Source organism: Oceanobacter sp. ABM4_470 (assembly GCF_056158645.1).
In genome coordinates, this window is the sequence record NZ_JBSWTR010000002.1 from 460,910 (window position 1) to 518,580 (window position 57,671).

Consider the following 57,671-nt stretch of genomic DNA (forward strand, 5'->3'; position numbering starts at 1 on the left):
GTAAGAAGAGCTGGTTAGTGGCTTGGGCTAGCGGCTGTCAGAAGTACAGCTATCAAAAGAACAGCTGTTACTCGAATGAGAAAGGCCCCGGTTTGTCAGTCAGCAGCAAACCGGGGCCTTGTTTTTTCTGGCTGTATCAGCCTTCGGTTTTGGCGAAGTGACGCAGGTAACGCTGGTTGATGTCGTCACGATTCAACAGAATCAGCGCATCGGCGACGTTGAAGTCCTTGTCCAGGAACGGCTCACCACACACTTTTACACCAATGCGCAGGTAGGCTTTCAGCAGTGGCGGCACCAGACGGGCACCGTCCATGTCGGTGTCGATAGTCGGCATGTGCACACGTGGTTCGGCACGCAGGTGCTCTGGCGTGTAATGCTTTTCGCGCAGGTGGTTGATGATGGCAACGGCACGGCTGTAGCCATCGTTCAGCGGAATGCTGGCGCAGCCCATCAGGAAGTCGATGTTGTGGGCCGACATAAACTGGGCAATACCAGACCACAGCAAGCCAATCACAGCACCACTGCGGAAATCCGGGTCAACGCAGGTACGGCCAATTTCCATGTAGGTCTTGCCGGATTCGATGATGTTGCTGAGATCGAATTCGCTGGCGGAATAGAAGCCACCGGCCTGTTTGGCCAGATCGTTGGTCAGGATGCGGCTGTAACCCACCACCTGGTCGTTGTTCACATCCTTGACGATCAGGTGCAAACACACATCGTCGAAACGGTCACGATCGATACCGGCTTCACCGCTGTCGATTTTGGCTCCCATGCCTTCAGCAAATACACGGTAGCGCAGTTCCAGCGCCTGACGAATTTCGATGGGGTCCTGCGTGATTCGGGCCACGAGGGGTGCGTCATTCTGGACGGCACGCTGAGGAGCAGTGGCTTGTTGCATGTGAGTACCTGACTGTTGAAATTATCCGGCCGAATGTACTGGTGAGCTATGACATTTGGGTGACATAGCGGGCATTTGGCTGAGGAGGCGCTATGGTATTGATATGGACAGTATTCGTGAACCTTTGTTACAAAAATATTTCCCGGTGATGGTGGATCAGGGCGTGAAATCGCGCCCGATTTCCCGACGCCACGATACTGCTGTTGCTAAATTGATCAGTGGTCCGGGCAATCCAGGTAACGCTATCCAGCGGTACTGGATAGGACTGTGTTTGTTGTGCTCACTGTGCTTCACAACGGCCGCAAATGGCTGGACCGCACCGCCTGATCAGCCGCCATTGTCACCGCAAACCGTGGATGCGCTGTTGACCCGGGTCACCGCCGAGCAAGCGATGCTGTGGCAAGAGCTGCATTTTCCGCTAACGATGGCGCGGGACGATGGCAGCCAGCAGGCGCAGCTGTTGCAGGTGCTGCTGGATGAAGGGGTCGTAACCCGGCGGGCTGCGGTGGAGCAGCGCAAGCGGGAAGGAGGCGGCTCGAGGATTGAAGCGATCTGGCATTATCGGTTGTCGCAAACCGCAGATTGGCGACTGCTGCCACATGGGCGAGAGCTGGTGTACGGCCGTCCGGCGATCAAGCAGGTGATCTCGGTGTCTCCGGCGTACTGGGTCGACGATGCCTGGTATGCCGAAGTGATTGTGGAATGGTACGTGGCCGATTTGGCCGAGTGGGCCAAACACCCGAGGTTCCGTCAGCTGCGCCTGTTCCGTCGCAGCTATGAGTCGTTCGACAAACCCTTCACACGAGCGGTGAATCTGCAATTTACCGAACAGGGCTGGGTCATCTGGCGGGGTATGCCGGGTTAGCCGAGCCAATCCTGCAAGCGCATCAGCTTGATGCGCAACCAAAGTCCCACTGGCGTGGTCAGCCCGCGGTCGGCAAAGCGAATTTGACCGTTGGCGTCGACCAGATAGTAACTTGGGTAACCATCGATTCTGAGCGATTCGCGCAGCGCGTTGTGATCCATCACCACCGGATGTTGGAAATCAATCGAGTCAACCATTTCCGCCACTTCGGACTTGTTATGCCAATCCATGGCAATGGCGATCAGCCGGGTCTGGTCGTCCAGCGCCATGTCCAGCCCCGGCATACTGACCTTGCAGATAGAGCACCAGGGGCAAAGGCATACACCAGAGTGACAGGTTGTTGATTCGACCGTTGCGACGCCTGAATCGTCTGATGCAACGTCAGTCCATGAGGTGCCGGATTGTCATCGGGATTGAGAAATTGCACCGGGGCGTCGGGCAGCGGGGTACCGCTATCGAGCATGTGGCGGCTGAGCCACAGGCTCAGCGCCACCATCAATAGCACCAGAATCAGTGCTTCGATGCCCCAGCGCATGGGACGCGGCAAGCGTGACCAGGTGCTGTAGTGGGCTTGCGGTGCAGGTTCAGATTGCTTTGGAGAATCGTTGTTGCTCATGCTGGTGGAGGTACTCGTCGAATGCCATACAGGCATTACGCACCAGTAGCCGGCCTTTGTCACGTATCCGCACGCCTTGGGCGCTGATGTCGACCAGTTGGTCTTCTACCATGGGCTGCAGTCGGCTCAGACCGTCGGCCAGAAACTGGCGGCTGTCGATGTCAAAGCGCTGGTCGATGACATCAAAGTCCACTTGCAGGTGGCACAGCAGCTCGGTGATGACATAACGAATCACCTTGTCATCGGCACTGGCTTGCAAGTGTTTCATGGTCGGCAGATAGCCTGCCGCGACGGCACTCTCGTATTCGTTCATGACCACCTGATTTTGCAGGTAGTAGTCGCCAATCTGGCTGATGGATGAAACGCCAAAACCAATCAGATCGCATTGGGCATGCGTGGTATAGCCCTGAAAGTTTCGGTGCAGCTGGCCTGCGGCCTGGGCAACGGCCAGCTCGTCGTCAGGCAGGGCAAAGTGGTCCATGCCTACGTAGTGGTAGCCTGCGTCGGTCAACTTCTGGATGGAATGGCCCAGAATCGCCAGTTTTTCCTGCGCCGATGGCAGGTCATCGCCGTTGATGCGGCGCTGCGGTTTGAAACGTTCCGGCAGGTGAGCGTAGTTGAATACCGACAAGCGATCGGGCCGCATAGCGATAATGGCATCCAGAGTTTCGTCAAAGCTGGCCAGTGTTTGATGAGGCAGTCCGTAGATCAGATCGATGTTAATGGAACGGAAGCCCAGAGCACGGGCCTCGGCCATAACGCTTTCGATCATTTCCCGTGGCTGAATGCGGTTCACCGCAGCTTGTACCTTGTGCACCAGATCCTGTACGCCGTAGCTGATTCGGTTGAAGCCGAGCTTGCGCAGCAACACCAGCGTGCCAGTGCGAAGTTCTCGCGGGTCGATTTCGATGGAAAAATCGGCGTTTTTGGCGCGGCTGAAGGTGAACAGGTTTTTCAGGTAGCTGACCAGTTCTTCCAGTTCTTCGTCGCTGAGGAAGGTGGGTGTGCCGCCACCCAGATGCAGTTGCTCTACTTCCGCGACTGGCTGCGTTCCATGCTGGCTCAGCAGGTCGTACTTGGCGCGGATTTCCTGTTTCAGCAGTTGCAGGTAGGGCGCGGCCTTGCTGGTGTTTTTGGTCACAATCTTGTTGCAGCCGCAGTAGTAGCAAACATGGCGGCAGAACGGGATGTGCAGGTACAGCGACAGCGGCCGTGATGGATCACGGACAGCAAAGGCCTGGCGCTCAATGGCATCACGCTGTTCGGTCTGGGCGCTGACAGGCTGGAACTCAACCGCGGTCGGGTATGAGGTGTAGCGCGGGCCCGGACGGTTATAACGTTGGATCAACAAAGGGTCCCAGCATACCTGTTCTGTCATGGTGCTAACTCACTGCCTCGATAGTTGGTCTGACCATTTTACGTGGCTGCGATAGGACCAGAATTGCCCTGTATCAAGGGTTGTCGTAGAGCTTTGGGATAACGAACGTATAAAAGCGTCGATCAATAGACAAAAAATGGTGATTGGCCTTGATTTCAGCGGCCTCGGGAGTAATCTCGAAAAATTGTAGAACAATGATGTTCTGGCGGATTCAGGGGTACAAGGAGCTGTTTACCTCGTCCGCGCCGAGAGCAACGACAGGAGCCGTCATGCCCAAAAAACCTTTCACTCCGGAAGAAATTGCCTTCCAGCGTGAGCGCATAATGGATAGCGCCGCGACCGTCATGTCCCAACTGGGATTTCATTATCTGTCCATGCGCAAACTGGCTGCAGAACTGGATATGACGGCCAGCAATATCTACAACTATTTCCCCAGCAAGGAATCCCTGTTACTGCACATTCGACGCCGTGGCTTTGAGTTGCTGTTCGAGCAAACCCGCCTGACGTCGATGGATTCCAGCGACTCCCTTGATGCCCTGTACCGTTTGACGGCGCAGCTGGTGGCGTTTGCCGGTGAACGTGCTGGTTATTATCAGTTGATGTTTCAGCCGCCGGTCATCAAACCGGGCCAGAGTGACGACCGCGACGATAACGCGGTGATGAATCTGGATCGTTTGGTCGAAGAATGGCAGCAGCATGTTCAGAGTTTGCTGAGTGATGCGGTGGATGCCATGCAGCAGAAGCCGGACGCCGAGCGTCGTCGTCTGACCTTGTATTTCCTGACCGCCATTCATGGCCTGATCGACAGTTATCATCACCGTTCCTTGCCGCTGCTGCTGGAAGGTGTCGATTTGATCCCGCAAGACATGGTGCAAACCCACACCGACTGGCTGATTCAGGCGATCGAAACCCGGGTGGCTGCGACCGCCTGATTTTCAGGGGACATCTGTTTAATCCTGCACAGCTCTGCGCGAGTGTTGCCGGTTCTCAGAGCAAGGCGGATAACGCAGTGAAATGACGTACCTGTCCGGCCGAGTCTTTTCAAGTTATCCAACACAGCTATGTGAAGCGGCAATCCGCGCCCTTCGGGGGCTGCTGGATGATTCCGACTTTGTGTCGCCAGTTTTTGACTGCCCCGTCAGGACTGCAAACTGGCTTCGTGATTCACAACCATCCAGAAAGCCAGAGCGGGCACTGGATTAAATAGATGTCCCCTTTGGCTCAATGATCGGGTGTACGGTTCTGGATGCGGTACACCACCGCCAGAATCTCTGCGATCACCTGATACAGCTCGGCGGGAATTTCATCCCCTATTTCCAATTGCCCCAACCATTCGGTGAGGCTGGCGTTTTCGTAAACAGGCACCGAGTGCGCTAACGCCAGTTCGATGATGGCCTGGGCGACGTCGTCTTCGCCTTTGGCAACCAGCGTCGGGGCATCATGCTGGTCGGCAACATAACTCAGGGCAATGGCCTGATCGGCCTGTTTCAGGGATTCCGGAATGCTCATGTGTGCAGGTCCACCAACCGTTGTTCTATGCGGTTCTGTTCGTTGTCGGGCAGTAGGCCGTGTTTGACGTCCAACAGCTCAACGCGCGCGCCCAATTGCCCCAGAGTGCTTCTGAGCCCAGCTATTTGCTGACTCAGTTGCTGACGTATCTGCGCTTGTGGCGACCAGAAGGTCACCGAGATATCGGGCCAGCCCATCACCACTTGCACATCCAAAGGCCCGGTTTGCTGCAGTTCAAAATGCAGGTTCAGGTGCCAGCGGCTGGGGCGATGTGCTTCGCCGCGTTGGTCTTTGGTCTCTGTCTGGGCATGGCCGTTGTCACTGGCGTTGTTCTGGTCGCTGCTATTGCCGCTGAGCCTGGACGGGAGTGGCTCCTGCTCATGGCTTTTTTCTGACGTGCGATCTGATGCACGGTCTCCTGCCAGCTCCCGCAACGGCTCCGTTTGTTCTTTCCTTAAATCCAGTGTGGCCTGCTGCAACTGGTCGTCCTGATTGAACAGCAACAGGCTGCGTAACAGCGACTCGCCTTGACTCTGCGCCTGACGCATCTGTATTTGCTGGGTTTCTATGCTGGCCAACGCACCTCTGAGCTGTTGTATCAGGGCAGCCTCTGCCGAGCCGGATAAAACGCTAGCGCTACCAGAAACAGCCGTACCGGTTTGGGTCTGGCTCTGAGTTGTAACACTGGCCCAGCTGGTGGGTAATTTGGTGGACAAGGCGGCAGGCAAGTAGGTGGGCAATGAGGCAGGCAAGGGGGAAGGACGGCCAGCGCCTTGTTGTCCCAGCCCGCCGTGCTCTGCCAGCAAACGGGTGAGCAGAGTTTTCAGGTTGGGAGGCGTCAAACTGTCCAGGGCGGCCTGAACACTGGCACTCTGACGTTGGCTGTATTGCTCGCCAATGCCGTTAAGTTGCTTTTGCAGCTGGGTGGCGTCAGCCGCTGATTTGGACGGGGGTTTTTGTAGCGGATTTTGTCGAAGGGGTGGCACTGACTCTGTTGCCTGTGGGGTCGGCTGTGCTGTCCCGGTTTGACTGCTTGCTTTGGACGCCGATGACTCAGAGGCTGTGGATACCGTATAGGCCTTGGCAAACAGTCGCCCCGCAGCTCGAAACAGTTGGCCAGCCAGATCCTGAGCAGGGCTTTCGGCACGTGAGCCAGGTTGAGCGTTCAGCTGTTGCATCAGATCGGCTTCGTGAAAAATACCGGATTGCAGGATGGCGTGCTTCACCTGGTTGGCGGTGGGGAGCGTGCTGTTGGGTGAATTGCTAGTAAAAGCACCGTCTGCTGTTTGTTTGGCAGTCTCAGGCTTACTTTGGGTTGCACCCGAGCCGCCTAGCTGAGGCAATTGCTGAACAAAGGAGCGCAATGCTTGCTGGTTATCAGTGCTCTGCTTGCCCGTGCTCTCAAGGCTGCCCAGCACTTGTTGTAACAGCTGGGCGGTGGCTTGCGATACCGTTCTATTGGTGGCAACCGTCCCTGCTTGAGCCGCATAGCTTTGAATCTGGCTGTGAATACCGCCAGCTTTCGCATTGCTCGCAAGTGCTTTACTGGTGTTGTTTGGCGATATGTTAGACGGCGCGGGCTCTGCAGTTTGTATCGTTTGTATGGGCAGTCGTGAGCGCAGCAGTTGTTGTACCGCTTGTTGTAAAAGGGAAGCTTCGGACCGTGATGGTGCGGCTGGGCTGGTGCCAGACGGCGGCGGTTTTACCGACAGCACCTCAACGGTCGGCACCGGTTTGGCAGTGCTGTCGACGGCTAACGTCAGCTGGCTGCCTTTGGCAATGGGGCGCTGGCTGCTGACTTCAAAGGTGTCGTTGCCGGACTTCAATTGCAGCAGCTGTTGGCGGCCTTGCTGATCGACCCGGGTAGCGACCACGCTAGCCTTGATGATCTGCACATCGCGTTTGGCCGTTGCCGCGCTCATGCTTGTTTGAGCAAGTTCGCTGCTGCCCGCTGTCACGCTGGTGGATGGCGAGCTGGCGGACAGGCGTTGCGACGCGGTTAGCGCGGCGGACAGCAAGGGCTGCATTCGATCCGTCATAGCGCCGATCCTGTCGGGTGGTTACGTATGAGGCTGGAGCGACTGACGTGAAATAACATGTTATCGCTCCTGTGGTGATGGCTTGATGGCAATGAGCAGGCAGCTATGTATCGGTAACAACGACCCGATATCCAGGTCTGGCTAACAACGGCTTGGCTGGCACCGATTGTGTGTCGGGAGCTACTGGTTCATGATCAGGCCCGCAGTCAGCCAGCTCTCTCATGCAAACAACGCTTCTCTGGTTATCGGCAGCGGCCGTAAAAGCTTGAAAATACAATGTAAATAACCCGCTGGTATCAGAAAAATTGAACCAGAGACCTATCTGGGTCAAGCCACTGCATGGTTTGTTTTTGTATATAATGTGAGGCCTTTTGAGTGACTGGTCAGAACGTCGTTGGCCACTGGCGTATGAAATAACAGGCATCCGGAGTTTGAATGCTCGATCGTTACGACAATAACAGTGTCTCTCTGGCCGCCACAGATTTGTTCTGTGAGCGCGATGACCGGGTGTTGTTCGACTCTCTCTCCTTCGCCATCGGCAATGGTGACCTGTTGCAACTGGCTGGCCCCAACGGGGCGGGCAAAACCACCTTGCTGCGTCTGCTGGCGGGCCTCAATCGTGACTACGACGGCGAACTGTTGTGGCACGACGAACCGCTTGATGATGTGTTCTCCGAATACGCCGCCCGGCGTCTGTATCTTGGCCATTCGGCCGCCATCAAACGTGCATTAACCCCAATTGAAAACCTGCGTTGGCTGGTGAGCCCCTGGGCCGAGCAAGCCAATATCAGTGACGATGAGCTGTGGCAGGCGCTGGAGCAGGTAGAACTGGCTGGCTACGAGGAAACCCCTTGCAATCAATTGTCTGCCGGTCAGCAGCGCCGGGTGGGGTTGGCGCGGCTGGATGTGGTTCCGGCACCGCTGTGGATTCTGGACGAACCGTTTACGGCGTTGGATGTATATGGCGTTGAATGGCTCGAGCAACGAATCCAGCGTCACGTTGAACGTAACGGTGCTGTCGTGATTACCAGTCACCATGCCTTGCAGAACATTCCATCGTTGCAACGACTCGACCTTGGCGTACTGGCTGCCAGTCCGTCGCGGTCAGATGCCGTTACTGATGCGGCTGAAGAGGGCGCGTCATGAGTCTGGTGGCTGCTACCATCAAGCGCGATCTGTTGCTGGCTGCCCGCAATCCGGGCGAGTGGCTTAACCCGCTGATGTTTTTCCTGATGGTGGTGGCGCTGTTTCCGTTGGCCGTTGATCCTGATCCCAAATTTCTGGCTCGTATCGCCGGTGGAGTGATCTGGGTGGCCGCCTTGCTGGCGACCCTGCTGTCGCTGGACGCGCTGTACAAATCCGATGTTGAAGACGGCACGCTCGAGCAGTGGCTGGCGTCGGGTGAGTCCCTGTATTTGTTGGCGTTGGCCAAGGCGCTGGTGCATTGGCTGTGCAGCGGTTTGCCGCTGACGCTGATGGCTCCGGTGCTCGGCGTAATGATGGCGCTACCGCAGGATGCCTATTGGGCAATGATTCTGAGCTTGCTGGTCGGCACGCCGGTGCTGAGTCTGCTGGGTTCGGTAGGCGCGGCACTGACGGCGGGTGTTCGCAGCGGTGGGCTGCTACTAAGCTTGCTGATTCTGCCGATGTACGTGCCGGTACTGATTTTTGCTGCCAGTGCGGTTTATCACGCCGGTATTGGTATGGATTACAATGGCCAAATCGGCTTTTTGGGCGCCATGTTGGCACTCGCCGCTTGTCTGACCCCTTTTGCGGCGGCGGCAGCATTGAAACTGAATTTATCGCGCTAGCGAGATGTAGTCAGAGGTTTGTTTATGTGGCAAAAGCTGGTTCGCCTGTATCACCGTCTGGGTTCGCCCAAATGGTTTTATGAAATCACCTCCGGCTGGATCTTCTGGCTGACGCTGGTGTCTGTGATCGGCTGTGTTGCTGGTCTGGTGATGGGATTGCTGTTTGCTCCGGCGGATTATCAACAGGGTGACAGTTTCCGCATCATCTACATTCATGTGCCAGCGGCCATTGTGGCGCAGTCGGCCTTTATGATGATGGCGGTTTCCGGGGCGGTGTATCTGGTCTGGAAAATGAAAATGGCGGCCTGGGTTGCCCGCGCGGTAGCGCCACTGGGTGCCAGCTTCTGTCTGATTGCGCTGTTTACCGGTGCTATTTGGGGCAAGCCAACCTGGGGGACCTGGTGGGTTTGGGATGCACGCCTGACGTCCATGCTACTGCTGCTGTTCCTGTATTTCGGGGTAATGGCGTTGCAGCGGGCAATTGAGTCGGAAGAAGCCAGTCACAAGGCCGGTGCCATTTTGTCGCTGGTGGGTGTGGTGAATATTCCGATCATCAAGTACTCGGTGGAGTGGTGGAACACCCTGCACCAGCCCGCAACCCTGAAACTGACTGAAAAGCCGAGCATGGCACCGGAAATGCTCTGGCCGCTGCTGATTATGATTGTCACCACCTATGTGTTCTTTGCCTTGATGGTGATTTTGCGTACCCGTAACGAAATCCTCTGGCACGAACGCAAGCGCGGTTGGGTGCAAGAGCTGCCGGAAATGCTGGGAGGAAAACGCTGATGGAATTCAACAGTTTCAGTGAATTTCTGGCGATGGGACGCCACGGTTTTTACGTCTGGTTGTCCTATGGTCTGGCGGCGCTGGTGATCGCCGTCAATGTGATACTGCCCATGCTGCAACGTCGGCGCCTGATCCGCGAACAGGCCCAGCGCGTACGTCGTCAGCAACGGCCCAATAAAACGGCAGCAGGCAATGCATCTGCTTCCGAATCAGCTGCCCCTGAGGCGGCGACCGTGAAAAGCCGTCCGTAAGGAGCTGTTAGTGATGAGAGGTAACGCATGAATCCCAAACGTAAGAAGCGCTTGCAGCTGATCATCTTTTTGGTGATTGGATTTGGTGCTGCGGTTGGATTGCTGATGTATTCACTCAGCCAAAACATCAACCTGTTTCATACACCGAGCCAGATTGCCGCTGGTGAAGTGCCACAAGGGCGCACCATTCGTGCCGGTGGCCTGGTGGTCGAGGGCAGCGTCAAGCGCGACAACAGCGGCCTTGGCGTAACCTTTGAAGTCACCGATGGCGCCGCCAACGCAACCATCTTCTACGAAGGCATTCTGCCGGACCTGTTCCGCGAAGGGCAGGGCATTGTGGCCATGGGCCAGCTCGACGCCAACGGCGTGTTGCAGGCTTCTGAAGTGCTGGCCAAGCACGATGAAAACTACATGCCGCCGGAAGTGAAAGAAGCGCTGGAGCAAGCCCATAAAGATGGCAAGCAATCCATGCAAGAGGCCGCCAATGGCGGTTACGGCACGGAGTCCGAGACTAATAAGGCCGGAGCGTACTGATGTTGGGTGAAGCTTACGGCGGCTTGTCGTCGCTGCCAGAATTTGGTCAGCTGGCGCTGATCATGGCCATGATGGTGGCCTTCCTGCAAGCGCTGGTGCCCTTGTGGGGCGTTGCTGCCAACAATGGCGTAGCGATGACCTACGCGCGGCCGTTAGCGGCGGCGCAGGCGCTGTTCCTGTTGGTCAGTGTGGTGGTACTGGCGCTGTGCTTTGTTAACGATGATTTCTCGGTCGCCTATGTGGCTGCCAACTCCAATACCGCCTTGCCGACACCCTACAAGATCAGTGCGGTCTGGGGCGCACACGAAGGCTCGTTGCTGTTGTGGGTGGCCATGCTGGGCTGGTGGGGACTGGCAGTCGCCTTGTTCAGCCGCTCGCTGCCGCTGCCGATGCTGTCGCGGGTGTTAGGCATCATGGGTCTGGTGTCGTTCGGTTTCATTTTGTTCACTCTTGAAACCTCCAATCCGTTTGAACGTATTTTGCCGTCGGTGCCAGGAGAAGGGGCCGACCTGAATCCGCTGTTGCAGGACTTCGGCCTGATTGTGCACCCGCCAACCTTGTACATGGGCTATGTCGGTTTGTCGGTGGTGTTTGCGTTTGCCATTGCGGCCTTGCTGGGCGGTCGTCTGGACGCGGCCTGGGCGCGCTGGTCCCGTCCGTGGACCACAGCGGCCTGGGTGTTCCTGACCATTGGTATCGCCTTGGGTAGCTGGTGGGCGTATTACGAATTGGGCTGGGGTGGCTGGTGGTTCTGGGACCCGGTTGAAAACGCCTCGCTGATGCCCTGGCTGGTTGCAACCGCCTTGCTGCATTCATTGGCGGTGACCGAAAAACGCGGCCTGTTCAAAAGCTGGACCGTGCTGCTGGCGATTTTTGCTTTTTCTCTGAGTTTGCTGGGTACCTTCCTGGTGCGCTCCGGGGTACTGACCTCGGTGCACGCGTTTGCCTCAGACCCTGAGCGGGGTGTGTTTGTACTGGCGCTGCTTGGGCTGGTCGTCGGCGGGTCGCTGCTGATCTATGCATTGAAAGCCCCAACGGTGGCGTCGGTTGGCCGCTATGAATGGCTGTCGCGGGAAAGCTTCTTGCTGATGAACAACCTGCTGCTGCTGGTCGCTGCTTTTGCAATCCTGCTGGGCACCCTGTATCCGCTGGCGATTGATTTCCTCGGCATGGGCAAGATTTCGGTCGGTGCCAGCTGGTTCAATATGATGTTTGTGCCCATATCCGTGGTGCTGACGCTGATTATCGGTGTTGGGGCCATGTCGCGCTGGAAGCAGGACAAGGCCAACCGCCTGACTCGGGAAACCTGGTGGGCTGCTATAGCGGCTTTGCTGTTGGGCATCGTTGCACCTCTGGTTGCCAGTGGTGAACTGAATTGGTCGGTGGTGATGGGCATTGGCATTTCGGTCTGGCTGGTGGCGGTGAGCCTGGCGGATGTGTGGAAAAAATGCCGCGGTCAGCTGTCGCGTATTCCTTCCCTGAGCCTCAGTTTCAACGGCATGATTCTGGCGCACATGGGTGTCGCTGTGACCGTGGTGGGCGTCACCATGGTGGCTAACTACAGCATTGAGGAATCCGTGCGTATGGCGCCGGGGGATTCCTATGTGGTGGATGGCTATCGCTTTGAATTCGAGCGTGCAGGTCACATTGAAGGACCAAACTATGTGTCGGATGCGGCTCAGTTTGTGGTGTACGACGGCGACGATGAAATTGCCGTATTGCGCCCTGAAAAACGCCGTTACCTGGCTCGCAATACCATCATGACCGAAGCCGCAATTGACGTGAACCTGCTGCGCGATGTCTACGTTTCCATGGGTGAGCCGCTGGATGACGGCGCCTGGGGTATGCGCATTCAGGTGAAGCCGTTCATGCGCTGGGTCTGGCTGGGTGCCATCTTTATGGCCGTTGGTGGTGTGCTGGCGATGTTCGACAAACGTTACCGTCAGCGTAAGCAAACGGCGGACGCTCAGGAGGCTTTGGCATGAAGCGGTTTGTATTGTTCGTTCCCCTGGTTGGGGTATTGGCACTGGTGGTGCTGTTCTTCCTCACCCTTGATCGGGAAAACAAGGATGCCCTGCCGTCGCCCTTGATCGGCCAGGCATTCCCGGCGTTCGATATGGTGGCGCTGGAAAGCGGTGCCGCTGTGACAGCCGAAGACCTCAAGGGGCAGAAGCTGTTGGTTAACGTGTGGGCCACCTGGTGTCCGACCTGTAAGGCCGAGCACGCGTTTCTGAACAAGCTGGCCGACCAGCAAGGCATTCGTATTATCGGCATCAACTACAAGGACGAGGACATCAAGGCGCGTCAGTGGCTGCAGTCGTTCGGCAATCCGTATGAACTCAATGTCTCTGATCCCGATGGCAAGCTGGGACTCGAGCTGGGCGTGTACGGTGCTCCGGAAACCTTTCTGGTGGATGCCAATGGTGTGATTCGTGGCAAACACATTGGTGATTTGAACACCGAGGTGTGGAAAAAACTGCAACCGCAATTTGAGGCCATGCCATGACATCGATGAAAAGCCTGCTTTCGGTGGCCCTGTTGGCGCTGATGTCTCTGTTTGCCTTACCGGCCAATGCGGTGGTGGAAGGCTACAAATACCAGTTCGACAGCGAAGAAGAAGTACAGCGTTTTAACGGCTTGGCCGAGGTACTGCGCTGTCCCAAATGTCAGAACCAGAACCTTGCCGACTCCAATGCACCAGTGGCCAGCGACATGCGTGAAAAGGTCTATGAGCTGATGCTGGAAGGCCAGAGCGATGACCAGATTGTCGATTATCTGGTCGCTCGTTACGGCGATTTTGTGCATTACAAGCCGCCGGTTCGGGCAGAAACCTGGTTGTTGTGGTTTGGCCCTCTGATCGCCTTCCTGATTGGCTTGCTGGTGTTGCGTCAATTGCGTCGCAAACAAACGGTTGAACAAGCCCAACCTCTCACCGAAGCAGAACGCGCGCAGCTGGAACGTATGAAATCCGGCGCCGATTCCTCTTCCAACTGACAAGGCTGTAGCGGGATTTTCCATGATCTGGATGCTATTGATTTTACTGGTACCGCTGGCGTTGCTGTTGCTGAAGCCGAGCTGGTACAAACCGACCGAACACACCCAGTCGGAAGAAAACCGACTGCTGTATCAGGAGCGCACCAGCGAACTGGCGGCTTCTGATCTCGACGAAGATGAAAAAGCGGCGCTGCAACTGGAGCTGGACCGCGAGTTTTTGGCCAGTGCCGCGCAGGCACAGAATGGCCAGTCTGCCAGTCGTGGTAACTGGATGATGCTGGGCCTGATGCTGCTGATTTGTGTGCTGGGCAGTGTATTGCTGTATGGCTTCTGGGGTGCCGACAATGAACTGCGGGCAACGGCGCTGCTTAACAAGGGAGGCCAGGTTGAACTGACGGCTCATGAGCGTGCCGAGTTGATGGAGCGTATGGATACCGCCGCTGCACGCAATGGCGATAACCTGGAGTGGTCTTACCTGAATGCCCGTTTGTTGATTGCCGATGGCCAATACCAGCAAGGCGCCGAGGCTTTCAAGGCGATTTTGGCCGAGCTGCCGGAAGAGGCCAGCGCCGATCGTGCCGCGACCTTGACCCTGCTGGCCGAAGCCCTGTTTTACGGCGCTAACCAGCAAGCGACGGACACCATGTACGCTTACTTGCAGCAGTCACTGGAATTGAACGCTGACAGCCGCCAAACCCTTGGGCTGGCGGGCATTATGGCGTTCGAGTTGGGTAAGCATCAGCAAGCCATCGAGCACTGGAAAGCGCTCTGGCAGGGGTTGCCTGCCGGGCAGGAATCCCAGGTGTTGGCTCAGGGCATCCGTCGTGCTGCGGCTGAGCTGGAACGACAGGGCCAGACGGTTGATCTGTCGTGGTTGGAGCGCACAGGCATTCAGGTGGTTGTGGATCTGTCACCACAGGCTCGTGCGGCGGTTCAGCCGAGCGACATTGTCTTTGTGCTGGCCAAAGCCGTGGCGGGGCCACCGGCACCGCTGGCGGTACAGCGTTTGACCGTGGCTGAATTACCGGTAACGCTGACGCTGGATGATTCGATGGCGATGATGCCGAGCATGACGCTCAGTAGTGTGGATGAAGTGACGCTGGGGGCTCGGGTTTCCGTGTCGGGTCAGCCAGTGGCGCAGCCGGGCGACTGGCAGATTGAAGTGTCGCCAGTGCCAAGCGATATCCGCGAGACCATCCGTTTGACGATTCAGAACCGGGTTCAGTAAAGCGTTCGGTTCAGACCGTTTCGTACTCCTTGCCGCTTACTCATTTCTCGTTGGTTGGTGACAAGCCGGCGTTGTTCAAACCCAAACTCCGTTTATCCCCATACCCCGCTGGCAACCAGCGGGGTATCTCATACTGCCCGGGTGGGTCTACCGGGCCGTCAAATCAATCGAAGTTCCAACCGATTGACAAATACGCCGCGTAGGCTTGCAGGGTGTTCTCTGGCAGCGTGGTGGTATCCAGCGCGTTGTAGCGCTTTACGATTTCATCCCGATGGCTGTAGTGGGCGGTCAGTAGCAGCATGGTGCTCAGGTGGGTACCAAACTGATAACCCGCGCCAATTTTGCCGGTCACATCCAGACCACCGCCAAAGGTGCGGTCGAGGGTTTCGTTAACCCCACTGTTCAACACCCGCTCGTAAATCGGCGTGCCAGCTTCCAGCGAGAACTGATAGCGCGGACCGCTGGTCTGGCGCATAAAGTAGCTGTCGTAGGCGATGCCGGCCATCACGCCAAAGTTACTGGCGTCTTCATAAACCACCGTGGCGTTGGCTTCCGGGTCGTTGGCAATGTCATTGAAGTAGTCGTCGCGGCTGTTGATGTCAGCGTTCCTGCCGGTGTCGTCAGCCACTTTGGCATCCACCACCGCCATCATATCCGGTTGGCTCTCGATGTAACTGCGCATGGTGCTGTTGAGGGCATCGTTCGCCGTGCCCATGGTCCAGCGGAAGCGCGAGAACGAGGTTTTCTGGTAGTGCATGCCACCGGTGGCGTACCAGCCGTTCTGGAAGTGGTAGGACAGGTTGATGTCGAGGCTGGAAAAGTCGAGCTGGGTGGTGCTCTGCTGCACATAGCCGTCACTGCCAGCCAGCTTCCACTCTTCGTCGTTTTCAAAACCTATCAGTGTGGAGGTGGAGATAATGGAAAAACCAATGCGGTCGTTGACAGCGGTGTAGCCGCCCGAGCGTTGGACGAAGTTAACCGTGGTGAACTCGGAATCCATATCGACGCCGTACCAGTCCTTCAGACTTTCCTGGTAGTTGATGTACTGCATGCCTGCGGCACCAAAGACGCTGAAAGAGCGGTTTTCGTACTCGGCTTGGGCGCTGGCGCTGAATACCAGGCCAGAAGTCAGAATCAGGGAAAGTGTGCTGCGGTTCATGGTCACGTCCTGCTGTGAGGGAAGATGACGGAACTATACAAAACTTACCCTGTCGGCAATAGGTTTGTTTAAATTTTAGTCGGGTGTCGGGTGTCGGGTGTCGGGTGTCGGGTGTCGGGTGTCGGGTGTCGGGTGTCGGGTGTCGGGTGTCGGGTGTCGGGTGTCGGGGTCAGGAGAAGAAAAAACACTAGCCCAAAAACAAACAAGCCGCTGTTACAGCGGCTTGTTTGTTAGTTGAAGGAGCTGCGCATGCCGGACAGCGAGTTCTGGTCTGCCTTGATGCGAATCTTGATGTATGGGCCTTTGGCGGTGAAGTTGGCGGCTGAGAAGTCGTCGTCAACAAAACCGGTGAAGTTGTAACCTACACCCAACCAGGTGTTGGTCTTTGGAATCCAGCCAACCGACAGGCCTGCACCGTGGCTGGACTGACCTGCTTCATAGGAATGCAGGCGGCGGCCGTGAGCACCAATATCCCAGCGTTTGCTGATGTGGTGACGCCATTCGGCAGCCATGAAATCCACGGTGGCAGCGTAGTTCTCATCATCAAACTGGCTCAGGGTGCGCTTGATGCCGTACTGGCCAGTAATCTGATCGCGGTCGGTCAGGGCAAAGTTGCCGTGAACGTTGTTGATCAGCTTGCGGGTACGATCCGGCGCGCTGGAGCCGTCGCCGGATGCCGTCTGAACCCAGCGGGTTTGCAGCAGTACCGCATAACGGGATTGCTGCGGGCGAATGGCCAGGTCAAACATGGCGTCCAGTTGCTGATCGTAGCCGGTCGAGGCAATCGAGCGGAAGTAGTCGATGCTGGCACCGGTAGACAGGGTGTCACTGATCGGGTGGTACAAGCCGCTGGAGCCAACCCACTTATCGGTTTCTTCGCCATCGCGGTATTCCACCCGGTTGTTCCACTGCCAGGCGACGGTGTTGTAGCTGAAGCCGGTGTACGCCGCGTAGTACTCTTCAGTGGTGTCGGACGACTCGGCCGGCGCGTTGGATTCCAGGTTACGGGCCTGGTCGAAACCGAGGCTGGCGGTCCAGGCGTCGGTAATCGAGAAGTCCTGTACCAGACCGGACAGTGCCATCAGCTGGTAGGCATCGTCCTGCTTCACTTGTTCGATGCTTTGCTCGGCGGTAGCGCCTTTCCACGGCAGGGTACGAATACCAATGGTGGTACGCATTGGCGCTTCGCGGCTGAAGCCGGTTTCAAACGCCGAGAACAAGCTGGTGCGCTGGGTAAACTTGTAGTCGGCACCCAATACCAGCTGGTTGTAGGCATCGCTACGGCTGGTCACGTTGGTCAGTGCCGTGGCCGATATTTGCAGGCGGTCGTTCATCAACTGGTGACTGATACCCGCGGATATCTGATCGGTGTAGAGGTTTTCTTCTGCCGCTTCTGATTGTGCGGTTACCAGACCGAGGGCCGTCTGGGTGTCAGGAGAAACCGTGTGGTTCCACTCAATCTGGCCCTGGTAAGTATCGTAACCGGTTTCGAGAGTGTGGTGATGGAAGGCCACACCATTGATGCGGTCTTTATCGCCAAGGAACAGGCTGGCCTCAATACCTTCTTTACGGGTACCGTTTTCGCTGTCTTCGGTTTGGTCAACACCGTAGTTTTCGCCACGACGGCTGATGTAAGCCCGTGCCTGAACCTTCTCGGAGCGTTGGTTAACCTCCAGCAGGTAGGCGGAATCTTCAAACTCACCGGCGGTGTTGCTCTGGCGGCTCTTGCCCACTTCAGCCTTGATCTGGGTTTTGCCCAGTTCAACGGTGGTATCCACCGCAGTAATACGACCTTGCTGATCCGGCTGGTTCTGGTTAATCACAGAGACGCCGGCTTTCACCTTGTTGTTCATCAGCTTGACGCCCGCACGACCACCGGCCACGTAGCCCAGCTCGTCACCGTCGACTTCGTATTCGGCAACGATGTAGCGCGGGTTGAAGTTTTCGTCGGTGGCGCGAATCGGCTGTTTGAAGTAGATGGTGCCGTCGTAGTAATCGATCACGTAGTCGTAATCTTTCAGCAGCGGCGTTGAGCTAACGACCACTTCGCTGCGGTAACGGTCACGAACTTCCAGTGTGATGCTTTCAGACGCCGACACAATGTCTTCACGGCTCAGGCGGTAAAGACCGGAGGTGCCGTCACCCTGAATCACATCACGCACGAAACCATTATCGGTCTGTGACACAAAGGCGCTGGCTTCAAAGTGCTCGCCCTGGAATTCGGATTTGATCGCTGTCATACGACGGTTGTATTCCGCCAGCTCGGTCTGGTCGAGGCCGGTATCGACGTCACCGAACATGGCGTAGAAGCGGTCGCGCTCAATCCGCACGTACAGCTTGCGGCCTGAACTGGCATCCAGATGCTGTTCGCTGGCATCGCCATACAGGGTGTAGTATTGGTCGGCGTTGATCATGTGTGCGAAGGCTTCGGAACCTGGCTTGGCGCTGTCGTAGGCAGCGGTCAACAACCAGTCCCCGGCAACAGCACCCTGAGCGTAGAAGGCTACGCGGCCGTCGTGGTAGATGTTGTCGTCAACATCCGCAGCACGGGCGTTGGTCTTGTTGCCTTTGGTCTGGTTGTAACCCAGCGTCATGTCACCGATACCCACCAGAATCCACTCACGCGGCTCCGGCTTCAGCCAAACGCGGATTTCATCGGTCTGGCCGTTGGCGTAGTTAAAGGTCAGCGTGGCCTCACCGGCTTTGTTGGTTGGCGCCAGTCGAATTTTGGCAATACCGTCCTGGCCAATGGTGTACATCGGCTGGGCGTCTTCCAACAGCGGCGCAGATTCGGTTTGCTGCTTCTCGGAGTACAGCGCGTACGGAGAGGCAACGGACACCGCACCTTGCAGGTTTGGACGCAGTGGGTAGCCGTCCTTGTCGAACAGCTGTACGGCGACCACCGGGGTGTTGATACCGTCGGCCAACAGGATGCTCTGATCGCTCACCAGTTCTGCACGGGATGGGGTTTCCGCCAGCTGTACGCGGGAGTTGATGGTGTCTACCAGAGTGTCGTTGGCATCGTACACTTCAACGCGGAAACGGTTGGCGCCGGCTTCAATACCCACACCTTTCCACTTGGTTACCATCAGGCCATTGTCGCGGCTACGGAAAATCTGTTCGATGTTCAGTGCCGATACGGGCTTGTCGTCCAGGAACAGTTTGACCTTCTGGCTCTTGTGGTACTTGATGGCAATGTCGGTGGCCGAAATTTCCGGGCTACGATCCAACGGTGGCCATACCCAGGCAGGCTGGTTGTCTTGCTGCTTGAACCAGTTTTCGTCGAAGTCCGGCATCTTCGGCGCTTCGTAGACTTCGTCCTTGATATCCAGACGACGACGGTTCTTGAAGCGCATGGAGTCTACCGACATCTGCACTTTTTCGGTTTCGATCTGGGCACCGAGGGATTCCAGCTTCACCTTCGGATCAGCACCCAGCAGGTTTACTTCAACACGGCGGTTTTTGCTGCGGCCTTCCACGGTGTCGTTGCTGGCAATCGGGTCGGTTTTACCGCGACCTGAGGCGGCAATCTGCTCGTCCTGAAGGTGCAGGCGTTCTTTCAAATAGCCGGCAACAGCACCTGCACGGGCTTCGGACAGGGCTTGGTTATCCGGGAAAATATGGCGGCTGCGTGGTGCAATACGAGTGGTGTCGGTATGGCCGACCACTTCCAGTTGCAGGTTTTGCAGATCGGCCAGAGTGGTTACCACGCCGTCCAGCGTCAGCTTGTCTTCTTCGGACAGCTCGGCGAAGAAGACTTCGAATTTCGGTTGTTCTGGCTGCTCAATCACACCTTCCGCAGGTGGAATTTTCAGCTTGGCCAGAGTGGTCACCGGATTAACCTTGAAGCCTTTCTGGTCGTCGACGTCGAACATGGTGACCGACTTGGTCAGCAGTTCGCCCTGTTCGGTATCACCGGAAACCACGCCATTGAAGGTAATCACCTGGGTCCATTCTTTCGGCTTGTCGCCAAGGCGGAACAGCAGGGTAGTACCGAAACGTTCCGGGTCCATGGCTGGCTGACCGTCAATCAGTACCGAACCGGTGCGGTAGACAACGCCCTTCGGCAGTGAGATCAGCTGCTGAACGTTTTGTACTTCCAGTTCACCTTCACCGGTCAGCTTCAGTTCGTAAGCCAGCTGCTGATCAACCGGGGAGTTCAAGGCAATAGATACCGGGTCCTTGCGGTCCAGTGGTGCCAGGGTCTGGGTCAGCTGCTGGGATACTTCACCGGAAGGCGGCATTTTGCGCTTCAGGGTGTAGTCAACGCGCCACAGGGAACCCGGCTGGATATCAACAAACTGGCTGAAGTCGCGGCCAGCATGGAAGCCCAGGTTGTCACAGGTTTGCAGTTCCAGGTCGCCCGGCAGGGTGACGGTATCCAGTTGCACCACATGGGCACCAGCGGTGACGTTTTCGATGTGCCACTCACCGTTTTCATCGGTAACAACGTAGGTGCCGTCTTCCATAAACAGACGTACATCCGGCACACCTTCCTGCTCGGTTTCGTTCTCGCAGTCGCCGATGTAAACACGGCCGTAGAGGCGGGATTTTTCACGGAAGAACTCGTCTTCGATCTTCACCCGGGCGTTGGCGACGTTGGCGGTCAGCAGGTCGTCAATCAGCTCGACCTTGTTGGTCAGCAGGCCTTCGGCACCGGTGCCAATTTGCACAACATAAGTCAGTGACAGAGTGGCACCGGCTTCCATATCCGGAATAGAGAACAGCAGGGTGCGACCGTCGGCACTGATTTCAGGCTCATCGATGAGTTCGCCAGCAAAACGGGCGCTGCCAGCCTGATAGCGCATGCCAACAGGCAGTTGGTCGCGCAGTTGGCCGTCGCTCAGTTCCACATCGGCCAGCGTCAGGGTCACGGTGAAGCGAATAAAATCACCTACCGCTGCGGTGGTGGAGCTGGCACGTTTGCTCAACAACACGCCGGTGTCCAATGGGTCGGCTGGTACATCGGTCTGGAAAATATGATCGGTAACACTGAATACGCCGCCACGGGAGGCGCCATTGATGAGGAAATCGCCGTTCAGGGCAGCAATTTCGGCATCGCTGGTTTCGCCTGGGATCAGGTAGTTGCTGGGGCCTTCAAATTCCAGGTAGTAGCTGCCGTTTGGCAGATACGGGAAGCGGAAGCTGCCATCCGGGAAGCTTTCGCTGACGGCCAGTGCTGCAACCTCGGCGCTGTTGGCCGGGCCTGTGGTCAGTTCTGACGGGTAGGCGGTGACGCCATCGTCGTCGTAAACCGTGGCTGGCTGACCGGTTGCCTGATCCATGATACGAACCACTACGCCATTCAGCAGGGCGCCGGTGGTGGCATCGAATACACGGCTGAACGGGTCGAAATAGCCGTCGTCGGTGGCGGTGTCGGTGGCATCGGTTGGGTCGACGTAACTTCCCACGGCGATTTCGCCAGTGGTAACGGACAACACGCAGTTGTAGTTCTGCATGTCGTCACTGATGTCGGTGGTGTTGATCACACCATAGAAGATACCTGTGTCGACATCAGACTCGGTCAGTCGAACAGTCTCGACATCGGTACCATTTTCGTTCTGCAAATCCACATCCAGCTGGTCTACCCGTACCGGATTCAGGTTCTTGTCCTGATCCTCGACACGGATAACCACAGGTTCACCTACTTTAAAACCGTAGTCCTGGGCATTGATACCAAAGCTGCCTGGCAGGCTTTGGCTGGCGCCGGTCAACAGGGTGAATTCGTCGTTTGCAGTAAAGTTGCCACTGCTGTCGGAGCATTCGGAAGCGGCAATGTTGGCGCTTGCGGCACCGCTGGCATTGCTCAAATGCAACAGTTCGAGTGTGGCGGGTGTGGCTATTGGCGATGGGTTGGCTTCGCTGACATCCTGTACGGTAAAGGTTACCGAACCGGATTGACGCATGGCAGCCGCACCAACCTTGTAGTTGGCAATAGCGTGGTTGGTGACTTCAGTATCGGCGGGTGTGGCCGCGTGTGCCCACCCACTAATACCAATAATGACTGTTGCCATAATTCCCTGGCGAAACGACAGGCAGGACAGTGCCCGGGGCGTTGCCCCGTGCACTGTGTTCCATGCTCTATTCAACCTAGGAAACAGAGTCATGGCTTAGTCGATGGTTACCGAGATGAACACGGTTTCTTCAGCGCCGCCAGCGATGGTCAGGTCGTTGACCACGATGGTACTGCTGTAGGTAGTGCCGTCTACGGTGTTGCTGTACTGGTCAGCAGCGCTGCCTGCAGTAACTGCAGTTGCTGCATCGAAGTTAGCAGTAATGGTGGACGCATCGGTCAGAGTGGCCGTTTGCAGTTTCACCTGGTTAGCGGAGTAATCACCGGTTGCGGTTTCGTAGAAAGTTACGTCCAGATCCAGTGGGTCGGTTACGTCAATGCCGGAAGCATCTGCACGGCCGGTGTTTTTCACTTGCAGCTGGTACACAACCACAGCGCCCGGGATGGCGTATGGAGAGGTAGTGCCGTTCAGTGGGTCAGAGTAAACCGCGCTGGTTTTGATCAGTTCCAGTTGTGGCAGGAACAGTTCAACAGCGTCCTGGTGGGTTTCGGAGTTGTTGCCATCGGTGTCGGCGTAAACCACTTCAACGGCGTCGTTGTCGTTGCCGTCAGTGTCTTCAGCTGCCAGGCTCACACCCGTGGTGCTACCGTAGGCGGCGGTTGCGCCAGTCACTTCAGTTTCAACGATACCGATGGCCGCATCGTCACCGATGAAGTTTTCATCGTCCGCTACAACAAAGATGTAAACCTTGTTGTCAGCGTTGGTGTCGGCAGTGCCTGTGTCGTCAGATGAAATGTAACCGGTCAGCTTGTCCGCAGTGATTTCGGTATCCGCAGATGTGTCCAGAGTACCGTCTTCGCTCAGGTAGTACTTGAACGTACGAGCGGTGCTACCGCTGCCGTAAGTGGTCACGTCGAAGTCATCAACCAGGTTGGCAACGTTGGACGCGTTTTCAACCGTGGTATCGGTCATGGCAGTACCGCTCACAACGTCAGCAATGGTGCCGATGTTGAAATCAACGGATGCATTGCTCAGGTTATCCAGGCGGAACCCCAGTACAGGGTCGTCGGTCGCGCCGTCGTTCTGCTTGGTCAGGGTATCGGTATAGATACGGGTCAAGGCAAAGTTAACCTTGATATCCACCAGGAAGGTAGTCGGCGCATCAGCGTCGTCACCGTTCTTGGAAGAAACGGTTTCCTGAGTGGTGTTACCGGAACCTGAGCTGAAGGTCAGGGTTGCACGGTTGGCAATAGAGGTGCCCGCTTCGGTGCCAATGGCAGCAGCATCCAGGGATGTCATGCCCAAGGCAGCAATCGCAGGAACCCAGAGGGCTTTTTGCAATTTCATGGAAGTTCTCTCCTAGGTTTTAGTTGACGCGTACTTTGAATTCCACCGAGCCTTCAGAGCCCGGAGCAATCGCATCCAGGTTCCAACGGATATTGGTGATGTCTTCAGGACGAGCCTGTTGTTGTTTGCCATCTTTGATAACAAACAATTCAGCAGCGCGGGCAAAGGTTTGGCCCAGGTCTGCGGAATAGGTGATCTGGCTATTCAGGCCTTTGGCGCTGTTAGCCACGTACGTGGTTTTCTTGGGTACCGGGTTGTTGATCGCAACAGAGGTTGCGGCATCCGCACCGGTGTTGCTGTAGCTGATGCGATAACCAACGATATCGCCCGGTACCACTTTTTCGAGGCTCTGCCATTCTTCGGCCAGAGAACCGTCCGCCTGCTCAATCACGACCACCTTGTAGGCGGTATTGATCAGACTGACTTCTGCGATTGCGGCCAGTGGCATCAGCAGCAGGACTGCGATCAGGGATTTGAACATGCGCACGGTATTTACCTCTCTTCTTACTTGATTTCAGCTTGCAGCTGGATAACGAAAGTATCGCCGTCGTTGCGAGTACCCAGGTCTACATTGACAGTACCGCTGACGCCGGTAGCGTCATCGAAGTCACCTGAGTCAGTGTCGTCGGCGTCAGTCAGCGCGGCGCTGTCGAGTACCAGAGTACCTTCAACGTATTCCATGCTGGCTGGCAGTTCATCGCTTACGACCAGGCTGTCGACAGTGCCGTTAACCACTTCAACGTCGATCTGGTAGGTCACGATGGAACCAGGAACACGGGTAGTACCGCCGAATGGGTCAACGGTGCTGACAATGCTCTTGGTGATTTCAACAGTGGCAGTACCACCGCCAGTGCCAATTTGCAGGCTGCCGTTAGCGTCGTCGGTGTAGCTGGTGCCAATAACGGCATCCGGAGCACCACCGCTACCAACGCCAGAGATCAGTTCACCAGCCGTTGGGGTGGTGTCGCCGTGCTCGTCAACGGTTTCAGACAGTGCGGTCAGGGTCAGCTGGCTCAGGTCGTCCTGAACCAGGGCAGCACCGCCGTCACCGGTAGATGGAGTGTCGGCAACGATGAACAGGGTGGCGTCTTCGTCAGCAGCCAGACCAATGGAACCGGTACCGGAAGCGATTTCGGTATCGGCAGAGTTAAATGTGCCGTTGCCATCGGTATCGATGTAGATACGAACGTTGCTCATGTCGAAGGCATCGCCACTGGCGTTGACTGCTTCCAGTACGAAATCTTCAACGCCGTTACCGGTGTTGGTAACAACGAAGGTCAGCACCTGATCGGTGGCACCAGCGGTGGTGGATACGGAACCGCTGTTCTGGGACGTTACGTTAACGTTGATCAGTTCCAGAACGGTCAGCTCTACCTGGCTGCTTTTGGTCAGACCAGTAGCACCACCCGGCAGGTCGTAGGTCGCGGTCGCGGTGTTGGTAATGTCTGTACCGGCGGGTGTGCCGACGGCCAGGGCAGCGGTGCTGGCCAGAGCAAACGCAGCTCCGGTAACCAGACGCGTTGCGTTTTTGATCGTCATCATCGGGTGTCTCCTACTCGACTTTTACTTTGAATTTGAGCGTGAACTCTGGGTATTGCGTCCCGCTGGCTGCATTCATGGTGCCTTTGGGGGTAAAACGAATGTGGCTGACATTGGCGTTGAATCCTTCTGCGTCAACATCGGCACTGGGGTCGTACGTGAAGTCATTTCCGTCTGTGGAAAAATCGATATCGTCCGAGTTGTCGTCCAGCGCGTTAAAGCTGAATGACAAACCACTGGACACAGCACCATCGGTAAACACAAATGGCGCAGAACTGGATTGGTCGAGGTTGCCTTGCACAAACAGCGGCACCAGGTTCTCGACAGGGTCAACTACAGCAATGGTGTCCGCTTCGATTTCGCCGTCACCTTCGTTGCGAACGGTCAACGTGTACACCAGATAGCTGCCTGGAATGGCCTTTGGGTTATCAAACAGATTGACCGGGTCCCACTGTGCTTCGACGGTTTTGATCACCACAGGCTCTGGGCGGCCAACGACTTCAACGATGGCGGTGCGCTTGGCAGTGACCATACCTTCGTCACCTTCCAGGGAAGTAACAGAAAGCGTCCAGTCGCCAATGGCTGTGTCATCGGCAACGGTGTAGGGGCCGAATTGATAGACCTTAATTGCACCGGAGGAGGCGATTGGGGTAATTACTTCATTATTAACAATGGCATTATCGTTGTTATCGGTGATGGTCCAGCGGGTTTCGGTAATGTCTTCATAGCCAAATGGATCAGACACGACGGCGCGGAAGTAAACCGACGAGGTTTCCATCACTTCAGTAAGCTTGGAGTCTGCAGGGTAGGCATCTGTATAGGCACCCAGCTGATCAATATTGATGATGGTGTATGAGTTCAAGGCCACGTAAGAGGCGTTTTGCCAACCACTGCCTTGCGCCATCCGCAGGTTCATTGTTCTATTGTCGTTTTGTTGTTGATAAACAACAAAATTAAGCACGCTACCCGCAGGTATGACGGTTGGTGCGCCGGTAGAAATCGGCATGCTGATGGTGTTCAGGTTGTAACCATTACGGCTAACGGATACGCCATCAAACCATTCAGCAATGGCCGTACCTGAGCCTGCTACGCCATCGATATACAGACCGACACCCACCTCATGAGTACGATTACCACCACCTCCACGGCCACCTGGTGAGTTCAACCACAGCTGAACCGCAATGGCCTGTGACGTATCAATGCGTAAATCTGTTTGAAGCGCTGCCAACTGGAACACCTCATAGCCACCGCTATTGATGGTGAAGTTACTGGTGGTGTCTGTTGATGCTACCCGTGTGAGGCTGTTATCCATTTGTAAGTAGAGCGGTTTGTTGCCGGTGGTCGACAGCGCCTGGCCGACCACCACAGGCGAAGAGCTGACATTGACATCGGCATTGATGCCATCATTTATGGTTGCGGTATTGGTGATGGATGTTCCTTCGGCAACCGATTCATTCAGAGTGGCTTGCACGGTGATTGTGGCGCTGCCTGCTGCGGCGACATCAGCACCGGAAACAACGAAATAGCCTGCACCGTTGTTACCAGCAGGGGCAGGGAAGCTGGCGACGGAAGCGCCGCTCGGAATAGCGGTTACCTGGAAGCTGGCAAACTCTGCTGGCAGATGGTCGGTGACTGTAACTTCTGCATCAGCACTGCCCGAGTTATTCAGGGTGATCACATAAGTCAGGGTATCGCCAGCGCTGATCGAGGAGCCAATATCAGTTGTATCCAACTCCTTGGTAGAGCCTGACAGGTCTGGTGCACCAATGGTCATGGCCAGAGTGGCTGTGTTATTGCTGCTCTTGTTGTCGAATTCCACACCATTGACCGTAGCGGTCAGGTTCAGGCTGGTTTGTGTGGTTGCCGCAGTGCCCAACGACAGCGTCAGGGCAGGAGCCGTACTTTCATCGCTGATAGAGCGGTTTAACGTACAGGTAATCAGGCTGGTCGTCGCAGAACAGTTCCAGCTGTTGCCGGAGAACGAGTCCAGAGTCAAACCGTCCGTCAGTGGAATGGTAATAACGGTACCACTTGGCGCATTGCTCGGACCGTTATTGGTGGTGGTCAGTGTGTAGGTGGCGCTATTGCCGCGCACAACGCCGACAGAACCAGAAGACGTTAACTGCAGGTCGGCAACGGTCTTGTTGGGCACACTGAGAATTTCTGCCGACAGGAACACGCGATCCTGGCCCGAGGAGTAGATAGTGGTTGCGGATGTGTCACCTTCGGTCAGGTATTGGCCCACTTGATAACTGTCGATATCAACCCCGTTGGTTGAGCCAACCTGGTTGGAATAGCTGTTGAACTGGTTTTGCGCCGGGTTGTTGCCATCGGTCAGCTCGTTACCATTGAAGTAAAGGTCTTCCGTGGAATTGTTGTTGGACTGGGAGTTGCCCGCATCACCTTCCCAGGTAATGTGCGCATGGTGGCCTTCTTTCTGACCAGGATCGCTATCGATAATAAAGTTGTCCGGACGCAGGGTAATCGACGTGCCCTGAAACATCTGGAAACCATCAAAGATGTTTACAACGCGCAGGGGCTCGCTGGCTTGTTCGTATACGACAACCAAAGCCCAGCCACCATAGACTGTTGCTGTCGGACAGTAAGGGTTTCCCTCTTTTCCGCTGGTGAAACTCAGGTTGGACACTGATATGGATGAAGTGCCTGACGAAATCAGGTTGGTGACGTCTGCTTTTCCAGAAAAGTAAGTGAAATCATAGTCAACGCCGTTACCTTGGTAGTAGTAAAGAGTGTTGCCGTAATAAACGTATGCCTGCTCGGATATAACCGAGGTGTAGACGCGGTCGGCCGTAACAGGAACTCCATTGAGGCTAACGGTAGTGTCGGCGGTTTCTCCGTTCCCTGACCAATAGAGGAATGCTGCTTCAATGTTGGCGCCATTAGGGACGGTCAGTGTCGATGTGGAAGCACCTTGAATAGCATCGCACTCTAAGCCATCTGCGTCAGGTCCTGCTCTAAAGCTGCCACCGGTCAGTGCAAAGTCCATGTTCCCCGCAAAGGTTTCCGTCAACGTTACTGGCGTATCTGCCTGTGCGCTGGAAACGGAAAGGATACTGAACACCATCCATGCAAATACAAAACGCAACAAAGCCCCGATGCTGAGCACCGGAGCTTTCATTGCGTATGTAAATAATTCGCACTTCTTATTGCACATGGCGATTTGTATCTGCTTGAACCTGTTACGGAGTTATAAAAATCGGCAGGCAATAGTATGTAATGTAACGAATCGTAGTCAATTGGTTGGCAAGATTGTCAGTAATCGATTCTTAGCATGTAAAACGTTACATTCGTAATATGGTCGGACAATCCAAAAAAGATTGAATGGTGGGGTTAGACAATGGTTCTTTGATGGCCTTATTGTTCGTCTGATGGTGCTATTAAGCCGTGAAAATGAGAGATGTGAACTGGTTGGCACTTTTCCCGTTGCTGGGGCTTAAATGGTAAAGAAGTGTCAAGATAACGGATTTTGAGCCATGAAGGGCGGGCTTTGTCATGGCGATCGGAAAGATTATCAGGCTATTGAGTTTGCTAAGTGTTTTGTCAATTGATCGGCGTCAAAAAATTGTTCCTGTGATATGAACAATTAACACATGATAAGTAGGTGTTTGGTTAGCCGTTAATGGCGCTTTAATCACTCACTGAATGCATGGAATTATTGTTAAATGATATTTTACGCAATGTAACGGTTTTATTTTTCCAATATGTGAATTGCGTTCATATCCTGTATATCAGAACTAATATTTATCGAGTGTTTTTTATATTAATCCAATACCAAAGTACTGGCTCTCTGGCTGCTTGGTATAACTACTTAATACGACCCGAATCACCTGAAAGGCTGCTACAGATCTGACCGTTGGCAGTGCTAATCTCGGTCCCAAGGGCCCTCTGGATAACTCGGTGCCCACTCTGGATGATAGGGCGAAGCTGAATCACGAAGCTGATTTGAAGGCCTGATGGGTCAAGTCAAAAATCAGCGACACAGAGTCAGCGATGCCCTGTCATCCCCGTAGGGCGCGGCCTTCAGTTCGCCAGAACGGTGTTGGCGAATTTGGAAAGGGCTAGCCATTCCGCTGCATTCGCCGCCTTGTTCTGACAACCTGCAGGACTCGCGCAGAGCTGTGCAGAGTTATTCAGAGGGTCCTTTATTAACAGTGAACTGGCGTTGTTTGCCGCTGTTCAGGAATGCGTGGCCTTGAGGGTTGTGCATTTTGACGGTTTCTTTTGGCTATCGTGCGTTCGATTTGAAAAATCTTTCTGAATCATGGGCTTGGAGCTGTCAGGAAGGGAATTTTTGCGGCGGTTTTGGGGCGTCCCCAAGGCCGCAGGCGCGAATAGACCATTGTCTAATGTTGCCGACCGGTAGCAATGACCAATATGAATGCAAAGCGGCTGGCGACACTGTCCTGCGTATATGGATTCGCGATTACACATAATAAGTAGAGGGGAGAACGCGATGAGCGACCAGAAGGTTTATCCGGTAATGCCGGAGTTTGCCGACTCGGCCTGGATCGATAACGACAAGTACCTGCAAATGTACCAGCAGTCTGTAGTCAACCCGGATGGGTTCTGGCGTGAGCAGGCGCTGGAGCGCATCGACTGGATGCGTCCTTTCACCAAGGTTCGCAACGTATCCTTCGACGACCACAACGTCGACATCCGTTGGTTTGAAGACGGCGCCACCAACATGGCGTACAACTGTCTTGACCGTCATCTCGAAACCCGTGGCGACCAGACGGCGATCATCTGGGAAGGCGATAACCCGGACGAAAGCAAATACATCACCTATAAAGAGCTGCACGAAGAAGTATGTCGCTTCTCCAATGCCCTGCGCAGCCAGGGTGTGAACCGTGGTGATGTTGTCTGCATTTACATGCCAATGATTCCAGAAGCCGCAGTTGCCATGCTGGCCTGTACCCGTATCGGTGCGGTTCACTCGGTGGTGTTCGGTGGTTTCTCTCCGGAAGCACTGGCTGGCCGTATTGAAGACTCCAACGCCAAGGTTGTGATCACTTCCGACGAAGGCGTTCGTGCTGGCAAAAAAGTGGCTCTGAAAGCCAACGTTGACGAAGCCCTGACCAACCCGGCCATCAAGTCGCTGGAAAAAGTCATCGTCGTCAAACGTACCGGTTCTGACGTTGCCTGGCATGGCCACCGCGACGTCTGGTACCACGACCTGATCGCCGTCTCTTCTGAACACCATCAGGCAGAGCCGATCGACTCCGAAGATCCACTGTTCATCCTGTACACCTCCGGCTCCACCGGCAAGCCAAAAGGTGTGGTGCATTCCACTGGCGGCTATATGGTGTGGGCATCGATTACGCATCAGTACGTGTTCGACTATCACGATGGTGACGTGTACTGGTGTACTGCGGATGTGGGCTGGATTACCGGTCACACCTACCTGATTTACGGCCCGCTTTTGAATGGTGGTATCACGCTGATCTCTGAAGGCGTGCCAAACTACCCGGCGATCAACCGCTGGAGCCAGATTGTTGACAAGCACAAGGTCAACATCCTGTACACCGCACCAACGGCTATCCGTTCCCTGATGGCAGAGGGCACTGCGGCGGTTGAAGGCACTTCCCGTTCTTCCCTGCGTTTGCTGGGTTCTGTGGGCGAGCCAATCAACCCGGAAGCCTGGGACTGGTACAACAAGACCATCGGTGAAGAGAACTGCCCGATCGTGGATACCTGGTGGCAGACCGAAACTGGCGGCATCATGATTACGCCGCTGCCAGGTGCAACAGCACTGAAGCCGGGTTCTGCGACCCGTCCATTCTTCGGTGTGCAGCCTGCGCTGGTGGATAACACCGGTATGATTCTGGAAGGTGCCACTGAAGGTAACCTGGTGATGATCGACAGCTGGCCGGGTCAGTCCCGTACCGTGTACGGTGACCACGAGCGTTTCGTTCAGACCTATTTCTCCACTTTCCGTGGTATGTACTTCACGGGTGACGGTGCCCGTCGTGACGAAGACGGTTACTACTGGATCACCGGCCGTGTGGATGACGTGATCAATGTATCCGGTCACCGCATGGGTACCGCAGAAGTGGAATCGGCACTGGTTGCTCACCCGAAAGTGGCTGAGGCTGCTGTGGTTGGCTACCCGCACGATATCAAGGGGCAGGGCATCTACGTATACGTAACCCTGAACTCAGGCGAGGAAGCGAGTGACGAGCTGGCGCAAGAGCTGCGCAAGTGGGTTCGTACCGAGATTGGCCCGGTTGCTACTCCGGATCTGATTCAGATCACTCCCGGACTGCCGAAAACACGCTCTGGCAAGATCATGCGTCGTATTCTGCGCAAGATCGCCGCCAACGAGCACGATGCGCTGGGCGATGTGTCCACGCTGGCTGACCCATCTGTTGTTGATGTACTTGTTGATAACCGCAAGAACCGCTGATCCAATCCGTGTCTTGTGAGTATCCTTTCAACGCCGGTTGCAGATTATCTGCAACCGGCGTTGTTTTTTGTAGAAAATGCTACTAGTGTCGGACGTCAGCAACAGAGACGTTGCCAGGATTAAGTAACGGCCTTTTGCTGTTCGCTCTGGAGGACCAATGCAGTTAGCCAATAAAATAATAATTGCCGATGACCATCCTTTGTTCCGCACTGCCATGCAGCAGGCGGTGAAGCAACTGGTACCCGACGCCGAAATACCTCAGGCAGAATCCCTGCCAGACCTGCAAAAGCTGGTTGAAGAACACACCGACGCCGATCTGGTGCTGCTGGATTTGCAAATGCCGGGGGCTCACGGTTTTTCAGGACTGGTGTTCTTGCGCTCGCATTACCCGGAGATTCCGGTGATTGTGGTATCTGCGGCAGAAGACCCTGCCTTGATGTGTCAGGCCATTGATCATCAGGCATCCGGTTACATTCCCAAATCGGCACCATTGGAAAACATTGCCGTGGCGATTCAGAAGGTGCTGGAAGGTGATATCTACTTGCCGGAGGCGGCACGTCGTCATCAGCATCAGCCAAACCAGAGCGCACTGGATCTGGCCGACCGTCTGGCCAGCTTGACCCCACAGCAGTTCCGGGTGCTGACCATGATGTCTGAGGGCATGCTGAACAAGCAGATTGCGTATGATCTGGACGTCAGTGAAGCCACCATCAAGGCCCATGTGACGGCGATTTTCCGCAAGCTGGGCGTACGTACCCGCACACAGGCCGTGATTGCCGTTCAAAGCCTTGATATTGAAAAACCAGAACAGCAGATCAGTGCCAGCCAGCCGGCCAGCTGAGCGTTGTTTGCAGGGGGAGCGGTTTGCTCCCAGCCTGCTGTTATCGCCTCTGGGCCGTTGTTTGTACGGCCTTACTGACTCACCATCTTGCGAATCACCGCTCGCAGAGCCGCCGGACGAATCGGTTTCTTGAGGAAGTAATAACCCAGCTCACGTGCCTCGTTAGCAACCGAATCCCGTGGATCAGCGGAAATCAGGATGCCGGGCAGTTGTGGGTCGTTGAAATGCTCACGTAGCCAGTTCATGGCTTGTAAGCCGGTCTCGTCGTTGTCCAGCTGATAGTCGGCCAGCATGATGGCAGGCTTGAACGGGATATCGCGGGCGCCTTGCAATGAATCGGTGGCATAGAGATCACATTCCCAGGTATTGAGCAGCGCTTCCATGCCGGCCAGCACTTCGGGGTCATTGTCGATGCAGAAGGTTGGCATGCCGGTAAAGCTGCTGCTTGCCATCGGGGTTGGCGTCGCAGTCGTTGCGACACTGGCTTGCGGTTCCGCCAACGGCACTGTGATGCTGAAGCAGGTGCCTTTGCCGGGTTTCGACTGCACCTTGATATCGTGCCCCATGCGTTTGGCCATGCGTTCGACAATGGCCAGTCCCAGCCCCAGCCCTTTGGTGTCCTGCTTGCCTTCGTTGAGGCGTTTGAACTCACCAAAAATATCCACCAGCTTGTGCTCCGGAATACCAATGCCGGTATCCCACACCTGAATCATGACGTTATCGCCGCGCTTGCGGCAGCCAACCAACACCTTGCCATGCTCGGTGTAGCGCACGGCGTTACTGATCAGGTTCTGAATGATGCGGCGTAGCCAGTGGGAGTCGCTGCTGACCCAAAGCCCTTGCACCGGCCGAACCGTCAGACTCAGTCCTTTGTCGGCGGCCAGTGCCGTAAATTCATCGGTCAGTGGTTTCAGCACCGACGCCAGCTCAATGGGGTGGACGCCGGGTTCCATGGCACCGGCATCCAGTTTGGCGATTTCGACCAGCACTGATAGCACGTCTTCGGAGGATTGCAGCGCCCCCTCCAGGTGATCGAGCAACTGCTGCTGTTCGTCGTTTAGCTGTTTTTGCGCCAGTGTGGAAGCAAACAGCTTGGCGGCGTTCAAGGGCTGCATCAGGTCGTGACTGGTGGCGGCCAAAAAGCGGGTTTTGGAGTGGTTGGCTTCAATCAGTCGAGCGGTCAGGTCGTCGAGCTTGGCGGTACTTTTTTCCACCCGTCGTTCAAGCGAGGTGTTGGCTTCCCGTAATGCCTGTTCCGCCTGACGGTGAACGGTAATGTCGGTGAAACTGGTAACGAAGCCACCGTCCGGCATTGGGTGGCCTTGCATGTAAATGACCTGTCCGTTGGGTAACGAGCGCTCAAACGCATGGGCCGAGCCATGGCGCAGAAAATCCATCCGTCGGCTTACTTGCTCCTCAATCTCCCCAGAGCCACAAAAGCCACGTCCGGCGTTAAAGGCAATCACTTCCTGAATGGGTTTGCCGGTGTGGATAAACCCCGCAGGGTAATTGAAAATTTCCAGATAGCGGCTGTTCCAGGCGACCAGATTGAGGTCGCGGTCGACCACGCTGACCCCTTGTTGCAGGTGCTCTACCGCGGCCTGCAGCTGGTCGCGGCTCATGGCAAACGCTTGGCTGGCTTCCGATGCCAAAAAGGCCAGATCGCGGATCTGGATGCGTTCGCCGCCCAGTAGGGTTGAAAAAATAACCCGCGCTGACGACGACCCCATGATCGACGCCAGCAGCTTCTCGGCTTCCTGCAACAAGGAGGCGGTGGCGTGGGCATTGTTGTACTGAATGCCATGGCGGGACTGGTAGTCGTTGAAGAAGTCTTCCGACTTGCTGAAACCAAGAATCCGCTCCAGCACCACTCGTACGTCGTCGACCTTGCAGTCGAATGCCGGCGCCAGATCGCCGGGCTGATTGAGCGAACGAGCCGAGGTAAAGTCACCGGCCAGCATGCGTTCCCGCACCGAGGCATTGGTGACGATGGAAAACAGAAAGTAGAAAAACACGTTGGCGGCCAGGCTCATCAGGACGCCGACACTGAAGTCGTCAATGTCCATACCAACGGCCATTTCGGTCAGCTGGCGGCCTTCCATACCGGGTACGGTTTGGGTGATGAATGGCCACATCAGGCCGTAGAACCACACGCTGGTGCCTGCCAGCAAACCGGCAATGGCACCCTGACGATTGCCTCCTTGCCAGAACAAACCACCGATCAACGGCGGAGCAAACTGGGCGGCGGCCGCAAACGACAGCATGCCAATGGCCGCCAAAGAATCGAACTGGCCAACCAGCCGATAGAACAGATAAGAGCCCAGCATCATCACCAGAATCACCAGTCGGCGTACGGTCAGAATCAGGTTACGTACCTGACTCGAGCGTTGCAGGTCTTCCTGTCCCCGCTGGCGGAACAGCGCTGGCAGCACCATTTCGTTCGACACCATGGTGCTGATGGCAATGGTGGCGACAATGATCATGGCGGTTGCGGCACTGCCGCCGCCAATAAAGGCCATGATCGCCAGCGACTCATGGCCCAGCGCCACGGGCAAGCTGAGCACATAGGTGTCGGGTGAGAAGCCGATATCCTGCATAAACAGATGGCCGGTAAGTGCTACTGGCACCACAAAAATCATCATCAGCAACAGGTACAAGGGGAACAGCCAACGGGCGGTTTTGATGTGGCGGATGGACTCGTTTTCAATCACCGACACCTGAAACTGTCTTGGTAGCGCTAGCATGGCAAAACCGGCCAGCAGGGTTTGCAGCATAAACGACAGGCTGATCAGGTCGCTGTGCATCAGCGGGTGGTCTGGCAGTACTTCCTCGGTTAATTCCAGTAGGTCGGCGGGGGAGTCGTACAGGTAGCTGAAGACCCATAAACCGACGGCCACAAACGCCACCAGTTTCAGCAGTGATTCAAAGGCGATCGCCAGCATCATGCCGGGGTGCTGCTCACTGGCATCGATGTCGCGGGTACCAAAGATAATCACAAACGACGCCATCGCCAGACTGATGTAGAAGGCGGTATCTTCCCAGAAGGTTTGGACCCCGTCGGGCTCGCGTCCAAGCGGCAGGGTCAGCAGCTCAAAGGTGGTTGAAATGGCCTTCAGTTGAAGCGCGATGTAGGGCACCACGCAAAGAATGGCGACCAGGGTTACCAGCACCGCCAGGGTGTGGTCGCGGCCGTAGCGTGTGGCAATAAAGTCGGCAATCGAGGTAATGCGCTTTTCCTTGGCGATACGCACAATCTTCGCCAGCAAACGCCAGAACACCGTGATAAAAATGATCGGCCCAAGGTAAATCGACAGAAATACCCAACCGTTCGATGCGGCCTGGCCCACTGCGCCATAAAAGGTCCACGAGGTGCAGTACACCGCCAATGCCAGCGAATAGATAAACCCGGTGTTGTGAATTGGGCGGCCACATTGGGCGCGGCGGTCGCCATACCAGGCAATACCAAACAGGGTGGCGATGTAGAGGGCCGAGATAATGACCAGCTGCCAAACGGGTATCATGCAAATCCTTCTTGCGCTTTGGGAGGTTGGGGCGGCTCGACTCCTGATCCGCAGGCTGTCGTTCGACCTTGAATGCCGACATCATAGCAACATCCCCCTGTGGGGTGTTTGCTTTGCTTGCTCTGTATCAGCGTCTTCCGCGATCGGGGGGCATCTATTTAATCCGGTGCTCACTCTGGGCTGCCGGATGGTTTCGAATCACGAAGCCGACTTGTAGGCCTGACGGGTCAAGTCAAAAGTCGGCGACACAGAGTCGAGATCATCCGGCAGCCCCCGCAGGGCGCGGGTTACCGTCGCCCAGTGCGGTGTTGACGAACTTGGAAAGACTCGGCCGGACAGGTTCGTCATTCCGCTGCATTCGTCGCCTTGCCCTGAACAACGGCAACGCTCGCGCAGAGTCGTGCAGGATTAAATAGATGTCCCCCATCGCCATATTCTTTGGTCATATGGTGTTTGGCTAGTGGCTGGATGAGACTTGGAGGGTTAGGGATTAGTGAAAATAATAAAGATGGCTAAAAGGATGCGGAGCTGTTCAGGCTCGGCGTCCGTTGCCGAATGGTCGATTGCCACGGAGTCGCCATGACGATCCAGATCAACCTCAACCAACCACCGTTTACTTTCCTTTCCAACGAACAGCTGGAATGGCTGACCCGTCGTCTCGATCTGGTGTTTTTCGCGGCGGGGGCCACCATTCTTGATGTTGGCGCCGCTGCACCCGGTGTCTACATCGTTTACAAGGGCGTGGTGGAAGAGATCGACCCGGCCGACAATCGGGTGTTCAGCCAATACGGCAAGGAAGACCTGTTCGATGTGCGGGCGGTGCTGGAAAGCGGCTGCAAGCACCGTTATGTCGCGGTGGAAGAAACCCTCTGCTACCTGTTACGTGCCGACGACTTTATTCAGCTGGTGGAGCAATCCGACGACTTTTCGGTGTACTTCAACACCGACCTGGGTACCCAACAGTCGATGGTTGAGCGCCAGGATTCCAGTGTGTCGGAGTTTATTTTGTCGCGGGTCGATGGTGATGTGATTCGCACACCGGCGTACGTTTCGGCCCAGACCCAGCTGTCGCGGGTGGCCGAAATGATGTTCGACAAAAAGCAGGATGCGGTACTGGTGCGTAACGGTCAGGAAATCGGCATCATCACCGGCACCGATTTACTGAAGGCTACCTTGCTGGGGGATAAAACCAAACAGAGCAAGGCGGTCGATGTGGCCCAGTTCAACCTCATTGAAGTTGAATACGGCGAGTTTTTGTTCAGCGCCCTGCTGAAAATGACCCAGCACCAGATCGAACGGGTGATCGTCCGCCGCGAAGGGCAGATTGTCGGCTTGCTGGAGCTGATGGACATGCTCAGTACCTTCTCGACCCATTCTCACATTATTGCCATGCGGATCGATCAGTCGCGCTCGCTGAAAGAGCTGGTGGTGGCGGCCGGGCGACTGGAAACCCTGATCGAAACCCTCAATGGTCAAGGGGTGAAAATTACCGCCTTGACCGAGCTGATTACGACGCTGAATCGCCGCCTGATCAACAAAGCGTTCGAGCTGATTTTCCCCGAGCGATTACGCAAGTCGGTGTGCATTCTGGTGCTCGGTAGTGAAGGTCGTGGCGAGCAGATTCTGAAAACCGACCAGGACAACGCCATCATTCTGGAAGACGAACACGACAAGGAAGCAGTGCTACCGTTGCTGCAACAGCTGCATCAGGCGCTGCTGGATTTTGGCTATCCGCCGTGTCCCGGTGGGGTGATGTTCGTTAACGATATGTGGATCAATACGGTGGAAGGCTGGCAGGGCAAGGTCAAACGCTGGCTGGAGTCCGGCAAGCCGGAAAACATGATGAACATGGCCATTTTTATGGATGCCGAACCGGTGTGCGGTAACCCCGAGTTATTCAAGCCGGTGAAGCAGAGCTGGCAGCTGGAGTCCCTGCGCAACAGCATTGCTTCGGCGCGCTTCGCCAAGCAGGCGCTCAATTTCGAGACGCCACTGACGTTCCTTGGCAACATTCGTGAAGACGACGGCAAGATCGATATCAAGAAGGGCGGCATCTTTCCGCTGGTGCATGGCATTCGCTCACTGGCGTTTGAACACGCGATCGATGAATGTGGCACGCTAGAGCGACTGGAACTGCTGAAGCAGCGAGAGGTGCTGGACGCCGATACCGTGCAGGGGCTGCGTGACGCGCTGATTTTCTTTTTGCGCATTCGTTTGCGTCAGCAGCTGGAGCGTGACGGCGGCGAACGGGGGCTGAGTCAGCAGCTCGATGTTAACCAATTGCGCAGTGTCGATCGCAATATGCTGCGCCATGCCTTGCACCGGGTGAAAAAATTCAAGCAGTTGCTGACCCAGCACTTCCATCTGGACAGCTTTTGAACGGTGGTTAGACGATGTTAAGACGCTGGTTTGAAGATCACTTACCGGGCCGGTCCCGACCACAAGGACGCTGGAGTTTCATGGCGGAGCCCTATGGTGGGGATGAAGTGGTGGTGCTTGATTGCGAAACCAGCGTCTTTGACAAGAAAAAGGGCGAGTTGCTGAGCGTTGCGGCGGTGCGCGTAAAGGGCAATGAAATCTTTCTGACCGAAGCGCTGGACCTGACTATCCGCTCCGACGCAGTGACCGACCCGGATGCCGTGCGTATTCACTACCTGCGACGGGAAGACCGACTGGCGGGCATTGAGGTTGAGGACGCCATCGAGCAGTTGCTGGCGTTTATTGGTAATCGACCGATTTGCGGGTTTTATATCGAGTACGACCGCGCCATTCTTAACCGCTATATCAAGCAGCTGTACGGCTTCAAACTACCGAACCGGTTTATCGAAGTATCGGAGCTGTATGTGAAGGCCAAGCGCCGTCATCATATTCACGAAGTGCATCTGGATTTGCGGTTCGAAGGGCTGGCGAAGGATCTGCAAGTGCCGATGGTAGAACGTCACACCGCCATGGGCGATGTGATTTCTACAGCGCTTATGTATATCAAACTCAGCGGCTTTAAAAAGACCTGATTTATTTCAGGCTGGCGATGTTTTCCGCCGTCAGTCGAACGATGTTCTGGCGGGCTTCCGGGGTAATCCAGGCGTTGTGTGGCGTCACAATCAGGTTCAGGTCTTCGCCCATGGCGTCCAGCAGCACATGGCCGTTAACCGGCGGCTCTTCTGGCAATACATCCACCGCCAATCCACCCAGCTGGCCCTGACGCAACGCGTTCAGGCAGGCTGCCTCATCAATGATCCCACCACGGGCACAATTCACCACCACACAGCCGGGTTTGATGGTTTTTAGTGACTCTTCATTCAATAAATGTCGAGTGGATTCCGTTAATGGGCAATGAAAGCTGACAAAATCCGCCTCCGCCAGCAAGGACGATAAAGGCGGGCGGGGGTCGTTGGCGGCTCCTGCACGGGCAGCAAACTGAACCTTTACACCAAAAGCTTCGGCCAGCCGTGCAACGGCATTGCCGAGGGTGCCCGACCCCACAATCACCAACTGCTTGCCAGCCAGTTGTGTTGTCGCTCGTCCCATCAGGCAAAAGAACGGACTTTGCTGCCACTGACCAGCTCGCAAGTCGTGCTGATAGGCCGGTAAACGGCCTGCCAGCGCCAGCAACAGCATCAGTGTGTGCTGGGCGACAGAGTCTGTTCCGTAATTGAGGGCATTCAGAACAGGAACCCCAGCGGCCTTTGCTGCGTCCATATCAATATTATTGATGCCTGTCGCCACCACGAGAATACCTTTCAGGTGAGTCATGGCGTCGGCATCAATCCGGACCTTGTTGGTAATGACCAGATCAATACCTTGCAAGCGTTCGGTCAGTTGTTGTGGCGATGTGGTTCCGTACAGCACCAGTTCGCTGACTTGTTCACGAATCGGATCGAGATTGATGTCATCGCCGAGAGAGTCAGCATCCAGAAAAGCCGCGCGCATTGGGTGTCCTTGTATCGATTGAAGATCGTTTTACCGAGCTGCCAGCGCTTTCAGTGAGTCCCGTGTGGGAACGGCTGAGAGCGTGGCGTGTTATTCAGTCTGTCAGAAGGTAACAGCTAATGTATCAGCCCGAAAGCCGCTTGCGGCCCCCCTTCAAGGTTGCCACCTATGCCTGAATTGCCGACCCTCATTCAGCGCCAGACGCATCAGAATATGCTGTTGGGCTTCTGCCGTCTGGCTTTCGTTCTGGTGCTGTTGGGCACTCTGCTGCGGCCGTTGGTGGTGACCTTGTCACCGGTGTTTACCTGGTTGGGACTGGCCAATCTGGTGGCTCTGGCAACCGCTTATGTGGCTATTCGGTCGCGTCTTTTCCCCAACCACGGAATCTGGATCATGTTGGCGGTGGCGATATTCAGTCTGCTGCCTCTGCTGCTGGTCTCCGGCGGTGTGAACAGCCAATTCGGGTGTTTGTTACCACTGGTGCCGATGGGGGCTGCGCTACTAGGCGGCCGTATCGAGTCGCTGGCGGCCGCGGCAGTACTGGTGCTGAGCATCATAGCCATGATGATTGCAGGCCCGCGAGTGATGGATTTGTCGGGCGAACCCTGGATCGCCGCCAAGGCATTGCCGCGTGGGTTCTGGATGATCCTTGGGGTTATTGCCGGTAGCTATTTTGGCCTGACATTTCTCAAGCGTACCCGTAACCTCAATCAGGAGCTGGTCGATCTGGCCAACAGTGATCCATTAACGGGCCTGCTGAACCGGCGCGGTTTCTCCAATGCCATGCGGCGGCTGATGAATCAGCAGCGTCAGGATGACGAAGGCCTGAGCCTGCTGTTGCTCGACATTGATCATTTCAAAACCATCAACGACCGCTATGGTCACGACATCGGTGATGAGTGCCTGATCAAGGTGGCCGAACGCCTGAAAAGCTCCATTCGTGGCTCTGATCTGGTGGCGCGATTCGGCGGCGAGGAATTTATTGTGGCGCTTGCCAATGCCTCACCGTCCCAAGCCATCGAGGTTGCTGAAAAGCTGCGTCTGGTGGTTCAGGCAATGTCGGTACGAGGCGTCAGCGACCCGATCACGGTTACCATCGGTGTGGCAGCCTGTCATGGCGGGGTGTGTGATCAGACCAGTATGATCAAGGCAGCGGATAACGCGCTGTATGAAGGTAAGCAGGGCGGCCGTAACCGGGTGGTGATGGCGGATTGTTCGCTGGTGGAAGACATTGAAATCTGACATCTGACACCTGACACCTGACACCTGACACCTGACACCTGACACCTGACACCTGACACCTGACACCCGACACCCGACACCCGACGTCCCCTATGCCAATCACCAACAAAAAAGCCCCGACCAAAACTGGCCGGGGCTTCAAGGGTGTTGCTTCAGAGTGGTTCGGTGGATCAGTGATCCTGAGCAGCGCCGGCACCTTTCGGTACGCGGATGCTTTCCACCATTTCTTCAATCTCTTTCGGCACTGGTGCAGTCATGTTGGTTACCACGAAGGCCACCACAAAGTTGATCAGTGCGCCCAGAGCACCAAAGGCTTCCGGTGCAATGCCCAGGAACCAGTTGTCTGGTGTGTTAGGCAGCATGTTGGTACCGGTTACGAAGAACCAGCCCTTGTAGGTGAAGATGTACACCAGCGTGGACAGCAGACCGGCCAGCATGCCGGCCACAGCACCGGTGTTGTTGATGCGGGAAGAGAAGATACCCATCATCAGCGCCGGGAAGATCGACGATGCTGCCAGACCGAAGGCCAATGCCACCACCTGAGCCGCAAAGCCCGGTGGGTTCAGGCCCAGGTAACCGGCTACTGCAATCGCACCGGCCATGGCCAGACGCGCAGCCATCAGCTCCTGCTTCTCGTTGATGTGTGGCATGAAGGTGCTCTTCAGCAGATCGTGAGAGATGGCAGAAGAGATCGCCAGCAGCAGACCCGCAGCGGTAGACAGTGCAGCTGCCAGACCACCCGCAGCCACCAGAGCAATTACCCAGTTTGGCAGTTGGGCGATTTCAGGGTTGGCCAGTACCATGATGTCACGGTCCACTTTCACCATTTCATTGCCTTCCCAGCCGAAGGATTCAGCCTTGGCAGCAAATTCAGGGTTCTTGTCGTTGTAGTACTGGATGCGGCCGTCACCGTTCTTGTCTTCAAACTGCAGCAGACCGGTGGTTTCCCAGTTCTTGAACCAGTCCGGACGGTCGGCGTAGACCAGGTTGGCCTCCGGATCACCAATTTCCAGCGCAGGGTTCTGAATGGTATTGGTCAGGTTCAGACGAGCCATGGAGCCTACAGCAGGCGCAGTGGTGTACAGAATCGCAATGAACAGCAGAGCCCAGCCAGCAGAAACACGGGCATCGGATACTTTCGGTACGGTGAAGAAACGGATGATCACGTGTGGCAGACCGGCAGTACCGAACATCAGCGACAGGGTGTACATCATCATGTTGAAGGTGCCGCCTTTCTGTGCGGTGTATTCAGCAAAGCCCAGGTCAACCAGCGTCTGATCCAGTTTCACCAGCAGTGGCGTGCCATCGGCAGTATCAGACAGGAAGCCCAGCTGTGGCAGAGGGTTGCCAGTCAGGTTCAGGGAAATGAACACGGCAGGTACGGTGTAAGCGAAGATCAGTACGCAGTATTGCGCGATCTGGGTGTAGGTTACGCCTTTCATACCGCCCAATACGGCGTAGAAGAATACGATACCCATACCGGAGTACAGGCCAGTCGCGTAGTCCACATCGAGGAAGCGGGAGAAGGCCACACCGATGCCTTTCATCTGACCGATTACGTAGGTCAGGGAAGCAACGATCAGACACACAACCGCCACGATACGGGCTGTTTTGGAGTAGTAACGGTCACCAATGAAGTCAGGCACAGTGAACTTGCCGAACTTGCGCAGGTAAGGTGCCAGACACAGCGCCAGCAGCACGTAGCCACCGGTCCAGCCCATCAGGAAGATGGAAGCGTCGTAGCCTTTGAAGGCAATCAGACCGGCCATGCCGATGAAGGAAGCTGCAGACATCCAGTCGGCCGCGGTGGCCATACCGTTGGCAACCGGGTGAACACCGCCGCCTGCTGCGTAGAATTCGCCAGTGGTTCCCGCTCGGGCCCATACCGCGATGCCCATATACAGGGCGAAGGTCAGACCTACAACAATGTAGGTTAAGGTCGTCAAATCCATGGGTGTATCCTCGTTTTAATTCTTGTTATCAGTCGTCGTCCACGCCGTATTCACGGTCGAGGTCACGCATTTTTTTGGCGTAGAAGAACACGATGGCAAGGAACACATAGATCGAGCCTTGCTGGGCAAACCAGAAGCCAAGACCCACACCACCGACAGGAATTGCATCGAGAACAGGACGCAGAAGAATGCCGAAACCGTACGACACCACTGCCCAGATAACCAACAGCACAATCATCAGATTGATGTTTTTGCGCCAGTAGGCTTTTTTATCGTCGTCAGACTTGAAAGCCATAACCCCTCCTAATGTTTTTATTCTTAAGGCATCCAGGGCTATTCGGTACCCACAGGGAACTGAATATTCCAGACTGTGTTTAACCTAGCAGTTCCGCTCAGAAAACCGACAGATAGACCTTGGTATAAACCCTTTGGAAACCCCGTTTTTTGCATTTGGTTGGCCCGAAATGCCTTGAAAATCAGAGGATTAAAAAGCTGAAAGAAGGGCTCTATACCTTGGTCGAAGTGGCCATTTACGGGCTTGTAATGGATTTCTGACTATGAGCAGCCTGTTGCACAACGATATTTAACGGCTGTACGTGTGTGATGGGTCTGCGTGGTGAGGTACTGTGATGGCTCATCATGTGCTGAACGCAAAACAAGGAGAGCGAACGTGAACGACAGTGCCACCCCCTGCATGCAATGGTCGCAGTTGTTATCGCCGTTGCGGTTCGGTGAAACCCAGGCGCGGCTGGCGTTGGACCTGGGCCGCACGCCCTTTCACAAGGATTACGACCGCATCATCTTCTCGTCGGCGTTCCGGCGCTTGAACCGCAAAACCCAGGTACATCCCCTGACGGAAAACGATCATTTGCACAGCCGTTTGACCCATTCGTTGGAAGTGGGCTGTGTGGGGCGTTCACTGGGTACCATGGTCGGCGCTGCCATTGCCGGGCGTTTGCCGAACGGTATGGACGCCAGTGACTTGGGGGCAGTCGTACAGGCGGCTTGTCTGGCCCACGATATTGGCAATCCGCCATACGGCCACAGCGGCGAGGACGCCATTCGTCACTGGTTTATGGAAGACAAACATCAGCATTTGCTGGAGGGCCTCAGCGATCATCAGAAGCACGACCTGATGACCTTTGAAGGCAACGCCCAGGGACTGCGACTGGTGACTCAGGTGGAATACAACCGCTTCAAGGGCGGCATGCGGCTGACGTACGCCACGCTGGGCTCGTTTCTGAAATACCCCTGGAGCGTTGAGGAAGTGATTCAGGGGCGGGCGAAGAAATTTGGTTGTTACCAGTCCGAGCTGCCTATCTTGCGGGAAGTCGCGGGTGCGCTGGGATTGCTCAAGCGTGGTGAAGACCGCTGGTGCCGACATCCGCTGGTGTATTTGGTCGAGGCCGCTGACGACATTTGTTATGGCCTGATTGATCTGGAAGACGGTGTCGAAGTCGGGCTGTTGCGCTATCAGGAAGTCGAAGACCTGTTGGCTCCCTTGCTACAGGATCAGTGGGAGCAAGTGTCAGAAGACATTGCCAACGAAGACGGCGATCGCCGTAAATTGCAGGTACTGCGCGGCTACGCCATGGAAGTGATGGTGCAAGCGGTGAGTGCCAGTTTCATTCGTAACGAACAGGCACTACTGGCCGGGACACTGGAAGGCGACATCATTCAGCATTGCCCCACGGCGGTGAAACACGCGGTTGCCAGTGCCAAGCAATTGGCTCGTGAACGTATTTTCCGGGATGGCCGCAAACTGACCATTGAGATTGGTGCCTATTCAACGCTTGGTACGCTGCTGGAAGCGTTTCTGACCGCAGCCAAGGAATGTGCCACGGAAAAGCGGTCGACCTTCCGTAACGCCCGCTTGCTGGAATTGATGGGTGGCTCAGCCCCGCAGCCGGACTGGAGTTTGTACGACAGTTATATGCGAACGCTGGATTTTATCTCCGGCATGACCGACTCCTACGCGGCCAGTCTGGCCAAGCAGTTTGCCGGTTATCGGCCGCCATCGACGATGTGATCCGCAACGGCTACTTCGGTGCTTCAATCGCTCAGTCAGCGTAAATAAAAAACCGGCGCAGCCAAATGGCCACGCCGGTTTTTATTTATCGAAGCACGATTTATTTACCGAAGCTCGGCTCAGTCGTTGCTCAGCACCGTGTCGCTTTCAACCACGGACAGGTTTTGAATCACACTGTCGTTGGCGGCATCGGTGTCTTCGTCAGCAAAGTTGCTGCTGCCATCGATCGGGTGGTTGGCCAGCAGGTACTCTGCAAAGGCATCCTGTTCGGTGCCGTTGTCAGCAAAGGTCGCAGCACCGCTTTGAACACCCGCTTCTTCCAGATCAACAAAGTCTGCCGCGGCATCTGTGTACGGGAACGGATAGCCGTCACCGCCTGTGCCCAGGTAGCCCAGCGTGACCATGCGGAAGGTTTGGGTAGCCGCGGTGGCATCCAGCGCACCATTTTCAACGATGGTCACGGTATCGCCATCGGCTTCAGCGCCATTGCTGTCCAGTACCACCAGATTAACGATGCGGGAGTCAGCGTCCATAGTCGGGTCGAAGCTGTAGCGAATACCAGCAACCTGACCGAAGGAACCCGGGGTAGAACCCTCGGCCCAACCGGCAACGGCGTGTTCAACGATCTCTTTCAGTTGTTCGCCCGTCACGGTAATCAGCGCCAGGCTGTTGTTGAAGCGCAGTGAGGTTTCGATATCCAGCTGTGAAATATCACCGGCTTCGTTGACGCCTTCAACACCGGCAGGAGCTGAACAGGTCAGGTCTTCCGGATTGGTGGAACCGGCCGGGTAGCTGCAGCTGCCAATGGCCGCGCGAATACCACCACCGTTCTTGAGGGAAATCGCTACCGAAGCGTCGGTTGCCTGCGCATACACCAGGTTGGCTTCAGCGGTCAGGTTACCGAGGTTGGTTTCTTCGGTACGCACGGAGCCACGCTCGCCGTTCAGGTAAACGTCGGTTTTGCCAAACACGGTACCAACGCGGTCAATCAGTGCGGCTTGCAGGGCATCTGACAAGGTCACTACGCCGTCGATCATGTCGGCGTCGGCAATGGCATTTTCCAGCAGGCCTTGTTCGTCAGCCGCGTAGGCACCGTTGATGCTGTCGTTGAGCAGTTCTTCAACGATCACGCCGTCTTCGTCAAAGTTCACCACCAGACGACCCAGGTAGGTGTAGTCACCGTCGGTGTTCACCACCAGAACCGGCTCATTGCTACTGCTGGTGAACGCCAGCGGGTAGCTGTCGGCAGCGCTGTCGCCGTCACGCAGACGGTCATTGCTATCGGCCAGAATGGTGTTGGAACCGCCAGCCACAATGATGTCGACGCCGCTCAGCAGTGGAGCCAGCGTTTTTTCGATGGCGATTTGCTGCATATGGGCCAGCAACACCACCTTATTGATGCCTTCGTCAGTCAGAGCATCGACTTGCTGCTGGATAATGGCCGCCAGGGCGGTGTAGTCGGTGTGGTCTTCCGGCGTGATGGTGATGCCATCCGGGGAGGAAATGGTTGCCAGTGTTGGCGTAGTCGCACCAACCACACCAATGACTTCGCCACCCACGCGGATCACGGTAGACGCTGCGACCTTGCCCGCCAGATCGGCTGCCGGGGTGCCGTCTTCGCCAATCAGAGTACTCAGGTCGGATGCACTGAAATCCAGGTTGGAAGACAGGTACGGGAACTGAGCACCTTGCCAATCGCCGTCAGCCGCCAGCAAACCGGCCACTTCGGCGGTGCCGAGGTCAAATTCGTGGTTACCAAAGGCCGATGCCTGCACGCCCAGTTCGTTCAGGAAGGCAACGTGAGCACGACCGGCAGCGGCATTGCCCAGCTGTTCGGAGAGGTCGGCTGCAACGCTGTAGTCCGGGCCGGGAATCCAGTTGTCACCAGAGCTCAGCAGCACAGTGTTGTCGTATTCGCCTCGGAAAGTGTCGACCAATGCCGAGAAGTATTTGACGTTGCCGACGATGTCGCGGCCGCCGTCAACATCGGCAAAGTGCAGCAATTGCAGTTCAAACAGGTCGCTGGTGCCGTTGCAGAGGGTTTCGCTGGCAGTGATTTCGCTGCTGGCCAATACGCCATCGGCGTTGGTATCGATGCCGGTATGAATGGTGATACCGCCATTGGTACAGGTGCTGCCAGTGGCCAGGGTTTCGGTACTGGTCAGTGCATTGAGACCGTTGCTTCCATTAGTGCCGGTGCTGCCGTCATCGCCATCGCTACCACAGGCTGCCAGCAATACCGCCAGCGAGAGAGCGGACATTTTGAACGCTTTCATTGGACTTCCTCTATCTACAGGGCTTTAAAAGGTGTCCCACGCTATGCGGCGTAAATGACTGTGTAGTTAATAAACAGTGACCAATCGATGACAATAATTGACGATCTGTTTGCGTTCTTTACCTGTGCTTCAAGGCCAACCTGCGTAGCTGCCCGGAATTCTGTGCTCTGGCACGGGTCTGACCGGTTCGGGTGTCGCCAGCGTGTGTCACTGTCGCTAGAATGCCCGTTCCCTTTTTCTGTAGGCTCGGACTGCTGTCGTTTATGAATATCGATTTTCCCCTGATCCTGATGATCGCCACCTTTGTCACTGGCCTGGTTGCGCTGGCTGACAAGCTCTACTTTGCCAAGCGTCGCGAGCAGGAGGCTGAAGAGCCATTTCTGATTGAACAGAGCAAATCCTTTTTCCCGGTACTGGCCATTGTGTTTGTGCTGCGCTCCTTTATTGCCGAACCGTTTCAGATTCCGTCGGCGTCGATGGAGCCGGGATTGATCAAGGGCGACTTTATTCTGGTCAGCAAGTTTGACTACGGTCTGCGCCTGCCAGTTTGGGGCACTACCCTGATCCCGGTGGGTGAACCTGAGCGCGGTGACGTGATGGTGTTCTTCCCGCCGGAAGATCCACGTTATTTCATCAAACGGGTGATCGGCCTGCCGGGTGACCATATTGAATTCCACGATGGCCAGCTGAGCGTTAACGGTAAGAAGATTGAGACCACGCCATTGGGTGGCGAGCCGGTTTACCGCCCTCTGAACTTCTATGCTGAGGAAAAACTCGGTGAGCACAGCGCTAAAATCCAGTGGATGGTTAGCCCGGAAGCCAGCAGCAATGGCCAGATGATGGTTATGACTGGGCCGCAAGGGGAGTGGGATGTGCCTGAAGGCCACTACTTCATGATGGGCGATAATCGCGGAAACAGTGCCGATAGCCGTGTGTGGGGCTTTGTGCCGGAAGAAAACATCGTCGGTAAAGCGGTAGCGATCTGGATGCACTGGGAAAACTTCACCGATATTCCATCGTTTGATCGTAATACCTGGATTAATTGATCGTTTATTTCATCGAAATAGTGTCCACTTTGACGGAGCCATTACCGGCTCCGTCAAATGCTGCAATCGTCAATGATTGGCTATGAAGATTGGCTATGATGAGTTGTAGCCGTATTTTTCTCGTTGGCACAAGGAACCGTCATGTCGACCAAAAAACCGTGTAGAGTTTGTATCTATTCCCGCTGGGGAATGACCATTCTGATGCTGGTGGCACTGGCCTCCGTGGCCTATCTGAACCTTTCTGCCTGAATTCTGATGATCTTTTGATCGTCCATTGGATGCCTAAAACCACGAAACGTCCGTTTCGCCGTGCTTTTGTAAGTAAATTCTTCTGGTTCGTGATTTTGGTTAGTGAATTTCACTGTGCTTGAGATGTATCCACTTTTTCGTAAGCAATGTTGTAATTTTTTCATCTTTCGAGGGGTGGACGTTTGCAATAGCAGGTCTACAATGCGGCCGTTTTTCCGTGGTAGGGCGTTGAGTTATGAATTTGGCTCGTCAACTGAAAGGTATGGCATTCGATTGGGCAGACCGCGTAGTTCCGGTAAAGCCAGTCGTGCGTGCGCCGCACGTCCAGTCGACGCTGGATCGCGAATCCAGACGTATGCATTTGTACTTTTCCCGTCACTGTCCTGCCTCTATTCAGGTACGTCGACATTGCCAGAAGCTTGGACTTCGGGTGGTGGAAAAAGACGTTGAGCGCGTTGATGCCTACCGTAACGAATTGATTTGTGGCGGCGGTGCGCCTCGTGTGCCATGCCTGCGTATCGACGGCCAGGCCGACTCCGAATGGCTGTACAGCCCACAAGCCATTGTCGATTTTCTGAACCAGCGTTTCTGACGTTTTTCTGCCCTAAGCTAACGCCCGTTCGTTTTTGGGGCAGGGCTCTAGGGGGGCCTAGTACACTTGATAGATTTATCCGTTACCATCTGTAACTTCTGGTGAACGGTTGGTCAGGTTCGTAGTGTGTTGTTGCAACTGCCAGCGTAACCCTTGTTAGCAAACTAGACTTGTGAGAGTTCCCCCTTTTCACAGGCTATTGCCATGCGCTTGGTGCGTTCTCTCCGTTTATTCTTTTGTTTTTCCATTGCGTCCTTTCTTACGCTGTTCGGTTCTCTGGCGCAGGCAACCTTGCCTGCTGCTGTTGGCGGTGACATCGCTCCAGAGGCGCTGCTTCATCAAGCGTCGTCTGCCGACACTGCCATGTCAGTCAGTACCGAAACTGTTGTTGAGCAACAACGTCAGGCAGCGGTGACGGCGTCTCAGGCACGATTGTCGTCGATCATGTCAACCAGTGGCACCAGCACCGTGCAAAAGCTGCTGGTGATCCGCGTCAGCTTTACCGATATCCAGGCCAACTACAGCCAGCAGCAGCTTGAAGAGCGCTTCTTCGGCAGCAGCGGCAGCGTTGCCAGTTATTACCGTGAAAACTCTTACGGCAGCATGCAGATGGAACCTGCATTGCCCGACCAGCCGGTGATTGATGTCAGCCTCGACTACGAGCACCCGGATTTTGGCTTTTACGTTGGCGGCGGCAGCAGTGCCAGCCTGGCGACGGACGCGCTGATGGCGGTTCACGACCAGGGGCTGTTGGATATGTCGGATTTCGACAGCAATGGCGATGGTTTTGTGGTGGCGGCTGAGCTGGGCATCGTCTTTATTGTCGCGGGCTACGAAAATGCCTATTTGGGTTCTGCGACCACCCGGCCCCGGGTGTGGGCTCACCAAACCAGTTTCGGCGCCTTGTATCTGGACGACGTACTTTTAAATGGCTACGTCATGTTTGGCGAGCGTCACGAACAGCATCTGGCCACCATTGGTGTGATTTGCCACGAGCTGGGTCACTTGCTGTTGGGCCTGCCAGATTTGTACACCAGCACCGGTACGGCCAGTGGCGTCGACCGTTGGGGCTTGATGAGTCTGGGCGGCTGGAATGGCCTTACCGATGCGGGTGATTCGCCGTCCAACATGATGGCCTGGTCGAAGGACCGCTCCGGTTTCCTGCAAACGGATCAGGTTGAAACGGGTGTTACCGAGTGGCAGGTCGACAGTGCTTCCTCTGAAGCGGTGGCATTGGAAATTCCGGTGGACGAATATCAGCATGGCGAACGGGTGTTACTCGAGTATCGCACCCAAACCGGCTACGACGAGTCGCTGCCGCAAAGCAGTGTGCTGGTGACCCGGGTGAATGACCGCTTGCAGCGGTTGTCGGCCACCACCAATCAAAGCAGCAACGGGGTATCCTTTATTGTCGATTCGGTGGAATACGGCGATGACGAGCTGATTGCCGACCAAAGCATTTACGACATCAGCGGCAGTGAGTTGCTGGCCGTGGTATCCGGGCAGTCGACCGATGACTCAACCGCTTTGCGGTTGGAACGCTTTACCGAGGGCAATGGCCGCTCGGTGGGCTACGACCAGACTACCGGGGACGCCAGCTGGAACCCGTCCAGTGAAGTCGACTTGATCGTTGAATTTCCAGTTACCAGCCTGAGCCAACTGGCCACCTTTGAAGGGGCGGATATCTACGCCACTGGCGCGGGCACCATGACCGTTCGGCTGGACTCACGCCTCGCCGGTCAACCCAACTACGTCACTCGCGCTACGCGCACGGTTGAGCTCGAAGTGGGCTGGAACCGGGTGTCGTTTGGTGCCATCGCTGCTTCCCAATTCACCGATATGATTGCCATTCGACTGGTTCACAACGGCTCCAGTGGCTCCATCGGTATCGACCTCTCAACCGAACCCTCTGGCCATACCTGGTACAAAACCCAATATGTGCGTTTTGAAAGCGGTATGGACGCCAACATCAAGGGGCTCTATCGCATCGACCCGGAACTGGCAGCCATGCCTGAGAACGAGGAAGAGCCAATAGATTCGGGTTCTTCGGGCTCGTCAGATAGCGGTTCTTCTGGCGGCGGTTCCGGCTATTTACTGATCTTAATAAGCCTCGGCTTGCTGCTGGGTAAGCGTCGTTCTAGAGTGCAGCGCTGATACCTTTATCCCCCAAGGATTATTGTTAATGAGCGTCCACATTCCATCGCATGGAGGGGCACGCACGTACCTGCCCTGGCTGCTGTTCAGTTTTTTACTGCTAGTGCTGGTGTGGCTGGAACCGGCTTCGGCCCAATGGTTGGAGTTTCATCGCAGCGACATTCAAGAGGGAGAGTACTGGCGGCTGCTGACGGCCAATCTGGTGCATCTGTCCTGGTTTCATGTGTTTGGTAATGTCGGCGGCTGGTTGCTGGCAGCCTGGCTTTTGGGAGCGTCTGCTGCGTTCTGGCGGGTGTTGCTGTTGGTGGTGTGGTGCAGCTTATGGGTTGGAACCGGCCTGTGGTGGTTCGCGGACGAGCTACAGCGTTACTCCGGTTTCTCCGGTGCCTTGCATGGCGTGTTGCTGGTGATGCCGTTTTGGTCGGTTTATTACAGTCGTCGATTTGCCATTGGCTTTGCAGCGGTGTTGGTTGCCAAGGTGTTGTGGGAACAAACCGACTGGTACAACGACATGGCGATGGCAGAGCTGATTGGCGGTCGGGTGGAAGCCCGGGCGCATTTGCTGGGGATTTTGGCGGGTGGCACTGCGTTGCTGCTTGTGTCAGGCTGGCTGCAGTTTTTCCACCCTTCGGGACGTGACGCTCACGAGCACTGACTCAGTAGCGCCAATTGACGAGCCCGCAGCGGGAGAGTAGCACGAGAACAGCAGCATGAGCCCAGAAACATGAGTAGCAAGAATCACCGCCGCGGTCCGTGGACCATTCAGCAACAACACACGGTGTATGAAAATCCGTGGATCAAGGTCGATCATCACGACGTCACCGCGCCGACCGGCAAAACCGGTATCTATGGCACGGTGTCCTTCAAAGGCGGTGCCGTAGCCGTCTTGCCGCTGGCCGATAATGGCGATACCTGGCTGGTGGGCCAGCACCGTTTTCCTCTGGACGAATACAGTTGGGAGCTGCCGATGGGTGGTTGTCTCAAGGATGAACAGCCGTTAGAGGCTGCGCGACGGGAGTTGCGGGAAGAAACGGGCTTGTCGGCGTCTCGTTGGCAGGCGCTGGGTCACTACCATGTCAGTAATTGCATTACCGACGAGCAAGCCTGGGGATTTCTGGCCGAAGGGTTAGAGCAGGGCGACACCGAGTTCGACGATACCGAAGAGCTGGCCATTCAACGCTTGCCATTTGATGAGGTATTGGCCATGACGCTGGACGGTCGCATCACCGATCTGGTCAGTGTGGCGGTGATTCAACGAGCCCGCTTGTTGGGACTCGCCTGATTTTCTGGACTTCTATGTCAGAGATCCCTAGTTAGCGGTTTTCTTGAGTGAGTTGTCATCAACGTGCTGACCGCCCAGACTCGGGCGATAGGTGTCAGAACGGAATTGCGCCGGGCTGATACCCAGGCTCTTCTGAAAAATCCGATCCAGTGCCCGTCGGCCAGACAGGCCTAACCGCACCGCGATATCATCAATCGACGCCGAAGTCGTCATCAACTGCTGCTTGGCTTGCTCCAGCCGCGCCTGTGTCACCAGCTGTTTCAGCGAGGTATCGTCGCGCTGCAAGTGGCGGTTTAGGGTGCGGGTGCTGATATTGAAATGGTCGGCAATGGTTTGCTGGGTGGAGGAAAGCGGTAGCTGGCCATTGCTCAGCGCTTTGCTGATGTGATCCGACAAAGAACCGGCACGCACCAGCTTACGATGCTGTAGCTCAACTTCCCGTTTCATCATTTGGGTAATGTTGGGGTTGGTGTGGTGCAAGCCCAGATCAAGGCTGTCCTGATTCAACTCCAGAGTGCAGACATCAAAATTGAAGCGGGTCTCGGTTTGCCATTGCTGTTCGTACAGGTTGGCGTATATCGGTGCTTCCCAGGGCAAGCCAATGCGAATAATACTGAGGCGGGAACCGCACAGCTGGCGGAACCAGCTCAGCAGGGTGGCAATGACAAGCTCCATGCGCCAGCGATCGAGGTCGCTGTTGATGGCTTCTTTCATTTCCAGCTTCACCCGCAACGGCCCCATCCGGCTGCGCGTTACCGTGACGGTCATTTGCTCCGACAGTAAGGGCGCGTATTTTTCCAGGTAAAAGAGGCCTTCGCGGAGGGTGTTGCTGCACAGGAACAGGTGATGCAGAGGGCCAGACACGTAGGGATCGAATCGTAGCGGCGCCAGCACACAGCAGCCGGGTTCGCTGTGGGCTGCGACCAGATCTTCCAATAGCAGATCCACGTCTTCCGCTTTGATCAACGGAGGTTGCTCCTGAATGATGCGATTGGTCTGTGCGGCCAATCGATCACGATTCTGATTCGACAGAATTTGATGCAAAGGCAAGAGAACGAGTGCTGCCAGGTATCCTTGTTGTGGCCTCATGATGTACTTCGATGCTCCGGTATACTGCTTGTCGCCGTCGACTTTGGTTTAGATGTCGACCATAAAAACCATATTACTAACACAATTGCCAGTTAATAGTAGTCGATGGTTCAAAATTAACACCCCAGAAGAGTCGCCAGGATTTGACCTGATTCACATCAGATACGAAACTTGACGCATCATTATTCAAAGGGGAACCTTGTTAACCAAAGGTTTATTTTTGATCCTTAATGCTGTTCCCTGATGAGAATCTTTTCAAGAGTTAATTGTGAGCTTCACTCTTTTTGGTACAGAAGGGTGTCATTTATGTGACATCGCCGAGCAACTGATCCTCCAGTCCGCTGGCCACTTTGCCGAGCCAGTATGGCAGCAAGATATCGCCGAGGACGAGCGTTTGGTTGAAAATTACGGTATTCGCATTCCGGTATTGCGGCATGACGCGTGCGGTAGTGAATTATCATGGCCTTTTGACGGTGTTCAACTGCTTGAGTGGCTGACCCAACATCAATCATGCAAAGAGGATTTGTAGGATGGTTTCTGGATTTATTTCGCGCGCCGCAGTGGCGGCCGGGCTACTGACGCTGGTGGGCTGTGCCTCCAGTCCCTTGTCTCCCAAGGGGGATGCGATCTACGACGCCTTGCAGGCAGATACTCGCATGCGTACCTGGGCTGATTCCTGTTCTGAAGTCAGTGCCCGTGCCGAAAAAGCCGCGGATGTGGCGCGTACCGCCTGGTGGCGTCGCAACGGCAATCTGGTAGAAAGTGCCGACTACGGCCTGGCGTGGGACATGGTGACGGTCACCGACAAACGTCAGCACACCGGTGCCAGGGTTGCGATGGCATTGACCTGGGGCGTGGTTGAAACCGCCGAAGCCGAAGTGAATGCCGCGCTGGCCAAGACCTCTAACCGTGAGTCTGTGTGTCTTTCCGAGTTGGATCGATACAAGGCGGGCGATTACGACTTGTCGGACCGTGAAGCTACCTATCAGCAACTGTTGGAACTGCAGCACTTCAAGGACATGAAGGGCGACGCGCTGATGCTTCGCAAAGCGTCCATCGAGCGCCAGACCGGTAAGGAATACGGCCGCTCATTCTACGTGGTTGAAAAGCTGGCCAAACGCTATGCCTGCCCGGGCGCGGACGTCACCCTGTTGCGCAACAACTGGCCAGAAGAAGTTTACATGGCCAGCTGTGACAGCAATCAATCCTTGCTGCTGCGTTGCGACTGGGGCAACTGCCGTATCATTGAGTGATCTCTGGCTCTATTGAGCCGCCCTGATCGAACGCCAGTGACACAAGATCAGTCACTGGCGTTTACTCTTCTGGTGCACCGCCAGACGTCAGATGTCTTCCCCGGCTTCGTCCTTGTTGACGATATCGGTTTCCACCTTCGACAGCTCCAGCCACTCCTTCATGGCAGGGTGATGACGCAGGGTTTCTGCGTATTCCTCGGCGATTGGATCAAGCGTGATGCCATAGCTAGGGAAGCGGAATACTACGGGTGAGAACATCACATCAACGATGCTGAATTCACCAAACAGATATGGCCCCTGTGCTTTGTATTCTTCGCGCAGTTCACTCCACAGCTGGTTGATACGGGCGATGTTCTTGTGCGCGGCTTCAGACAGCACAACCTTGCGCCGGGCACGCAGGTTCATCGGCAGTTCGTTTCGAATGGCTTCAAAGCCTGAGTGCATTTCAGCGGCCACCGAACGAGCGCGGGCGCGATCCGCTGCGTTGGCAGGCCAGCCTTTGCCATCCAGATACTGCTCATTGATGTATTCACAGATCGCCAGTGAGTCCCATACCAACAGCTCGTCACCATCCTTGTTATCGATCAACAGCGGTACTTTGCCCGCCGCTTGTGGATATTTCGCCAACTGGGCACGGAAATCATCGGTATCCAGCACGTACTGCTGTTCACTAAAGGGGATTTCCCAGGCTTTCAGCATCAGCCAGCCACGCAGGGACCAGGTGGAGTAGTTCTTGTTGCCAATCAGTAATTCCATCAGAGCGTCCTTTGTTCGTTTTGGGGTATTCGCTGTTTGTTTTTGAGCTGGTAGTCAGTGTGCCTGCGGACAACCTGTGAGACTATCGAATCGTTCTCATGGAATTCATCAGACTTTCTAATAGGAGTGGTTGTGGATATCGATGCCTTACGCAGCTTTGTTGCCTTTATTGAAACCGGCTCTTTCACCCAAGCGGCCGCTCGGGTGTTCCGAACCCAGAGCGCGATCAGCATGCAGATGAAAAAACTCGAGTCCGACATCGGCCAGCCGCTGTTCCAGAAGCAAGGGCGTAATGTCGCCCTGACCGATCAGGGCCGTATGCTGGCCAGTTATGCCCGGCGAATTCTGGTGATGCATGACGAAGCCATGGGCCAGCTAGCCAGTGGCGCAGTAGTGTCACCGCTGCGCATTGGTTGTCCGGATGACTACGCCGAGTCCATGTTGTCTGGTTTATTGCACCTGATTCGCCAACGGCTACCGGAACTCGGCTTTCAGGTTCATTGCGACCACAGCGGTGAGTTACGTCGGTTGTTGAGTGCCGGTAGCATCGACGCTGCTATTCTGACCAGTGCACCGGAACAGGAAGAAGGCTATCTGTTGCATCAGGATGTTGGTGTCTGGATGCACGGCGGCTATCCACAACTACTGGACGCCGACAAAGTGCCTTTGATTCTGTACGAAGCCACCTGCAAATTTCATACAGCCGCCATCGATGGCATGGATAAACTCGGCCGTCCTTACGATCTGGTGTGCGCCACCCAAAGTGCCACCACGATCAAATCGCTGTTGAAAAAAGGCATGGGCATTACCGCCATGGCACGCAGTTCCATGACCGAAGGCATTTACGAGTTTGACCTGCGCGAACATCAGCAACTGCCGGTATTACCGTCGGTGGATATTGTGCTGCAACTGGGCACGCATACCCATTCGTTGTTTGGTCACAAGACGGCAGCGGAAATCAGCCGGGCGTTTCATCAGCAGATGCAGCAGCAAGACGGAAGAACAGAGGCTCTTGTTAAGAAAACAGGATGAGTTAAAAAGACGCGGTGAATCTAACAGCTGTTTGCATGGAGTTTTCTCAACAGCCAAACGCCAGCCAACAAAAAACCCGCCGAAGCGGGTTTTCTGATAACTGCGGGTTCAGGCCAAATCCTGAACCACAGTCAGACTGCAAGCAGCGTTAAAACTTACTTGGAAGCTTCAACGATACGCTTCATGTCAGTCATGTAGCCACGCAGCTCAGCACCAACCCACTCAACAGGGTGGTTACGGATGGCGTCGTTCACTTCGATCAGGCGAGCGTTGTCAACGGAGTTGGACTTAACGTTCAGACCTTTACCGATCACGTCAGTGCTGATGTGTGGCATGAACTTCTCGCGCAGCAGAGGTACTGCAGCGTGGGAGAACAGGTAGTTACCGTATTCAGCAGTGTCGGAGATCACAACGTTCATCTCGTACAGTTTACGACGAGCGATGGTGTTGGCGATCAGTGGAGTTTCGTGCAGAGACTCGTAGTAAGCAGACTCTTCAACGATGCCGGACTCAACCATGGATTCGAACGCCAGTTCTACACCAGCTTTGATCATGGCAACCAGCATGATGCCGTGGTCGAAGTATTCCTGTTCGTCGATTTCAACGTCGGAAGCAGGAGCTTTTTCGAAACCGGTTTCGGCAGTTTCTTCGCGCCACTTCAGCAGGTTGGCGTCGCCGTTGGCCCAGTCTTCCATCATGGTGCGGGAGAATTCGCCTTCGATGATGTCAGCCTGGTGCTTGCGGAACAGTGGACGCATCAGTTCTTTCAGGTCTTCAGCCATGTCGAACGCTTCGATCTTGGCTGGGTTGGACAGACGGTCCATCATGTTGGTGATGCCGCCGTACTTCAGCGCTTCAGTCACAGTTTCCCAACCGTACTGGATCAGCTTGGCTGCGTAGCCTTCGTCGATACCGTCTTCAACCATCTTCTCGAAGCCCAGAATGGCGCCAGTCTGCAGCATGCCGCACAGAATGGTTTGCTCGCCCATCAGGTCGGACTTAACTTCAGCAACGAAGGAAGATTCCAGACAGCCA

46 protein-coding genes (1 of these 46 cut by a window edge) are annotated in these 57,671 nt (G+C 55.6%); 26 read left to right on the plus strand and 20 right to left on the minus strand.

Going from position 1 to position 57,671, the window contains the following annotated elements; all coding sequences use genetic code 11:
• Positions 1–136 precede the first annotated feature (136 nt).
• Positions 137–847 carry a GNAT family N-acetyltransferase gene (locus ACXADJ_RS18790; RefSeq protein WP_475069027.1) on the minus strand — a complete coding sequence of 237 codons (711 nt, stop codon included), beginning with the start codon at positions 845–847 and terminating at the stop codon, positions 137–139.
• Positions 848–1,001: 154 nt separating this feature from the next.
• Here ACXADJ_RS18790 and ACXADJ_RS18795 point away from each other — a divergent pair, with 154 nt between their 5' ends.
• Entirely contained in the window at positions 1,002–1,763 is a 762-nt protein-coding gene (locus ACXADJ_RS18795; protein WP_475069029.1) for a hypothetical protein, read from the plus strand.
• On the opposite strand, the gene ACXADJ_RS18800 is transcribed toward ACXADJ_RS18795, so the two are convergent.
• Genes ACXADJ_RS18800 through hemN form a run of 3 tightly spaced genes read right to left on the minus strand, consistent with a single transcriptional unit; the run spans position 1,760 to position 3,757 of the window.
• A complete protein-coding gene (locus ACXADJ_RS18800; RefSeq protein ID WP_475069031.1) occupies positions 1,760–2,032 on the minus strand; it encodes a thioredoxin domain-containing protein in 273 nt (90 codons plus the stop codon). The genes ACXADJ_RS18795 and ACXADJ_RS18800 overlap by 4 nt on opposite strands.
• Positions 2,005–2,379 carry a hypothetical protein gene (locus ACXADJ_RS18805; protein ID WP_475069033.1) on the minus strand — a complete coding sequence of 125 codons (375 nt, stop codon included), beginning with the start codon at positions 2,377–2,379 and terminating at the stop codon, positions 2,005–2,007. Before ACXADJ_RS18805 ends, ACXADJ_RS18800 begins: the two co-directional genes overlap by 28 nt.
• Positions 2,348–3,757 (minus strand): oxygen-independent coproporphyrinogen III oxidase, encoded by a 1,410-nt coding sequence (gene hemN / locus ACXADJ_RS18810; protein WP_475069035.1) that lies wholly within the window; start codon positions 3,755–3,757, stop codon positions 2,348–2,350. The genes ACXADJ_RS18805 and hemN overlap by 32 nt, the downstream gene beginning before the upstream one ends.
• Before the next feature lie 269 nt (positions 3,758–4,026).
• Here hemN and ACXADJ_RS18815 point away from each other — a divergent pair, with 269 nt between their 5' ends.
• A complete protein-coding gene (locus tag ACXADJ_RS18815) occupies positions 4,027–4,689 on the plus strand; it encodes a TetR/AcrR family transcriptional regulator (protein WP_475069037.1) in 663 nt (220 codons plus the stop codon).
• A gap of 289 nt (positions 4,690–4,978) precedes the next feature.
• Here the strand turns inward: ACXADJ_RS18815 and ACXADJ_RS18820 are convergent, their stop codons facing one another.
• The gene (locus ACXADJ_RS18820) at positions 4,979–5,266 is read right to left on the minus strand and encodes an EscU/YscU/HrcU family type III secretion system export apparatus switch protein (protein ID WP_475069039.1); all 288 of its coding nucleotides are present in this window, start codon (positions 5,264–5,266) and stop codon (positions 4,979–4,981) included.
• Positions 5,263–7,305 (minus strand): flagellar hook-length control protein FliK, encoded by a 2,043-nt coding sequence (fliK, locus tag ACXADJ_RS18825; protein ID WP_475069042.1) that lies wholly within the window; start codon positions 7,303–7,305, stop codon positions 5,263–5,265. The genes ACXADJ_RS18820 and fliK overlap by 4 nt, the downstream gene beginning before the upstream one ends.
• 435 nt (positions 7,306–7,740) lie before the next feature.
• Here fliK and ccmA point away from each other — a divergent pair, with 435 nt between their 5' ends.
• Genes ccmA through ccmI form a run of 9 tightly spaced genes read left to right on the plus strand, consistent with a single transcriptional unit; the run spans position 7,741 to position 14,909 of the window.
• A complete protein-coding gene (gene ccmA, locus ACXADJ_RS18830; RefSeq protein WP_475069045.1) occupies positions 7,741–8,451 on the plus strand; it encodes a cytochrome c biogenesis heme-transporting ATPase CcmA in 711 nt (236 codons plus the stop codon).
• Positions 8,448–9,116: a heme exporter protein CcmB gene (gene ccmB, locus ACXADJ_RS18835; RefSeq protein WP_028293090.1), complete on the plus strand. Its 669-nt coding sequence runs from the start codon at positions 8,448–8,450 to the stop codon at positions 9,114–9,116. Before ccmA ends, ccmB begins: the two co-directional genes overlap by 4 nt.
• 24 nt (positions 9,117–9,140) lie before the next feature.
• Positions 9,141–9,902: a heme ABC transporter permease gene (locus ACXADJ_RS18840; RefSeq protein WP_028293091.1), complete on the plus strand. Its 762-nt coding sequence runs from the start codon at positions 9,141–9,143 to the stop codon at positions 9,900–9,902.
• Positions 9,902–10,153, plus strand: a complete 252-nt coding sequence (ccmD, locus tag ACXADJ_RS18845; protein WP_084644932.1) for a heme exporter protein CcmD — start codon at positions 9,902–9,904, stop codon at positions 10,151–10,153. The genes ACXADJ_RS18840 and ccmD overlap by 1 nt, the downstream gene beginning before the upstream one ends.
• 27 nt (positions 10,154–10,180) lie before the next feature.
• Entirely contained in the window at positions 10,181–10,687 is a 507-nt protein-coding gene (gene ccmE / locus ACXADJ_RS18850) for a cytochrome c maturation protein CcmE (protein ID WP_475069050.1), read from the plus strand.
• Positions 10,687–12,672 (plus strand): heme lyase CcmF/NrfE family subunit, encoded by a 1,986-nt coding sequence (locus ACXADJ_RS18855; protein ID WP_475069052.1) that lies wholly within the window; start codon positions 10,687–10,689, stop codon positions 12,670–12,672. The genes ccmE and ACXADJ_RS18855 overlap by 1 nt, the downstream gene beginning before the upstream one ends.
• Positions 12,669–13,193 carry a DsbE family thiol:disulfide interchange protein gene (locus tag ACXADJ_RS18860; RefSeq protein WP_475069053.1) on the plus strand — a complete coding sequence of 175 codons (525 nt, stop codon included), beginning with the start codon at positions 12,669–12,671 and terminating at the stop codon, positions 13,191–13,193. The genes ACXADJ_RS18855 and ACXADJ_RS18860 overlap by 4 nt, the downstream gene beginning before the upstream one ends.
• Entirely contained in the window at positions 13,190–13,681 is a 492-nt protein-coding gene (locus ACXADJ_RS18865) for a cytochrome c-type biogenesis protein (RefSeq protein WP_475069055.1), read from the plus strand. The genes ACXADJ_RS18860 and ACXADJ_RS18865 overlap by 4 nt, the downstream gene beginning before the upstream one ends.
• Positions 13,682–13,703: 22 nt before the next feature.
• The gene (ccmI, locus tag ACXADJ_RS18870; RefSeq protein WP_475069056.1) at positions 13,704–14,909 is read left to right on the plus strand and encodes a c-type cytochrome biogenesis protein CcmI; all 1,206 of its coding nucleotides are present in this window, start codon (positions 13,704–13,706) and stop codon (positions 14,907–14,909) included.
• A gap of 163 nt (positions 14,910–15,072) precedes the next feature.
• Here the strand turns inward: ccmI and ACXADJ_RS18875 are convergent, their stop codons facing one another.
• The 6 genes from ACXADJ_RS18875 to ACXADJ_RS18900 form a co-directional block, all read right to left on the minus strand.
• Positions 15,073–16,068 carry a hypothetical protein gene (locus ACXADJ_RS18875; protein WP_475069058.1) on the minus strand — a complete coding sequence of 332 codons (996 nt, stop codon included), beginning with the start codon at positions 16,066–16,068 and terminating at the stop codon, positions 15,073–15,075.
• Positions 16,069–16,298: 230 nt separating this feature from the next.
• A complete protein-coding gene (locus ACXADJ_RS18880; RefSeq protein ID WP_475069060.1) occupies positions 16,299–22,082 on the minus strand; it encodes an OmpA family protein in 5,784 nt (1,927 codons plus the stop codon).
• Positions 22,083–22,178: 96 nt separating this feature from the next.
• Positions 22,179–23,429: a hypothetical protein gene (locus ACXADJ_RS18885; RefSeq protein WP_475069063.1), complete on the minus strand. Its 1,251-nt coding sequence runs from the start codon at positions 23,427–23,429 to the stop codon at positions 22,179–22,181.
• A 19-nt stretch (positions 23,430–23,448) separates the two neighbouring features.
• Positions 23,449–23,910, minus strand: coding sequence for a hypothetical protein (locus tag ACXADJ_RS18890; RefSeq protein ID WP_475069067.1), 462 nt, complete (start codon positions 23,908–23,910; stop codon positions 23,449–23,451).
• Positions 23,911–23,933: 23 nt separating this feature from the next.
• Positions 23,934–24,971 (minus strand): hypothetical protein, encoded by a 1,038-nt coding sequence (locus ACXADJ_RS18895; RefSeq protein WP_475069069.1) that lies wholly within the window; start codon positions 24,969–24,971, stop codon positions 23,934–23,936.
• Between the two features lie 10 nt (positions 24,972–24,981).
• Positions 24,982–27,537: a hypothetical protein gene (locus ACXADJ_RS18900; protein WP_475069072.1), complete on the minus strand. Its 2,556-nt coding sequence runs from the start codon at positions 27,535–27,537 to the stop codon at positions 24,982–24,984.
• Positions 27,538–29,442: 1,905 nt separating this feature from the next.
• On the opposite strand from ACXADJ_RS18900, the gene acs reads away from it, so the two are divergent.
• Together acs and ACXADJ_RS18910 are read left to right on the plus strand one after the other, a co-directional pair.
• Complete coding sequence (gene acs, locus ACXADJ_RS18905; protein ID WP_028293104.1) at positions 29,443–31,392, plus strand: acetate--CoA ligase; 1,950 nt, start codon at positions 29,443–29,445, stop codon at positions 31,390–31,392.
• 157 nt (positions 31,393–31,549) lie between these two features.
• Entirely contained in the window at positions 31,550–32,233 is a 684-nt protein-coding gene (locus ACXADJ_RS18910) for a response regulator (protein WP_475069075.1), read from the plus strand.
• Positions 32,234–32,304: 71 nt separating this feature from the next.
• On the opposite strand, the gene ACXADJ_RS18915 is transcribed toward ACXADJ_RS18910, so the two are convergent.
• Complete coding sequence (locus ACXADJ_RS18915; protein ID WP_475069078.1) at positions 32,305–35,754, minus strand: PAS domain-containing hybrid sensor histidine kinase/response regulator; 3,450 nt, start codon at positions 35,752–35,754, stop codon at positions 32,305–32,307.
• 579 nt (positions 35,755–36,333) lie between these two features.
• Here ACXADJ_RS18915 and ACXADJ_RS18920 point away from each other — a divergent pair.
• Positions 36,334–38,133 (plus strand): DUF294 nucleotidyltransferase-like domain-containing protein, encoded by a 1,800-nt coding sequence (locus tag ACXADJ_RS18920; protein ID WP_475069080.1) that lies wholly within the window; start codon positions 36,334–36,336, stop codon positions 38,131–38,133.
• 14 nt (positions 38,134–38,147) lie between these two features.
• A complete protein-coding gene (locus tag ACXADJ_RS18925) occupies positions 38,148–38,765 on the plus strand; it encodes a 3'-5' exonuclease (protein WP_475069082.1) in 618 nt (205 codons plus the stop codon).
• A gap of 1 nt (position 38,766) precedes the next feature.
• Here the strand turns inward: ACXADJ_RS18925 and ACXADJ_RS18930 are convergent, their stop codons facing one another.
• Positions 38,767–39,684 carry an NAD(P)-dependent oxidoreductase gene (locus tag ACXADJ_RS18930; RefSeq protein ID WP_475069084.1) on the minus strand — a complete coding sequence of 306 codons (918 nt, stop codon included), beginning with the start codon at positions 39,682–39,684 and terminating at the stop codon, positions 38,767–38,769.
• A 168-nt stretch (positions 39,685–39,852) separates the two neighbouring features.
• Here ACXADJ_RS18930 and ACXADJ_RS18935 point away from each other — a divergent pair, with 168 nt between their 5' ends.
• On the plus strand, positions 39,853–40,926 hold the full coding sequence (locus tag ACXADJ_RS18935) for a GGDEF domain-containing protein (protein ID WP_475069086.1): 1,074 nt from the start codon (positions 39,853–39,855) through the stop codon (positions 40,924–40,926).
• 170 nt (positions 40,927–41,096) lie between these two features.
• Here the strand turns inward: ACXADJ_RS18935 and ACXADJ_RS18940 are convergent, their stop codons facing one another.
• Both ACXADJ_RS18940 and ACXADJ_RS18945 read right to left on the minus strand, forming a co-directional pair.
• A complete protein-coding gene (locus tag ACXADJ_RS18940) occupies positions 41,097–42,878 on the minus strand; it encodes a sodium:solute symporter family protein (RefSeq protein WP_475069090.1) in 1,782 nt (593 codons plus the stop codon).
• A gap of 28 nt (positions 42,879–42,906) precedes the next feature.
• Entirely contained in the window at positions 42,907–43,173 is a 267-nt protein-coding gene (locus ACXADJ_RS18945; RefSeq protein WP_475069091.1) for a DUF4212 domain-containing protein, read from the minus strand.
• 399 nt (positions 43,174–43,572) lie between these two features.
• On the opposite strand from ACXADJ_RS18945, the gene ACXADJ_RS18950 reads away from it, so the two are divergent.
• The gene (locus ACXADJ_RS18950; RefSeq protein WP_475069140.1) at positions 43,573–44,907 is read left to right on the plus strand and encodes a deoxyguanosinetriphosphate triphosphohydrolase; all 1,335 of its coding nucleotides are present in this window, start codon (positions 43,573–43,575) and stop codon (positions 44,905–44,907) included.
• A 119-nt stretch (positions 44,908–45,026) separates the two neighbouring features.
• Here the strand turns inward: ACXADJ_RS18950 and ACXADJ_RS18955 are convergent, their stop codons facing one another.
• Positions 45,027–47,183, minus strand: coding sequence for a bifunctional metallophosphatase/5'-nucleotidase (locus tag ACXADJ_RS18955; RefSeq protein WP_475069093.1), 2,157 nt, complete (start codon positions 47,181–47,183; stop codon positions 45,027–45,029).
• A 263-nt stretch (positions 47,184–47,446) separates the two neighbouring features.
• On the opposite strand from ACXADJ_RS18955, the gene lepB reads away from it, so the two are divergent.
• The 6 genes from lepB (at position 47,447) to ACXADJ_RS18985 (ending at position 52,506) form a co-directional block, all read left to right on the plus strand.
• A complete protein-coding gene (gene lepB / locus ACXADJ_RS18960; protein ID WP_475069095.1) occupies positions 47,447–48,229 on the plus strand; it encodes a signal peptidase I in 783 nt (260 codons plus the stop codon).
• Between the two features lie 123 nt (positions 48,230–48,352).
• On the plus strand, positions 48,353–48,478 hold the full coding sequence (locus ACXADJ_RS18965; RefSeq protein WP_475069097.1) for a disulfide bond formation protein B: 126 nt from the start codon (positions 48,353–48,355) through the stop codon (positions 48,476–48,478).
• A 235-nt stretch (positions 48,479–48,713) separates the two neighbouring features.
• Positions 48,714–49,070: a glutaredoxin family protein gene (locus tag ACXADJ_RS18970; protein ID WP_051219402.1), complete on the plus strand. Its 357-nt coding sequence runs from the start codon at positions 48,714–48,716 to the stop codon at positions 49,068–49,070.
• A gap of 291 nt (positions 49,071–49,361) precedes the next feature.
• Positions 49,362–51,224, plus strand: a complete 1,863-nt coding sequence (locus ACXADJ_RS18975) for a M6 family metalloprotease domain-containing protein (protein ID WP_475069102.1) — start codon at positions 49,362–49,364, stop codon at positions 51,222–51,224.
• Between the two features lie 28 nt (positions 51,225–51,252).
• Positions 51,253–51,879 carry a rhombosortase gene (gene rrtA, locus ACXADJ_RS18980; RefSeq protein WP_475069104.1) on the plus strand — a complete coding sequence of 209 codons (627 nt, stop codon included), beginning with the start codon at positions 51,253–51,255 and terminating at the stop codon, positions 51,877–51,879.
• A gap of 69 nt (positions 51,880–51,948) precedes the next feature.
• Positions 51,949–52,506, plus strand: coding sequence for an NUDIX domain-containing protein (locus ACXADJ_RS18985; RefSeq protein WP_475069106.1), 558 nt, complete (start codon positions 51,949–51,951; stop codon positions 52,504–52,506).
• A 27-nt stretch (positions 52,507–52,533) separates the two neighbouring features.
• Here the strand turns inward: ACXADJ_RS18985 and ACXADJ_RS18990 are convergent, their stop codons facing one another.
• Positions 52,534–53,556, minus strand: coding sequence for a helix-turn-helix domain-containing protein (locus ACXADJ_RS18990; RefSeq protein ID WP_475069108.1), 1,023 nt, complete (start codon positions 53,554–53,556; stop codon positions 52,534–52,536).
• Between the two features lie 307 nt (positions 53,557–53,863).
• On the opposite strand from ACXADJ_RS18990, the gene ACXADJ_RS18995 reads away from it, so the two are divergent.
• Together ACXADJ_RS18995 and ACXADJ_RS19000 are read left to right on the plus strand one after the other, a co-directional pair.
• Positions 53,864–54,124 carry a glutaredoxin family protein gene (locus tag ACXADJ_RS18995; RefSeq protein ID WP_475069111.1) on the plus strand — a complete coding sequence of 87 codons (261 nt, stop codon included), beginning with the start codon at positions 53,864–53,866 and terminating at the stop codon, positions 54,122–54,124.
• Position 54,125: 1 nt separating this feature from the next.
• A complete protein-coding gene (locus ACXADJ_RS19000; protein ID WP_475069113.1) occupies positions 54,126–54,848 on the plus strand; it encodes a hypothetical protein in 723 nt (240 codons plus the stop codon).
• Positions 54,849–54,935: 87 nt separating this feature from the next.
• Here ACXADJ_RS19000 and ACXADJ_RS19005 read toward each other — a convergent pair whose 3' ends face one another.
• A complete protein-coding gene (locus ACXADJ_RS19005; RefSeq protein ID WP_475069114.1) occupies positions 54,936–55,604 on the minus strand; it encodes a glutathione S-transferase family protein in 669 nt (222 codons plus the stop codon).
• Between the two features lie 132 nt (positions 55,605–55,736).
• Between ACXADJ_RS19005 and ACXADJ_RS19010 the strand changes: the two genes are divergently transcribed.
• Positions 55,737–56,636: a LysR family transcriptional regulator gene (locus ACXADJ_RS19010; RefSeq protein WP_475069116.1), complete on the plus strand. Its 900-nt coding sequence runs from the start codon at positions 55,737–55,739 to the stop codon at positions 56,634–56,636.
• A 155-nt stretch (positions 56,637–56,791) separates the two neighbouring features.
• Here the strand turns inward: ACXADJ_RS19010 and ilvC are convergent, their stop codons facing one another.
• Positions 56,792–57,671, minus strand: partial view of a ketol-acid reductoisomerase gene (ilvC, locus tag ACXADJ_RS19015; protein WP_475069118.1) — the 3' portion only. Its footprint extends 611 nt past the window's final position; the window shows 880 of its 1,491 coding nt (coding positions 612–1,491); its start codon lies off the right edge, out of view; the stop codon is at positions 56,792–56,794.

Bases quoted from the DNA above. Each gene is read 5' to 3' on its own strand.
- ACXADJ_RS18795 (WP_475069029.1), top strand. From the start codon at position 1,002: ATGGACAGTATTCGTGAACCTTTGTTACAAAAATATTTCCCGGTGATG.
- ACXADJ_RS18800 (WP_475069031.1), bottom strand. From the start codon at position 2,032: ATGGCGCTGGACGACCAGACCCGGCTGATCGCCATTGCCATGGATTGG.
- ACXADJ_RS18805 (WP_475069033.1), bottom strand. From the start codon at position 2,379: ATGAGCAACAACGATTCTCCAAAGCAATCTGAACCTGCACCGCAAGCC.
- hemN (WP_475069035.1), bottom strand. From the start codon at position 3,757: ATGACAGAACAGGTATGCTGGGACCCTTTGTTGATCCAACGTTATAAC.
- ACXADJ_RS18815 (WP_475069037.1), top strand. From the start codon at position 4,027: ATGCCCAAAAAACCTTTCACTCCGGAAGAAATTGCCTTCCAGCGTGAG.
- ACXADJ_RS18820 (WP_475069039.1), bottom strand. From the start codon at position 5,266: ATGAGCATTCCGGAATCCCTGAAACAGGCCGATCAGGCCATTGCCCTG.
- fliK (WP_475069042.1), bottom strand. From the start codon at position 7,305: ATGACGGATCGAATGCAGCCCTTGCTGTCCGCCGCGCTAACCGCGTCG.
- ccmA (WP_475069045.1), top strand. From the start codon at position 7,741: ATGCTCGATCGTTACGACAATAACAGTGTCTCTCTGGCCGCCACAGAT.
- ccmB (WP_028293090.1), top strand. From the start codon at position 8,448: ATGAGTCTGGTGGCTGCTACCATCAAGCGCGATCTGTTGCTGGCTGCC.
- ACXADJ_RS18840 (WP_028293091.1), top strand. From the start codon at position 9,141: ATGTGGCAAAAGCTGGTTCGCCTGTATCACCGTCTGGGTTCGCCCAAA.
- ccmD (WP_084644932.1), top strand. From the start codon at position 9,902: ATGGAATTCAACAGTTTCAGTGAATTTCTGGCGATGGGACGCCACGGT.
- ccmE (WP_475069050.1), top strand. From the start codon at position 10,181: ATGAATCCCAAACGTAAGAAGCGCTTGCAGCTGATCATCTTTTTGGTG.
- ACXADJ_RS18855 (WP_475069052.1), top strand. From the start codon at position 10,687: ATGTTGGGTGAAGCTTACGGCGGCTTGTCGTCGCTGCCAGAATTTGGT.
- ACXADJ_RS18860 (WP_475069053.1), top strand. From the start codon at position 12,669: ATGAAGCGGTTTGTATTGTTCGTTCCCCTGGTTGGGGTATTGGCACTG.
- ACXADJ_RS18865 (WP_475069055.1), top strand. From the start codon at position 13,190: ATGACATCGATGAAAAGCCTGCTTTCGGTGGCCCTGTTGGCGCTGATG.
- ccmI (WP_475069056.1), top strand. From the start codon at position 13,704: ATGATCTGGATGCTATTGATTTTACTGGTACCGCTGGCGTTGCTGTTG.
- ACXADJ_RS18875 (WP_475069058.1), bottom strand. From the start codon at position 16,068: ATGAACCGCAGCACACTTTCCCTGATTCTGACTTCTGGCCTGGTATTC.
- ACXADJ_RS18880 (WP_475069060.1), bottom strand. From the start codon at position 22,082: ATGGCAACAGTCATTATTGGTATTAGTGGGTGGGCACACGCGGCCACA.
- ACXADJ_RS18885 (WP_475069063.1), bottom strand. From the start codon at position 23,429: ATGAAATTGCAAAAAGCCCTCTGGGTTCCTGCGATTGCTGCCTTGGGC.
- ACXADJ_RS18890 (WP_475069067.1), bottom strand. From the start codon at position 23,910: ATGTTCAAATCCCTGATCGCAGTCCTGCTGCTGATGCCACTGGCCGCA.
- ACXADJ_RS18895 (WP_475069069.1), bottom strand. From the start codon at position 24,971: ATGATGACGATCAAAAACGCAACGCGTCTGGTTACCGGAGCTGCGTTT.
- acs (WP_028293104.1), top strand. From the start codon at position 29,443: ATGAGCGACCAGAAGGTTTATCCGGTAATGCCGGAGTTTGCCGACTCG.
- ACXADJ_RS18910 (WP_475069075.1), top strand. From the start codon at position 31,550: ATGCAGTTAGCCAATAAAATAATAATTGCCGATGACCATCCTTTGTTC.
- ACXADJ_RS18915 (WP_475069078.1), bottom strand. From the start codon at position 35,754: ATGATACCCGTTTGGCAGCTGGTCATTATCTCGGCCCTCTACATCGCC.
- ACXADJ_RS18920 (WP_475069080.1), top strand. From the start codon at position 36,334: ATGACGATCCAGATCAACCTCAACCAACCACCGTTTACTTTCCTTTCC.
- ACXADJ_RS18925 (WP_475069082.1), top strand. From the start codon at position 38,148: ATGTTAAGACGCTGGTTTGAAGATCACTTACCGGGCCGGTCCCGACCA.
- ACXADJ_RS18930 (WP_475069084.1), bottom strand. From the start codon at position 39,684: ATGCGCGCGGCTTTTCTGGATGCTGACTCTCTCGGCGATGACATCAAT.
- ACXADJ_RS18935 (WP_475069086.1), top strand. From the start codon at position 39,853: ATGCCTGAATTGCCGACCCTCATTCAGCGCCAGACGCATCAGAATATG.
- ACXADJ_RS18940 (WP_475069090.1), bottom strand. From the start codon at position 42,878: ATGGATTTGACGACCTTAACCTACATTGTTGTAGGTCTGACCTTCGCC.
- ACXADJ_RS18945 (WP_475069091.1), bottom strand. From the start codon at position 43,173: ATGGCTTTCAAGTCTGACGACGATAAAAAAGCCTACTGGCGCAAAAAC.
- ACXADJ_RS18950 (WP_475069140.1), top strand. From the start codon at position 43,573: ATGCAATGGTCGCAGTTGTTATCGCCGTTGCGGTTCGGTGAAACCCAG.
- ACXADJ_RS18955 (WP_475069093.1), bottom strand. From the start codon at position 47,183: ATGAAAGCGTTCAAAATGTCCGCTCTCTCGCTGGCGGTATTGCTGGCA.
- lepB (WP_475069095.1), top strand. From the start codon at position 47,447: ATGAATATCGATTTTCCCCTGATCCTGATGATCGCCACCTTTGTCACT.
- ACXADJ_RS18970 (WP_051219402.1), top strand. From the start codon at position 48,714: ATGAATTTGGCTCGTCAACTGAAAGGTATGGCATTCGATTGGGCAGAC.
- rrtA (WP_475069104.1), top strand. From the start codon at position 51,253: ATGAGCGTCCACATTCCATCGCATGGAGGGGCACGCACGTACCTGCCC.
- ACXADJ_RS18985 (WP_475069106.1), top strand. From the start codon at position 51,949: ATGAGTAGCAAGAATCACCGCCGCGGTCCGTGGACCATTCAGCAACAA.
- ACXADJ_RS19000 (WP_475069113.1), top strand. From the start codon at position 54,126: ATGGTTTCTGGATTTATTTCGCGCGCCGCAGTGGCGGCCGGGCTACTG.
- ACXADJ_RS19005 (WP_475069114.1), bottom strand. From the start codon at position 55,604: ATGGAATTACTGATTGGCAACAAGAACTACTCCACCTGGTCCCTGCGT.